Annotated in this window: 44 protein-coding genes (2 of these 44 cut by a window edge); 21 read left to right on the top strand and 23 right to left on the bottom strand. The window is 61.7% G+C overall.

What is annotated here, in order from left to right; translation table 11 throughout:
- From AB4Z19_RS07910 to AB4Z19_RS07870, 9 genes are all read left to right on the top strand, one after another.
- Positions 1-2534: the 3' portion of a TonB-dependent receptor gene (locus AB4Z19_RS07910; RefSeq protein WP_442026199.1), read on the top strand. The gene continues 100 nt to the left of window position 1, outside the view; 2534 of the gene's 2634 nt are visible here — the last part of the coding sequence; its start codon lies beyond the left edge, outside the window; the stop codon is at positions 2532-2534.
- Positions 2420-2971 carry a TonB-dependent receptor domain-containing protein gene (locus AB4Z19_RS07905; RefSeq protein WP_442026201.1) on the top strand — a complete coding sequence of 184 codons (552 nt, stop codon included), beginning with the start codon at positions 2420-2422 and terminating at the stop codon, positions 2969-2971. Before AB4Z19_RS07910 ends, AB4Z19_RS07905 begins: the two co-directional genes overlap by 115 nt.
- A 12-nt stretch (positions 2972-2983) precedes the next feature.
- Positions 2984-4633 (top strand): GH35 family beta-galactosidase, encoded by a 1650-nt coding sequence (locus tag AB4Z19_RS07900; protein WP_442034915.1) that lies wholly within the window; start codon positions 2984-2986, stop codon positions 4631-4633.
- 35 nt (positions 4634-4668) lie between these two features.
- Positions 4669-7518, top strand: a complete 2850-nt coding sequence (locus tag AB4Z19_RS07895) for a TIM-barrel domain-containing protein (protein ID WP_442034913.1) — start codon at positions 4669-4671, stop codon at positions 7516-7518.
- Positions 7519-7532: 14 nt separating this feature from the next.
- A complete protein-coding gene (locus tag AB4Z19_RS07890) occupies positions 7533-8606 on the top strand; it encodes a glycoside hydrolase family 5 protein (protein WP_442034911.1) in 1074 nt (357 codons plus the stop codon).
- Between the two features lie 15 nt (positions 8607-8621).
- Positions 8622-10862: a glycoside hydrolase family 3 C-terminal domain-containing protein gene (locus tag AB4Z19_RS07885; protein ID WP_442028774.1), complete on the top strand. Its 2241-nt coding sequence runs from the start codon at positions 8622-8624 to the stop codon at positions 10860-10862.
- A gap of 77 nt (positions 10863-10939) precedes the next feature.
- Complete coding sequence (locus AB4Z19_RS07880; protein ID WP_442028775.1) at positions 10940-12169, top strand: helix-turn-helix domain-containing protein; 1230 nt, start codon at positions 10940-10942, stop codon at positions 12167-12169.
- Between the two features lie 178 nt (positions 12170-12347).
- Positions 12348-13526: a XylR family transcriptional regulator gene (locus AB4Z19_RS07875; protein ID WP_442034910.1), complete on the top strand. Its 1179-nt coding sequence runs from the start codon at positions 12348-12350 to the stop codon at positions 13524-13526.
- Between the two features lie 94 nt (positions 13527-13620).
- Positions 13621-14454, top strand: a complete 834-nt coding sequence (locus AB4Z19_RS07870) for an aldose epimerase family protein (protein ID WP_442034908.1) — start codon at positions 13621-13623, stop codon at positions 14452-14454.
- On the opposite strand, the gene AB4Z19_RS07865 is transcribed toward AB4Z19_RS07870, so the two are convergent.
- Positions 14424-16085, bottom strand: a complete 1662-nt coding sequence (locus AB4Z19_RS07865; protein ID WP_442034907.1) for a family 43 glycosylhydrolase — start codon at positions 16083-16085, stop codon at positions 14424-14426. The two genes, AB4Z19_RS07870 and AB4Z19_RS07865, sit on opposite strands and share 31 nt — an antisense overlap.
- 193 nt (positions 16086-16278) lie before the next feature.
- Between AB4Z19_RS07865 and AB4Z19_RS07860 the strand changes: the two genes are divergently transcribed.
- Positions 16279-17844 carry a GH39 family glycosyl hydrolase gene (locus tag AB4Z19_RS07860; protein WP_442027053.1) on the top strand — a complete coding sequence of 522 codons (1566 nt, stop codon included), beginning with the start codon at positions 16279-16281 and terminating at the stop codon, positions 17842-17844.
- A 209-nt stretch (positions 17845-18053) separates the two neighbouring features.
- Here AB4Z19_RS07860 and AB4Z19_RS07855 read toward each other — a convergent pair whose 3' ends face one another.
- Positions 18054-18479, bottom strand: coding sequence for a DUF3597 domain-containing protein (locus AB4Z19_RS07855; RefSeq protein ID WP_442027055.1), 426 nt, complete (start codon positions 18477-18479; stop codon positions 18054-18056).
- A gap of 857 nt (positions 18480-19336) precedes the next feature.
- Here AB4Z19_RS07855 and AB4Z19_RS07850 point away from each other — a divergent pair.
- On the top strand, positions 19337-20536 hold the full coding sequence (locus AB4Z19_RS07850; RefSeq protein ID WP_442029824.1) for a ScyD/ScyE family protein: 1200 nt from the start codon (positions 19337-19339) through the stop codon (positions 20534-20536).
- Positions 20537-20576: 40 nt separating this feature from the next.
- On the opposite strand, the gene AB4Z19_RS07845 is transcribed toward AB4Z19_RS07850, so the two are convergent.
- The gene (locus tag AB4Z19_RS07845; protein ID WP_442034906.1) at positions 20577-22397 is read right to left on the bottom strand and encodes a DUF885 domain-containing protein; all 1821 of its coding nucleotides are present in this window, start codon (positions 22395-22397) and stop codon (positions 20577-20579) included.
- A 192-nt stretch (positions 22398-22589) separates the two neighbouring features.
- Between AB4Z19_RS07845 and AB4Z19_RS07840 the strand changes: the two genes are divergently transcribed.
- Positions 22590-23507, top strand: a complete 918-nt coding sequence (locus tag AB4Z19_RS07840; RefSeq protein ID WP_442026919.1) for an MBL fold metallo-hydrolase — start codon at positions 22590-22592, stop codon at positions 23505-23507.
- On the opposite strand, the gene AB4Z19_RS07835 is transcribed toward AB4Z19_RS07840, so the two are convergent.
- From AB4Z19_RS07835 to pdxR, 4 genes are all read right to left on the bottom strand, one after another.
- Positions 23491-24411: a TolB family protein gene (locus tag AB4Z19_RS07835; protein WP_442026918.1), complete on the bottom strand. Its 921-nt coding sequence runs from the start codon at positions 24409-24411 to the stop codon at positions 23491-23493. The genes AB4Z19_RS07840 and AB4Z19_RS07835 overlap by 17 nt on opposite strands.
- A gap of 78 nt (positions 24412-24489) precedes the next feature.
- A complete protein-coding gene (locus tag AB4Z19_RS07830; RefSeq protein ID WP_442026916.1) occupies positions 24490-25218 on the bottom strand; it encodes a LytR/AlgR family response regulator transcription factor in 729 nt (242 codons plus the stop codon).
- The gene (locus AB4Z19_RS07825; protein ID WP_442026915.1) at positions 25215-26291 is read right to left on the bottom strand and encodes a sensor histidine kinase; all 1077 of its coding nucleotides are present in this window, start codon (positions 26289-26291) and stop codon (positions 25215-25217) included. Before AB4Z19_RS07825 ends, AB4Z19_RS07830 begins: the two co-directional genes overlap by 4 nt.
- Before the next feature lie 40 nt (positions 26292-26331).
- Positions 26332-27648 carry a MocR-like pyridoxine biosynthesis transcription factor PdxR gene (pdxR, locus tag AB4Z19_RS07820; protein WP_442026923.1) on the bottom strand — a complete coding sequence of 439 codons (1317 nt, stop codon included), beginning with the start codon at positions 27646-27648 and terminating at the stop codon, positions 26332-26334.
- A gap of 239 nt (positions 27649-27887) precedes the next feature.
- On the opposite strand from pdxR, the gene AB4Z19_RS07815 reads away from it, so the two are divergent.
- Positions 27888-28361, top strand: coding sequence for a hypothetical protein (locus AB4Z19_RS07815; protein WP_442034905.1), 474 nt, complete (start codon positions 27888-27890; stop codon positions 28359-28361).
- Here the strand turns inward: AB4Z19_RS07815 and AB4Z19_RS07810 are convergent.
- From AB4Z19_RS07810 to AB4Z19_RS07800, 3 genes are read right to left on the bottom strand one after another with little or no spacing between them, the layout of a single operon-like run.
- Positions 28349-29620, bottom strand: coding sequence for a glycerate kinase type-2 family protein (locus tag AB4Z19_RS07810; RefSeq protein ID WP_442029005.1), 1272 nt, complete (start codon positions 29618-29620; stop codon positions 28349-28351). The genes AB4Z19_RS07815 and AB4Z19_RS07810 overlap by 13 nt on opposite strands.
- Positions 29621-29629: 9 nt before the next feature.
- Entirely contained in the window at positions 29630-30526 is an 897-nt protein-coding gene (gene glxR, locus AB4Z19_RS07805) for a 2-hydroxy-3-oxopropionate reductase (protein WP_442029006.1), read from the bottom strand.
- A 35-nt stretch (positions 30527-30561) separates the two neighbouring features.
- On the bottom strand, positions 30562-31332 hold the full coding sequence (locus AB4Z19_RS07800; protein WP_442034904.1) for an aldolase/citrate lyase family protein: 771 nt from the start codon (positions 31330-31332) through the stop codon (positions 30562-30564).
- 287 nt (positions 31333-31619) lie between these two features.
- On the opposite strand from AB4Z19_RS07800, the gene AB4Z19_RS07795 reads away from it, so the two are divergent.
- On the top strand, positions 31620-31910 hold the full coding sequence (locus AB4Z19_RS07795) for a hypothetical protein (RefSeq protein ID WP_442028671.1): 291 nt from the start codon (positions 31620-31622) through the stop codon (positions 31908-31910).
- A gap of 125 nt (positions 31911-32035) precedes the next feature.
- Positions 32036-32923: a LysR substrate-binding domain-containing protein gene (locus AB4Z19_RS07790; RefSeq protein ID WP_442028672.1), complete on the top strand. Its 888-nt coding sequence runs from the start codon at positions 32036-32038 to the stop codon at positions 32921-32923.
- A gap of 6 nt (positions 32924-32929) precedes the next feature.
- On the opposite strand, the gene gudD is transcribed toward AB4Z19_RS07790, so the two are convergent.
- The 7 genes from gudD to AB4Z19_RS07755 form a co-directional block, all read right to left on the bottom strand.
- Entirely contained in the window at positions 32930-34270 is a 1341-nt protein-coding gene (gene gudD / locus AB4Z19_RS07785; protein ID WP_442028673.1) for a glucarate dehydratase, read from the bottom strand.
- Positions 34271-34290: 20 nt separating this feature from the next.
- Positions 34291-35586 (bottom strand): MFS transporter, encoded by a 1296-nt coding sequence (locus tag AB4Z19_RS07780; protein ID WP_442034932.1) that lies wholly within the window; start codon positions 35584-35586, stop codon positions 34291-34293.
- 72 nt (positions 35587-35658) lie between these two features.
- Complete coding sequence (locus AB4Z19_RS07775; protein ID WP_442028456.1) at positions 35659-36738, bottom strand: porin; 1080 nt, start codon at positions 36736-36738, stop codon at positions 35659-35661.
- A gap of 97 nt (positions 36739-36835) precedes the next feature.
- Positions 36836-41218, bottom strand: coding sequence for a DEAD/DEAH box helicase (locus AB4Z19_RS07770; protein WP_442034902.1), 4383 nt, complete (start codon positions 41216-41218; stop codon positions 36836-36838).
- A 24-nt stretch (positions 41219-41242) separates the two neighbouring features.
- On the bottom strand, positions 41243-41605 hold the full coding sequence (locus AB4Z19_RS07765) for a cupin domain-containing protein (RefSeq protein WP_442028663.1): 363 nt from the start codon (positions 41603-41605) through the stop codon (positions 41243-41245).
- Between the two features lie 31 nt (positions 41606-41636).
- Positions 41637-42404, bottom strand: a complete 768-nt coding sequence (locus AB4Z19_RS07760; protein ID WP_442028661.1) for a hypothetical protein — start codon at positions 42402-42404, stop codon at positions 41637-41639.
- A 58-nt stretch (positions 42405-42462) separates the two neighbouring features.
- Positions 42463-43692 carry an ABC transporter substrate-binding protein gene (locus AB4Z19_RS07755; protein ID WP_442034900.1) on the bottom strand — a complete coding sequence of 410 codons (1230 nt, stop codon included), beginning with the start codon at positions 43690-43692 and terminating at the stop codon, positions 42463-42465.
- A 577-nt stretch (positions 43693-44269) separates the two neighbouring features.
- Here AB4Z19_RS07755 and AB4Z19_RS07750 point away from each other — a divergent pair.
- From AB4Z19_RS07750 to lnt, 3 genes are read left to right on the top strand one after another with little or no spacing between them, the layout of a single operon-like run.
- Positions 44270-45346, top strand: coding sequence for an SGNH/GDSL hydrolase family protein (locus tag AB4Z19_RS07750; RefSeq protein ID WP_442034899.1), 1077 nt, complete (start codon positions 44270-44272; stop codon positions 45344-45346).
- A gap of 3 nt (positions 45347-45349) precedes the next feature.
- Entirely contained in the window at positions 45350-45976 is a 627-nt protein-coding gene (locus tag AB4Z19_RS07745; RefSeq protein ID WP_442027454.1) for a hypothetical protein, read from the top strand.
- A gap of 4 nt (positions 45977-45980) precedes the next feature.
- Positions 45981-48419, top strand: coding sequence for an apolipoprotein N-acyltransferase (lnt, locus tag AB4Z19_RS07740; protein WP_442034897.1), 2439 nt, complete (start codon positions 45981-45983; stop codon positions 48417-48419).
- On the opposite strand, the gene AB4Z19_RS07735 is transcribed toward lnt, so the two are convergent.
- From AB4Z19_RS07735 to AB4Z19_RS07725, 3 genes are all read right to left on the bottom strand, one after another.
- Positions 48407-49363, bottom strand: coding sequence for a ribonuclease Z (locus AB4Z19_RS07735; RefSeq protein ID WP_442027457.1), 957 nt, complete (start codon positions 49361-49363; stop codon positions 48407-48409). The two genes, lnt and AB4Z19_RS07735, sit on opposite strands and share 13 nt — an antisense overlap.
- A 98-nt stretch (positions 49364-49461) precedes the next feature.
- On the bottom strand, positions 49462-50394 hold the full coding sequence (locus AB4Z19_RS07730) for a DMT family transporter (RefSeq protein ID WP_442027458.1): 933 nt from the start codon (positions 50392-50394) through the stop codon (positions 49462-49464).
- 63 nt (positions 50395-50457) lie between these two features.
- On the bottom strand, positions 50458-51249 hold the full coding sequence (locus tag AB4Z19_RS07725) for a helix-turn-helix domain-containing protein (RefSeq protein ID WP_442034895.1): 792 nt from the start codon (positions 51247-51249) through the stop codon (positions 50458-50460).
- Positions 51250-51300: 51 nt separating this feature from the next.
- Here AB4Z19_RS07725 and AB4Z19_RS07720 point away from each other — a divergent pair, with 51 nt between their 5' ends.
- From AB4Z19_RS07720 to AB4Z19_RS07710, 3 genes are all read left to right on the top strand, one after another.
- Positions 51301-52062 (top strand): peptidylprolyl isomerase, encoded by a 762-nt coding sequence (locus AB4Z19_RS07720; protein ID WP_442034894.1) that lies wholly within the window; start codon positions 51301-51303, stop codon positions 52060-52062.
- Positions 52063-52135: 73 nt separating this feature from the next.
- On the top strand, positions 52136-55198 hold the full coding sequence (locus AB4Z19_RS07715) for a peptidase domain-containing ABC transporter (RefSeq protein ID WP_442034893.1): 3063 nt from the start codon (positions 52136-52138) through the stop codon (positions 55196-55198).
- Positions 55195-56454, top strand: coding sequence for a sigma-54 interaction domain-containing protein (locus tag AB4Z19_RS07710; protein WP_442028896.1), 1260 nt, complete (start codon positions 55195-55197; stop codon positions 56452-56454). Before AB4Z19_RS07715 ends, AB4Z19_RS07710 begins: the two co-directional genes overlap by 4 nt.
- Here AB4Z19_RS07710 and AB4Z19_RS07705 read toward each other — a convergent pair whose 3' ends face one another.
- The 3 genes in view from AB4Z19_RS07705 to AB4Z19_RS07695 are tightly spaced (at most 48 nt apart) and all read right to left on the bottom strand, a layout consistent with a single transcriptional unit that may run on beyond the window.
- Positions 56455-57168 (bottom strand): PP2C family protein-serine/threonine phosphatase, encoded by a 714-nt coding sequence (locus AB4Z19_RS07705; protein WP_442028895.1) that lies wholly within the window; start codon positions 57166-57168, stop codon positions 56455-56457. It lies immediately after the preceding gene.
- Complete coding sequence (locus tag AB4Z19_RS07700) at positions 57168-57455, bottom strand: hypothetical protein (RefSeq protein ID WP_442034891.1); 288 nt, start codon at positions 57453-57455, stop codon at positions 57168-57170. The genes AB4Z19_RS07705 and AB4Z19_RS07700 overlap by 1 nt, the downstream gene beginning before the upstream one ends.
- 48 nt (positions 57456-57503) lie before the next feature.
- On the bottom strand, positions 57504-57671 hold the 3' portion of the coding sequence (locus AB4Z19_RS07695) for a hypothetical protein (protein WP_442030295.1). Its footprint extends 96 nt past the window's final position; only the last 168 of its 264 coding nucleotides appear in the window; its start codon lies off the right edge, out of view; it ends in the stop codon at positions 57504-57506.

Genomic DNA, 57671 nt, shown 5'->3' with positions numbered 1-57671 from the left:
CTCCGGCCGCCAACCCAATGCCCGTACCCGCACCGGCAGCAGTGGCCGCGCCATCCGCCACGCCGGCTGATGCCTCGGTGATTGTGGTCACCGGCCAGCGCGCCGCACTGCAGTCCGCGCAAAACATCAAACGCAATTCCGACGAAATCGTGGACTCTATCGTGGCGGACGATATCGGCAAGCTGCCGGACCGCTCCGTGACGGAAGTGCTGCAGCGTGTGGTCGGCGTGTCGATCGACCGCACCATGGCCAAAGGCGATCCGGAACACTACTCGGTCGAAGGCTCCGGCGTAACGGTGCGCGGCCTGACCTATGTGCGCTCCGAACTGAATGGCCGCGATTCCTTCTCCGCCAACGGTGGCCGTTCGCTGAATTTCGAAGACGTTCCGCCTGAGCTGATGGCCGGCGTGGACGTGTACAAAAATCCTTCCGCAGAACAGATCGAAGGCGCAGTGGGTGGCCTGGTCAACCTGCGTACCGCGCTGCCATTCGACTTCAAGGGTTCGAAAGTGGCGTTCAGCCTGGATTCCACTCACAATGCGCTGGGTGGCAAGAACTCGCCCGGCGGTTCGGTGATGGCATCCAACCGCTGGAAGACGCCAGTCGGCGAAATTGGCGCGATGATCGATCTCGCTTACTCGCGCAGCCAGGTGCGCACCGACGCCTTCCAGGTCGAGCCTTACTACCCGCGTGACGACGTTGTCGCAGGCAAGACCGTGTGGGTGCCGAAAGGCTCGCAATGGCGTACGCTGGACTTCGACCGCAAGCGCCAGGGCTACTACGGCGCCCTGCAATGGCAGAAGGACTCCACCCTCAAATCGCACCTGACCTTCTTCAAGTCGAAGTATGAAATGCAGTGGGATGAGCGCGCCATTTTCTCGCAGGCCAGCCCCTACAACATCAAGGTCAGTTCCGACGCGACCTATGGCCCGAACGGCAATCTGCTGACGGGCACCCTGACCGACCCGGCCGACGGCGGCATCAACTTCGGCGGCGATACCCGTACCGCCAACCGCAAATCAGACACCACCGATATCGGCTGGAATATCACCTGGCGTCCGGCCGACCGCTGGACGCTGAAGTCCGACCTTCAGTACATCAAGGCCAAGACCAACAGCTTCGACTCCACAGTAGCCACCGGCGTGCAGATGGCGAAGGAGAAGGTCGACCTGAGCGGCGACGTTCCGCGCCTGATTTTCGACCAGGCGGATACTGCCTTCCTGGCCGATCCGAAGAACTACTACTGGGCCTTCACCATGGAGCATATGGACCGCTCCAAGGCTACCGGCAAGGCATGGAAAGGCGATGCGATCTACGACTTCGAGGATCATCCCTTCCTGCGCGACATCCGTTTCGGCGTGCGTCTGACCGACAAGGATTCGGTAACGATGAATTCCAACCCAAGCTACAACTGGTCGCCGATTTCGCAGACCTGGCAGCTGGGCTGGGACATCAGCAAGCTGGCGTCGCTGGGTGATCCGCGCTTCGCCAACAACACCGAACTCCACACGTTCAACAACTTCTTCAACAACAACACGCAGGTGCCGACGCTGGTGTTCCCGAACGTGGCGCTTGCAACCGGCTACCCCAGCAGCTACGCGGCCCTGCACAAGTATCACGACATCCTCTGCGCTGAGGCCCACGGCGGCGATTCGTCCGGCTGCGCGCCATGGACTCCTGCTACGTTCGGCACCGATCCGGCCGGTACCAATGACCAGAGCGAGAAGACCAAGGCGTTCTACACGCAGGTGCGCTTCGGCTTCGACAATCTGCGCTTCCCGATCGACGGTAACCTCGGTGTGCGTTATGTGAAGACCGACATGACGGCGCACGGCTATACCGTCTTCACGCCGAGCATCAATGTCCCATCGGGTAATTCGGTGACCGGTCAGACGTTTGCGAATATCCCGGCGTTCAAGGCCCCGCAGGACTTCGAGAACAGCTACCACAATGTGCTGCCAAGCTTGAACCTGCGCATGAAAGTGCGCGATGACCTGCAGTTCCGGTTCGGCTTCTCCGGCGCCATGTCGCGTCCGGACTTCTCGCAGTTGCAGGCCTACACCACGCTGTCGCAGACTGCGGACATCACCAATACCGGCACCACGACCCATATCAACAGCGTGAACCAGTCTGGCGACGGGCAGGGTAATCCGAATCTGAAGCCAATCAAGTCCAACCAGACTGACGTAACGGCTGAATGGTATTTCGCGAAGGCTGGTTCGGTGACGGTGGCGCTGTTTAACAAGCAGCTGCGCGATGTGATCATCAACCAGATCTACAATTTCCAGATTCCGGACGTGAACGGCAACCCGCAGAACTTCTCGGTGGCAGGTCCTGTCAATGGCGCCAAGGGCCATGCACGCGGTATCGAGATCGCCTACCAGCAGTATTTCGACCGCCTCCCGGCTGGTTCTCCGGCATCGGCTTCCAGGCGAACTACACCTACGTCGACAGCAAGCAAAAGCTGTACAGCCCTGTGTTCTCGGCCTATTGCAACGGTTCCAGCCAGACGGCCAATGCCAACACCAATATGAACGGCTGCGACACCAATGGCCAGACCTTCGACGGTCTGCCGCTGCCGCTGCTGTCCAAGAATGCTTACAACCTGGCGCTGTTGTACGACAAAGGCCCATGGTCGGCACGCATGGCCTACAGCTGGCGCTCGAAAAATCTGCAGGCTGTGAACGTGAACGGCACCAACGGCGGCGACGCGACCGATACCAATCCGGCCAGCCCGACCTTCGGCCAGCACACAGTACGCTGGGCGCTGCCAACCTGGGCGGACTCCTACGGTACGCTGGATGCATCCGTGTTCTATCAGGTGAACGAGCGTCTGTCCCTGGGCTTCGAAGGCACCAATCTGACCGATTCCACATACCGTCAGCTGATGCAGCAGCACACCGGCTTGATGGGCCGTGCGTGGTTCGCTTCCGGTCCGCGCTACGCCGTGAAGATGCGTTATTCGTTCTAAGGAGTGGGGTGCATGAAGCGATCCTTCAAACGTACCCTGGTCTTTCTGTGCATGGCAAGCCTGGCCGCGAGCGGCCTGGCTGCCGAGATACCGCGCCTGGTATCGAAGGATGGCCGCCACGCCCTGATGGTCGATGGCGCGCCTTTCCTGATGCTGGGCGGGCAGGCACACAATTCCAGCAACTACCCGGCGGCGTTGAAGCCGCTGTGGGCCGCCATCAGGGATGCAGGAGCCAATACGGTCGAAGTGCCCGTCGCGTGGGAGCAGGTCGAGCCCACCGAAGGCCATTTCGATTTCAGCTTTGTCGATACCCTGGTCAAAGAGGCGCGCCAGAACAAGGTGCGCCTTGTGCTGTTGTGGTTCGGCACCTGGAAGAACACCAACGCCAGCTATTCGCCGGAATGGGTGAAGTTCAATAACCAGCGCTTCCCGCGCATGCTGGACAAGGACGGCAAGGTCTTCTACTGCCTGTCGCCGTTCGGCGAAGAGACGTTGAAAGCGGATCGCAAGGCCTTCGTCGAGTTGATGAAGCATATCAGGCAGATCGATGAAAGAGACCGTACCGTGATCATGGTGCAGGTCGAGAACGAGGTCGGGACTTACGGTCTGGTGCGCGATTACGGCGCCCGCGCGCAGGCGGCGTTTGCGCAGCCGGTGCCTGCATCCGTTCTGGCGCACAAGCAGCCGCCGGTGCCCGGCGCGGCTTCCGGCAGCTGGTCCGAAGTCTATGGTCCGTATGCGGAGGAATACTTCCACGCCTGGGCCATTGCCAGCTATATCGAGGAAATCGCCAAGGCGGGCCGCGCCGTGTACGACTTGCCGATGTACGTCAACAATGCGCTGCGCGATCCGCTGGAGCCAATGGCGCCGTGGAAGAACAATTTCGGCAGCGGCGGCCCGACTTTCGACGTGATCGACATCTACAAGGCCGCCGCGCCGCACATCGAATTCGCCGCACCGGATATCTACTCGCCGGAGTGGGCCAAGGTCACTGCAACGCTGGACAAGTTCCAGCGCGCCGACAATCCGCTAATGGTGCCGGAGATCGGCAATGCTGAAGGCTATGCGCGTTACGCCTGGCTGATCATCGGCCGTGGTGCGCTGGGCTATTCACCATTTGGTCTGGACTATGCGGACTACAGCAATTTCCCGCTCGGCTCGAAGCTGAAGGACAAGGCCATGGTGGCGCCATTCGCCGCGGTCTACAAGGTGTTTGCGCCGATGCAGCGGCAGTGGGCGAAGTGGGCGTTCGAGGGCCGTACCTACGGCGTGTCAGAAAGCGAAGAGCGTACGCCGCAAACTATCGAAATGAAGGGCTGGAAGGCCACGGTTTCCTTCCGCGAATGGCAGATGGGCGAGAAGCACTTCTGGCCGGACATGAAGGACCTGCCGCCCGGTACGGATGCGCCCAACGGCGGCGCTGCCATTGCGCAGATCGGGGACAGCGAATTCATTATCGCCGGCCAGCATGCGCGCGTAAAGATCAGTGGTTCCGGCCCCAACGAAGGGAAGAGCAGCATGTACGCCCGGGTGGAAGAGGGCAGTTTCGATGCGTCGGGCAAATGGGTCATGGAGCGCAACTGGAACGGCGACCAGACCGACTACGGCCTGAACCTGCCAGCCAGGCCTGTCGTGCTGAAAGTCCGGCTGGGCACTTATTAAGCAAACCCTGACCCCAGGGGAAAAAAGGAGAGACAATGCGTTTTCAAGCGATGCAGGCTGCGGGCGTGGTGATCGCCCTGGCCGCCAGCGGCAATGCCTTTGCAGGCACCTTCGAGCAAACGGCCAATGGCATCGTCGTCAAGCCTGACACCGGCGCGGCAAAGGAGGTTCGCCTGGAACTGATGGACGATAACATCATCCACGTGCTCAAACTGGACGCCAGCGGCAAGGCGTTGACACCATCGCTGATGACCATCGCCAAACCATGCACCTGTGCCTTTACGGTCAACCGCAGCGGCGACACTGTCACGCTCAAGGCCAACAAGATCGCCGCAGCGGTTTCCCTGGCGACGGGAAGCGTGCAGTTCTCGGACGCCGGCGGCACACCGTTCCTCAGCCAGGCGTCGGAATCGATGAGGCCAATCGACGTCCAGGGCAAACCCTTCGTGACGATCACGGAAGGCTTCAATCACGGCACGAAGGACGCCTTCTACGGCCTGGGCCAGCACCAGAACGCCCAGATGAACCTGAACGGCGAAGACGTGCTGCTGGCCCAGCACAATATGGATGTCGCCGTGCCCTTCGTGATCTCGGACAAGAATTACGGCGTCCTGTGGGACAACAACGCCATTTCCCGTTTCGGCAATCCCCGCGCATACGGACCGATGAAGCGCGACCTGAAGCTGGACATGACGGCGCGCTACTACGTTGGCGGCAAGCTGGCGCTGACCCGCAAGGAAGACGATATCGCTTACCAGTACCTGAAGGATGTGGCCGAGAACTGGCCCAGGGAACTGGGGCCGATCAAGAACCTGAAAGACGTGAAAGTAGTGTGGGACGCTACGCTGGCGAGCGACAAGCCCGGCGTGCACAAGATGCAGCTTTACGCCTCCGATTACGCCACGCTGAGCATCAATGGCAAGCAGGTCATGGATGTGTGGCGCCAGGGCTGGAATCCCTGGTATCACAACTTCGAAGTGAAGTTCGAGAAGAACAAGCCGGTCAAGCTGCACCTGGAATGGAAGCCGTCCGGCGGCATGGTCGCCATCACCCACAACGATCCGCTGCCTGATGCGGAACGCCGTTCGCTCACGCTGTCTTCCGACATCGCACAGGGCATCGATTATTACGTGGTTCGCGGTGACAGCATGGACAAGGTCATCGCCGGCTATCGCCACCTGACCGGCCAGGCGCCGATGATGCCGAAGTGGGCTTACGGCTTCTGGCAGTCGCGCCAGCGCTACGAGACGCAGCAGCAACTGCTGGACACCCTGCACGAATACCGCCAGCGCCAGTGGCCGCTGGATAATATCGTGCAGGACTGGTTCTACTGGCCGGAAAACGCCTGGGGCTCGCATGACTTCGACAAGGTTCGCTTCCCCGATCCGAAAGGCATGGTGGATGAAGTTCACCGCCAGCACGCTCACATCATGTTGTCCGTATGGGGCAAGTTCTACGACACCACGGCCAATTACAAAGAGCTGCTGGAAAAAGGCCATATGTGGACCAGGAACGTCGAGAACGGCGCGCTGGACTGGGTCGGGCCGGGATACAAGAACACCCACTACAGCCCATACGCTCCGGAAGCGCGTGACATCTACTATCGCCAGATGAAGCACAAGCTGGTGGACCTGGGTTTCGACGCCTGGTGGATGGACAATAGCGAGCCGGATGTGCTGTCCAACTCTCGTCCCGCCGACTTCAGGAAGCTGATCGGCCCGACTATTTACGGCGCCGGCGAAATCACCTACAACTCATACAGCCTGGTGCATACGCAAGCGCTGATCGACGGCCTGCGCCGCGACCAGCCGGATAAGCGCCAGTTCATCCTGTCGCGCTCAGGCTTTGCCGGCATCCAGCGTAACTCCGTGGCGGTGTGGAGCGGCGATGTGGCCAGCCGCTGGAGCAATCTGTATGAGCAGATTTCGACGGGCGTGAACTTCTCCATGTCCGGCATTCCGAACTGGACGCACGATATCGGTGGCTATGCCCAGGAGAACCGTTACCAGTACGGCGATCTCGGCTCGGCCCAGGAAAACCGCGGTACAACCGGCGCAAAGATCGATCCGGCCGACCTGAAGGAGTGGCAGGAACTGAATCTGCGCTGGTTCCAGTTCGGCGCCTTCTCGCCCTTGTTCCGTTCCCACGGTGAAGTGGTGAAGCGCGAAATCTACAATATCGCGCCGGAAGGCTCGGAGATGCGCGATTCCATGGTCTGGTACCTGAAGCTGCGCTATCGCCTGATGCCTTATATCTATGCAACCGCGTCCGATACCTATTACAACGCCGGCACCATCATGCGCGGCCTGGTGATGGACTTTCCGGGTGATGAGCGCGTAAAGGACATCAAGGACCAATATCTGTTCGGCCATGATTTGTTGATTGCTCCGGTCTACACCTACGGTGCACGCGAACGCAGCGTCTATCTGCCGCAGGGCGCCAGCTGGTATGACTTCAATACCGGTGCGCTGCACAAAGGCGGCAGCACCGTTACCGTGGCGGCTCCGGCAGCACGCATTCCTGTCTTTGTGAAGGCGGGCGCCATTGTGCCGACTGCGCCGGTCAGCCAGTACGTCGACGAACATCCCGACGCGCCGATTACCCTGCAGGTCTTTACCGGCGCCGACGGCCAGTTCAGCCTGTACGAAGACGACGGCGTCAGCCTGGGTTATACGCGGGGCGAATCGAGCCGCATTCCGCTGCGCTACGACGATAAGACCGGCACCGTGACCATAGGCGCGCGCAGCGGCCAGTATCCGGGAATGGTGGCAAAGCGCGTGTTCAAGATCCAGTTTATCGGTGCTGGCACTGCGGCCGCGCAGTCCTTCGATAAGGCAGACAAGCAAGTCACGTACGAAGGCAAAGCACTGACGGTGAAACGGTGAGATCGAAGACTCTGTTGGTCCTTGCAATCTGCGCGGCGTCTGCCGCGCATGCTGAGGATGCCATGCGCGATATCGGCAGCCTGCAATTTGCCCAGCAAATGGCGCCCGGCTGGAACCTCGGCAATGCGCTGGAAGCCACCGGAAGTGAGACGGCCTGGGGTAATCCACCCGCCAATCAGGCCTTGTTCGATGCCATCAAGGCCGCCGGCTTCAAAAGCGTGCGCATTCCGGCGGCGTGGAGCCAATATGCGGACGCCGACGACAAGATCAGTCCACGCTGGATGGAGCGCGTGACGCAGGTTGTGAACTATGCGCACAGGGCGGGCCTGTACGCCATTCTCAATATTCACTGGGATGGCGGCTGGCTGCAGCCCGATTACGCGCACCAGGCAGCAGCCAACGCGCGCCTGAGCAAGTATTGGACGCAGATCGCCGGCAACTTCAGGAATCACGGCGATACGCTGCTGTTCGCAGGTACCAATGAAGTCCTGGTCCCCGGCCACTATAGCCCGCCGACTGCCGAGAACTGCGAGGTGCAGAAAGGCTTCAACCAGACCTTCGTCACGGCAGTGCGCAGTACCGGCGGTAATAACCTGCACCGTCATCTGGTCGTGCAAGCGTATAACACCAATATCGACAATGCCTTGAGCTGCAACGCTTCCATGCCGGATGACCGCGTAAGCAACCGCTTGATGATGGAAGTGCACTTCTACGACCCATGGGACTTCACCATCGATGCCAACAGCAATTCCTGGCAGTGGGGTCAGGCCGTCAACCCTTCCGGCTGGGCCAATGAATCTCACGTGGACGCGCAGATGCAGAAAATGAAGACGGCCTTCATCGACAAAGGTATCCCGGTTATCCTGGGCGAGTATGGCGCCATGCTGCGCACCGAACATGATCCGGCGGGCAGCAATCGAACGCACTGGGATCAGTATGTGACACGTTCTGCGCTCGAACACGGTCTGGTGCCGATGTACTGGGACAACGGCTACAACGATAACCACCAATCCGGTCTGTTCAACCGCTCCACTGGCGCGCAAGCCTTTCCGGATGTGATCAGCGCCATCGTCAAAGCTGCACGGTAGTTTTTAGAGGAATCCATGAAATTGAAGAAAACGAAGTACCTCCTGGCGGCCGCGGTAGCGATGTATATCGGCACCGCACTGGCCGCGCCGGATAGCCAACCCTGGATGAACCCGCAGTTGAAGCCGGCGAAACGTGCCGGGCTGGCTGTTCAGGAGATGACCCTGGACGAAAAACTGAAGCTGGTCTTTGGCTACTTTGGCTCCGACATGGCGTCCAAGCATTTCCAGCGTCCGCAGCAGGCGCACAAGCAGTCGGCAGGATTTGTGTATGGCGTGCCGCGCCTGGGCATCCCGAACCTGTGGGAGGCTGACGCCGGCATTGGCGTCGCGAGCCAGGCTGGCCCCGACGCGCGTGCGGCAACCGCGCTGCCCTCAGGCCTGAATACCGCCGCAACCTGGGACATGCAAGTGGCTTACGCAGGTGGCGCGATGATCGGTGCGGAGGCGCGCGGCTTCGGCTTCAACGTCCTGCTGGCGGGTGGCGTCAATCTGATGCGCGATCCGCGCAATGGCCGCAACTTCGAGTATGGCGGCGAGGACCCTCTGCTGGCGGGCAAAATGGTTGGCGCGCAAATCAGGGGCATTCAGTCGAACGGCGTGATCTCCACGCTGAAGCACTTCGCGCTGAACGACCAGGAGACGGGCCGCAATACGCTGAACGTCAGGATTGATGACCAGTCGGCGCGCATGTCGGATTTACTCGCCCTGCAGATCGCCAAAGAGGAGGGCAATCCCGGCGCGGTCATGTGTTCCTATAATCGCGTCAACGGCGTGTACGCTTGCGAGAGCAGCTACCTGCTGAACGAAGTGCTGAAAAAGGACTGGGGCTTCAAGGGCTGGGTGATGTCGGATTGGGGCGCCACCCATAGCACCGTTCCGGCGGCGAACGCAGGTCTGGACCAGCAATCCGGCGTGCCGTTCGACGTTGCCGAGTATTTCGGACCGGCGCTCAAGGAAGCGGTCCTGAACGGCTGGGTGCCGCAGTCGCGTCTGGACGATATGGCGCGCCGCATCCTGCATGCGATGTTCGAGCACGGCGTGGTGGATCGCCCGGCCGCGGCGGAACCCGGCAAAATCGATTTCGGCGCGCACGCGGCTATCTCGCTTCAGGATTCCCAGGCGGGCATCGTCCTGTTGAAAAACAGCGATGCGGTCCTGCCGCTGACCACCGCCGTGAAACGCGTCGCTGTCATTGGCGGCTACGCCGATAAGGGCGTGCTGGCGGGTGGCGGCTCCTCGCTGGTGTACCCGGCGGGCGGAAATGCCGTGCCAGGAATGGAGCCCAAAAACTGGCCCGGTCCGGTGATGGTCTATCCTTCTTCGCCGCTGAAAGCCATGCAGAAGCGCCTGCCGGCAGCAAGGGTGGCCTTCAACGACGGCGCCGACCCGGCAGCGGCGGCGAAATTGGCGCGTGAAAGCGATGTGGCCGTAGTCTTTGCCACCCAATGGGCGGGCGAGGGCTTCGACCTTCCGAATCTTTCACTGGGTGGCCGGCAGGATGCGCTGATTGCTGCCGTGGCTGCGGCCAATCCGAGAACCGTCGTGGTGCTGGAAACCGGCGGACCGGTGACCATGCCCTGGCTGCCGAAAGCGGCGGCCGTGCTGGAAGCATGGTATCCGGGAACCAGCGGCGGCGAAGCCATCGCCAGTGTGCTGTTTGGCGAAGTGAATCCTTCCGGCCATTTGCCGGCCACCTTCCCGCAATCGGAAACCCAGTTGCCGCGCGCGGCCCTGGACGGCTACCCCGAAGTGGCTGACAAGCGTTTCGATGTCGAATACGGCGAAGGCGCGGCGGTCGGCTATAAATGGTTCGACCTGAAGGGCCTGAAACCGCTGTTCCCATTTGGCCATGGCCTGTCCTACACCGAGTTCGGTTTCGTCCAGCTGTCCGCCGGGATGAAGGACGGCGCCCTGCAAGCCTCCTTCACGGTGAAAAATCTGGGCAAGCGGGCCGGCAAGGAAGTGGCCCAGTTGTATGTCGCGCCGCTCGGCGCCCAGTGGGAAGCGCCCAAGCGGCTGGCCGGATTCCAGAAGGTGGATCTGCAGCCGGGGGCGGAAACAGCCGCTTCCATCACGATTGATCCGCGTTTGTTGGCCATGTACGACACTGCCAGCAAGACCTGGCAGGTGGCCAAAGGCGACTACCGGCTGATACTCGCAGCGGATGCCGCCGGCGCCAAGGCGATTAGCACGGTGCTGCACCTGGAAGCGGCCAGCTACGACGTCAACGGCAAACCACTGCATCCGGAGCGCTGACCGCCCGGCCGGGGGAGAGTGTGCCCCATTTAGTGATTGAACTGCTATGATGCAATCAGCAAGCCCGGCAAGAGGCATTGCGTCGAGACAGTTCAATCACCACAACACTAATGCAAGAGTTTTATAAGAAGGCACTGCTGGCACTCATTGTCGTGGTAGTCGCGGACGCGGTGCTGGCATTTTTCCTGTTCTATCAGAGCTATCTGTCGGTGCCGCTGTTCGCTTCGAACCGTGCGGACCCCGGCTGGCATTACATGACCAATTCGGATGTGGAGATGGGCGGCACCTCCACGGTCCAGGTGACCCGCAGCGAGCGCGGACAATTGCGCTTCGAGTTCAGGCTGACCGACGTCGGCAAGTATCCCTTCGCTTCGGCCGGCATGGCCTTATATGATGCGAAAGGGCGGCTGGCCCTGGTGGATTGGTCCAAGTACACCGACATTACCTTCCTGGCCAAGTGCGCGCCGGCCAGCTCGATGGTGTTCGGCATTTCGACCTTCGACCCCAAGATCTCCCGCGTGGGCGAATTCCTGACCTACCGCTCGCCCGGCACCTATTTTTCCTGTAACGAACGGGGCGTTCCTGTCTCGCTGGATCTTACCCGGCTGAGTATTCCGGAATGGTGGTTCTACCAGGTCAATCTCGATCTCTCGCACCAGGGGTATGAGCTGAACAAGGTGTCGAAATTCGTCTTCGGCACCAGCATCCAGAGTCCGCACAACGTCGACTCCTATATGGACATCAGCGAACTGACGATCCATGGCCGCGATTACCGGTATATCGCAGCCCTGGTGGCCATGCTATTGGCGAGTTGGGCCGCATTTGCTCTATGGTTTTTCCGCGCCCATTCGCAGGCGCTGACCATGAGCCTGAACTCCAGAATGAAAAAAGACCTGCCGCTGGTCGCTTATCGCGAATTAACGCTGGAGCCATACCGCGACAAGGAAAAGGCATCGGTCCTGCGCTTTATTGCGACGAATTATACAAATACCGAATTGGATCTGGATGGCGTGGTGACTGCCACCGGCACCAACCGCAATAAAGTCAACGAGGTCTTGAAGTCGGAACTTGGCATGACATTTACCAGCTATCTGAATAAATTGCGGCTGACCGAAGCTGCCAGATTGCTGGCCGAGAAAGGCGGCGCCACCATTGCGGAAATTGCTTATTCGGTAGGCTATTCGAATGTCTCTTACTTTAATAAGCTGTTCAAGGAAGAATACGGTTGTACCCCCAAATCCTTCCGCAGCCTTGCTGTCCAGCAGGAAACTTCGGTCGCCACTCCCTTGCACTCCCAGCAGAACTAATCGCAATTTTTGCACTTTGATAGAAATTTCCATGTGTGCGTTACTGCCCGCCAGGGCCTTCCTCCTATGCTTGGGCTGTGGGTACGCTCACGCTATCGGCGACCCGCGCCGCAAAAATAAATAATACCGAGGAGACAATGGAAATGAAGCCAAGCGCTGCGTCTGATTGAGGACGCCCATGAATACTACCAAAAGTCATCGTATCGCCTTATTATTCAACGCGAATAAGAGTTTTGATCGAGAGGTTATTGCCGGCATTGCCGCTTATTTGGGAAGTACGCGTGCGGCATGGGATTTATTTCTGGAAGAAGATTTTCGTCTGCGCCTGGCCGGCATTGAGAATTGGTCGGGCGACGGCATTATTGCCGATTTTGATGATCCCGCCGTCGCCGCCGCATTAAGCCGTTGCAGCGTGCCGGTAGTGGCCGTCGGCGGTTCCTATGCCGACGAGGCCGAATATCCGGCGCGAGTACCTTATGTGGCGACGGATAATTTCAAACTGATCAAACTGGCCCGCGATCATCTGATCGATGTCGGCTTGCAGCGCTTTGCGATGTTCAGTCTGCCGGAGGCCAGGGAAAACCGCTGGGCGCAGGAACGCGAAAATGCCTTCCGCAGCCTGATGTCCGCCGACCAGATGGAAGCCGAGATTTTCCGCGGCTGCGGCACCAGCGCCTCCTCCTGGGACGACACGGTGCAGGGCCAGGTCGCCTGGCTGCGCAGCCTGCCCAAGCCGGTTGGCATCATCGCCGTGACGGATGCGCGGGCACGCCAGCTGCTACAGGCCTGCATCATTGCCGGCATTGCAGTGCCGGAGCAGGTGGCGCTGATCGGCATCGATAACGATCCGCTGGTGCGCATGCTGACCCGGATTCCGCTCAGTTCCGTGATCCAGGGCGCGCAGGAAATGGGACGCACCGCAGCCCACTTGCTGGACCAGATGCTGCACGGCGTGCGTCTCGGGAATACGCGCATCCTGATGCCCCCGGCCGGCATCAATGTGTTTGCATCGAGCCAGCACCAGGCGGTGCGGCATCCCCATGTGGCGCGGGCGCGCCATTTCATACGGCAGTATGCCTGCCAGGGCATCAAGACCCACCAGGTGGCGGATTATGTCGGCGTTTCGCGCTCCTCGCTGGAAGCATATTTTCGCCAGGAGCTGGGCCGCAGCGTGCACGATGTGATCCTGGAGTTCAAGCTGGACGCGGCCAAGGCCGGTCTGGAAAACGGTGAACGCAGCATTGCCGATGTGGCGCTGGGCTGCGGTTTTACCTCGACCCAGTACATGCATCTGGTGTTCAAGCGCGAATTGGGATGCACCCCGCGCGCTTACCGCGATCGGGTCCTGGCGGACTGAAGGCCGAACGGGGCCGCCCGATTAGCCAGAATCGTTCCGGGCCTTGGTGATTTTCGCAATTGAATCGCCAGGGCGCGGATCGCAGAATGGCAGCATGACCAAACCAACTTTCGGCATCGCATACAAGGCGGACGAACACCGCTTATTCACACTCAGGAATGCCGGCGGCATGGCGGTAACAATCAGCGAGCGCGGCGCCGCCTTGTGGTCCTGGCGTGCGCCGGACCGCTACGGCCGCATGGCGGACGTGTTGCAGCCCCCCTCAGGCGGCGCAATCCACGCGCTTTGGCAAGGCCGCCATGTGGACGGCGCGGTCTCGCTGATGCGGATGGAGGAAGGGCGCGCCGCCGCCTTGGCGGAATACCGGCTGGACGACGATGGCTGCCTGACCGTGCAGCACGAGGTGGTGGCGATGGCGCCCACAGCGCTGGCGCTGGCTTCGCATCCTTGCTTCAATCTGAATGGCGGCATGGCCGACGTGTCCGACCACATGGTGCAGATCGATGCCGATTTCTACGTCGAAGTGGATATGGACGGCAAGCCAGGCGGCGTCGCTGCTGTAGGCGGCACCGCCTTCGATTTCCGGCACCCGGCGCCGATCGGAGCACGCTTACGCTGGCCCGACAGCCAGATCCTGCGCAGCGCCGGCTTTAACCACGCCTTTTTCGTTCGTAACCATTTCACGGGAGGCCAGGGACCTTTGCGTGCCGTGGCCCTGATTGTCGACCCGGGCTCCGGCCGCAGCCTGCAGCTGCACACCACCGAAGCAGCCGTGCAGTTCTGTGCGGGCCGGCAGGGCGGCTTTACGATCGAAGCCCGCGCCTGTCCGGACCTGAGGTGCGCTTCATGGCCCGGCATCGTTGTCACGCCGGGCCAGGTATATCGCCAGACTTCCGTCTACCGGCTCGCGCTCTCTAATCCACGGTAGACGAACTGCCGTGCTTTGACCACACCGCTACCGGCGCTATAGATGCCGACCTTCAGGCTGAGGAAGCCTCCGAACACATTGTGATGGAAGCCGGATACCTCCATCTGCCACGGATGCTTGATCCAGCGCTTGCCATCCCGCGAGTAGTGGAAGGTGACGATGTTGGCGCGGTTGGTGAGCTTGACGTGAATGGTCTTCGCCGGCACTTTCTCGCGCATCCAGCTTTGCTCCTCGCTGCAGTGGTAGGTGAACATCTGCGTCTGGCTGAAACCGATGCCGCAGTAGCCGCGCTGGCTGTAGTACAGCAGCAGTCCACCCTGTGCGCCTTCGCCGATCTCCAGCATGACCGATGCCTCGTAATCGCGGTCGCCAACGATGCAGGTCAGTGGCGAGCAATTGGCAGGCGAGCTGCCTTTGGCGCTCAGCGCCAGGCATTTGTCTTCGTAGCGTGCACGCTGCATTTCCTGAGGGCCGGGATCGAAAAAGCTCCATTGCACGCCGAACTTGTTGGTGGAGAAGTCGTCCGACAGTGCCTGGCCCGCAGGACCGGACTGGCCGCCTTTGGGCTTGCGCAAGGGACCTGACAGCGTGCCGCCGCGCGCGCGGAACCAGCCATCGCTGGTCCATTCGATCGGCTCCAGCAAAGTCTGGCGGCCCAGTGTGCGGAAGCCGTTTTCGTAAGCATGATAGACCATCCACCAGTCGCCGCCGGGGCCTTCGACCACACTGGCGTGGCCGCGCGACCACCACGGTTCATCGGCGCTGCGGGTGCGCACAATCGGGTTATCGGGACAATCCTGCCACGGTCCGTGGATCGATCGCGAACGTGCCACGATGACCATGTGGCTGGTCGGCGGGCCGGAAGTGCCGCCCACCGCCGTCACCAGATAGAACCATTCGCCACGCCGGAACAGTTTGGGTCCCTCGGGCGCGAACATCTCGACCACCCAGTCATCCGGGTAGCGCCAGGGTTCGTAGACCTGCTCCAGTTTGCCGGCGGTGGACAGGCCGTCGTCGGCGAGCGCAATGCGGCGCACGCCGTTGACGAACAGGTAGCGCTTGCCGTCCTCACCGACCGCGTGGCCTGGATCAATGCAGCCGGACAGCTTGAGATCGATTGGCTCGCTCCATGGTCCGCGGATATCGTCGGCATAAATCACGAAGATGGAACTCTTGCCATCCGGGCTGGCGGGAATGTACAGGTAATACCGACCCTGGTGTTTGACCAGGTCCATGGCCCAGACGGAACCGAGCGGCTTATGGAGTGCGGCGCCGATGGGCGCCCAGTTCACCAGATCGCGCGAGTGCCAGATCACGGCGCCGGGATAGGACAGGAAAGACGAGAACGTCATGTAGTAATCGTCGCCGTCTTTCAGGATCGTTGGGTCCGGGTGGTCGCCGGGCACGATCGGATTGACGAAGGTGCCGGTGCCAAGGTCCGCCTTGCGCTGGCCTTCTATGCCATATGCCGGCTGCAGCAGCGCGCTGGTGGCGGCGCAAGCTGTGGCGCTGACGGCGTTGGTTGGAGCGGCCGGCGCGAGTGGTGCCGCCGCAGCGCCGGCACTGGCAAGTGCAAGCTTGAGCAGACCACGGCGCTTGACCGCGTCGAGCATAGGTTCATCCTTTTTCATTTGCCGATCACTCTCATCAAAACTCTTCTGTGTTGATATTCGAGGCCATCTTTGCAGACCCGCAGGGCTGCGGCAATTATGAAAATCACCGATGCGGAGAATGATTTACCCCAAGCGGCGATATCGCCGTTCACGTGCCAGATATGCGGTGATAGCATCGCTGCCACGACTAAAAAATCAGGAGCCTTCGAGGATGAAACACCTGCAACGCATCTGCTTCGCACTATTGGGCGCGGCCTTCGCGGCGTCCGCTGCACAGGCACAGCCACGCCAGATAGTGCTTGATGTGGCAAGGGCGGAGCAGCCGCTGGACCGGTTCTTCGATCTGTCCGTTGGCTCGGATTATCCTGGCACTTTGCGGCGTGCCGACAGCATGGCGCAGCTGAAGACGCTCGTCGAGGAAACGGGCTTTCGCTACATCCGCTTCCATGCCATCTTCCACGATGTGCTGCAGACGGTGAAGACCGATGACGGCAAGATCGTGTACGACTGGACCGGCATCGATCAGCTGTATGACGATCTGCTGGCGCGCAAGATCAAACCCTTTGTCGAACTGGGCTTCACACCCAAAGCATTGGCCACTTCGAAGGCACAGATTTTCTATTGGGAAGGCAATACCTCGCATCCCGAACTGAATGGATGGAAGAACCTGATCGCAGCCTTCATCACGCATCTGCAACAACGCTATGGCAAGGAGGAAGTGCGGAGCTGGTTCTTCGAAGTCTGGAATGAGCCGAACCTGGACGGGTTCTGGGAGGGTGGTGACCAGAAAGCGTATTTCGAACTGTACGACGCGACGGCCAATACGATCAAGGCGCTCGACCCGGCGCTGCGTGTCGGCGGGCCATCGACGGCCGGTGCGGCCTGGGTGCCTGAATTCCTTGATCACGTTGCGGCCAGCGGCGCAGCGGTCGACTTCGTGACGACGCATACCTATGGTGTCGAAAGCGGCTTCCTGGACGAGAAGGGCGTCGACGATACCAAGCTGTCGCCATCGCCCGATGCGATTGTGGGTGACGTGCGCCGCGTGCGCGAACAGATCACCGCGTCGAAGTATCCGCAGCTGCCGCTGTATTTTACCGAATGGAGTACCAGCTACACGCCGCGTGATCTGGTGCACGACTCGTACATCAGCGCTGCCTACATCCTGAGCAAACTTCAGAGCAGTAAAGGCCTGGCGCAGGGCATGAGCTACTGGACTTTTTCCGATCTGTTCGAAGAACCTGGGCCGCAGCGTAAGCCGTTCGAAGGCGGCTTCGGCCTGATGAATCCGCAGCGCATCCGCAAGAGCGCCTACTTTGCCTACAAATATCTGCATTCGCTGGATGGCAAGGAGATTCCGGCCGAGGACCGGCAAGTCATGGCCGCCACGGATGGCAAGTCGGTGCGCGCCGTGCTGTGGGATTTCCAGCAGCCGCGGCAGCCGGTCAGCAACCGTTCGTTCTACAGCCGCGTGCAGCCCGCTGCCGATAGCGCGCCAATTTCACTCCAGGTTCTTCACGCGAAGGCAGGAAAATATCGTCTGCAACTGCACCGTACCGGCTTCCGCGCGAATGATCCCTACACGGCCTATGTCGAGATGGGCATGCCGGCACAGCTGACGAACGAGCAGCTGGGCCGGCTCAGCGCCCTGACCAAAGACACGCCGGAGTCAAGCCGCATCGTCAGCATCGGCAAGTCGGGTGCCTTCACGCTCAAGGTGCCGATGCGCAGCAATGACGTCGTGCTGGTGACACTGGAACCGCTGCGCGGACGCTGATGGCATAGCGTATCTTCTTTGCGTCTAAGCCGCCACCAATGCCAGAGTTAACCAACTGGCACCCGGCAGCGGCGCACAGTATCGCTGGTCGATGCTAGCGTGATCCGCTGCTTGCGACGCCGCTCGGCACGCTGCCGCCCGCAGTTGCCCTGTATGCCAACCAGCTTGGTGCGCTGATCAAGCGGGCCAGCAAAGAGCGGCGCGAGATCTTAATCGCGTAGTTCGGCGGGCACTTTGCCGCCATTCTCCGCCAGCTTGGACATCACCTGCTTATGCAGCCAGATATTCATTTTGGCGGAGTCATTGGTGTTGCCCGTATAGTGCAGCTCCTGGGCCAACTGCTTGCGCGAAGCGAGACTGCTGTCGAGGTCCAGCAATTTCAGCAGGTCGACAATCGACTCGCGCCAATGGAGCGTTTGCCCGGCGTTCTTGGCCTTCCCGGTCAGAATCGCTTCGACATCGACCGGCTCTGCTGCCTGCGCCACCGGAGCGGCGGATGCTGTCGGTGAAGCTGGCGCTGCGGGTGCTGTTGGTGCTGCGCCGGCAGGTGAGGGCGCCGCAGTGGTCGGGTTTTGTACGGCCGCCGGGTGCGACGGCGGGAAAATCTTGTGGAAGATATCGCTCAAGATGCCCATGAATAGCCTCACTCATAAATAGCGAAAGTCTAGCCAAGCACAGGCGCGGCATCTGTACGCGGCCTAACGTTTTCAGAATGCTGGCGCGCGTCGTCGAGTTCTCAGCCCCACTAAGATGTACAGCGCCAGGCTCGGCCGCGATTGCACTGAGCAGCCACTGGTCTTCTCTCCGGGTGCGGCGTTGCCGACAAGCTGGTCGACCGCAATGCCTCGGCTACCATCGGTTTCCGCACCTGGCTGCAGGATAACTGGACTGGCCATGTCGTCAGCCTCGCCATCGCCGTGCCGGAACCGGCGCTTGCCGCCATGTATGGCGCCGGCATGCTGGGCCTGATGGGCTGGACAATGCGTCGCCGCCACCAGACTTGATCGCCTGTGAGAACCGAAAAATCCCGCTGAAGTTTGATTTATATCAAACGACCTCCCATTGACTCCATCCCACAGTGTGAAAAAATAAACTCACAAATTTCACAAATTGCGGGTGGGCTATGGAGCCTGACGGACGCAGGATAAATAATGAGTTGGCGCAAGCCGTTCAATGCGGCATCGGCCTTCAATATATCGCGGGTACTTGCGAGGCGCGGCGCTACCTGGAGAGTTGCAACGTGCCTAAAATCATTGCCGAACGCGTCCTGTCCGGTAATCCAAATATCCGGAGGGCTGTCGACGCGCTCTAGCTCAATTCGAAGAACCAGGCACCGAATCGGTCGGTGGTGTGCATACAGTCAACGCTTATTTTAGTCCCGCTTTTTTTATTTCCACGGGTGTCAGCGAGTTGATATTAAATTAGAAACTCTTGGCTTGACTTGTGGTTACAGCGTTCTAAGCTTCTAGATTAATATCTGGGAGTTTAAAAAATGAGAACCAGTTTAAGCGTTGGCGCGCTTGCGCTAATTACTACTGTTATCCACGCACCGATGGCATGGGCCGAAGCGCCGGCCAGTGTGCCGACCGTCAGCATCAACGTGTTGGTGAATAGTGGTTTAAATAATCCTCGGGGCCTGCGATTCGGCCCGGACGGCAATTTATATGTCGCCGAGGGCGGCACTGGTGGCTCTACTTCGACCACCGAACAGCAATGCCAGCAGGCGGCCGGCGTGGGTCCTTACAAAGGCAGCCCAACCGGAGGGCGCATTTCGCGTGTCGATGCAGCGGGCAACCGCACAACAGTCACCGATACCTTCCCGTCCAGCCAGACCAATGATGAGACCGGAGGGCTGGTCAGTGGCGTTGCCGATGTCGTGTTTATCGGCCACCGCATGTACGCGCTGCTGGCGGGAGCCGGCTGCTCGCATGGCGTTCTGAACACGGCTAACGGCATCGCGCGCGTGAACAGCGACGGCACCTGGAAGCTGATTGCCGACCTGAGCGCCTTCCAGATGGCGAATCCGGTGGCGAATCCGCAACCGCTGGACTTCGAGCCGGATGGCACCTGGACCAGCTTTGTGGTCGTGGATGGCGATTTCTACGCGGTCGAGCCGAATCATGGCGAGATCGTAAGAGTAAAGACCAACGGGCATATCAGCCGCGTGGTCGATATCTCCGCTTCTCAAGGCCACATCGTGCCAACCGCGCTGGTTGCCTACCACGAGAAATTCTTCTTCTCGAACCTGGGTACTTTCTCGCCGGATCAACTCAACAAACAAGGCGTCTACAAAGTAAGCCAGAACGGCAAAGTGCGTCAGCTGGCGACCGGACTTAGCAAGGTAATGGGCATGGTCTTTGATAATCGCGGGCGGATGTATGTGCTGGAGACTTCCTACTCCGCCAGCGATCCGGGGCCGAATCCGCATACCGGACGCCTGGTTCGTATTCTGCCCAACGGCGACCAGCAGGTGCTTATCGACAGCAGCAGTAGCCTGCTGTTCTTCCCAACCGGTATGACTGCCGGGCCGGATGGCGCGCTGTATATTTCGAATATCGGCTTTGGCCCGCCACCAGGAATGGGACAGGTCCTGCGCGTTGAAATATCGGATTGCACGGCCCCGCACCGGCATAACAACGATGATGACGAAGACGATAATCCGGATACGCTAAAGTGCGGTCGGGGGAAATGAAGGAATGCGGCCCCCGATTTCAGGGGCCGCTGCCATCGATTTAGTCCGGATTGGCGATCCAGCGGTCGACCTGCTGCTCAAGGATAGGCAGCGGTAAGGTGCCGTTGCCCAGCACTACGGCGTGGAATTTGGGGTAGCTGAATTTCGGTCCCAGCGCCTGCTGCGCCTTCGCGCGCAGTTCCTGGATCTTCAGCGCGCCGATCTTGTAGCTCAGCGCTTGTCCCGGCCATGCCATGTAGCGTTCAATCTGATTGGCGGCGCGCTGCTCGCTGTAGCCCAGCGTGTCGACCAGATAGGCGATGGCCTTTTCGCGCGACCAGCCCTGGGCGTGCATGCCGGTATCGACCACCAGCCGCGCTGCGCGCAGCAGTTCGTCGTTCAGGTGGCCGTAGTAGAAGCGTGGTTCTTCATACAGGCCAAATTCCTTGCCCAGGGCTTCGCAGTACAGCGCCCAGCCCTCGGTGTAGGCGGCCGCATTGAAATGTTCGGTATCGAATTTGCGGTAGTCGGGCAGCGGCAGTTCCTTGAGCAGCGCCGCGTGCAGATGGTGGCCCGGAACGCCTTCGTGCAGGAACAGGCTCACCATGCCGACATCGCTATACTTCGCGGGATCGTTGACCACAGCCCAGAACACGCCAGGATGCGAACCGTCGGCCGCTGGCGGCGTGAAGTGGTCGGAAGCGGTAGCACGCGTCAGCTCGGGTTCCGGTTGCAACTCAAGGCTGGCTTTCGGCAGCAGGCTGAAATAGGCGGGCAGCTTCTGCTCGACGGTCGCGTAGATTTTGCGATAGGCCGCCAGCACTTCGGCCTCCGACTTGAACGGCTTGAACTTGTCTTGCGCTGCCACCCATTGCGGCAAGCCGCCGGCTGGACCGGTGTAGCCCAGCTTGGGTCCGAGTTCGTCCATCTGCTGACGAATGCGCGCCACTTCCTTCAAGCCCAGTTCGTGGATCGCGTCCGCCGCGAGCGGCAGATTGGTGTTGTGCTGGATGCGTGCCTTGTACCAGGCCTGGCCATTCGGCAGTGCGCCGTAGCCCGAAGTCTCGCGGCTGGCCGGCAGGTAGTCGTTCTCGATGAACTGGCACAGGCGATCCAGCGCGGGGGCAATGCGAGCGACTGCGGCGCGATAGTCAGCGGTCAGTTGCTGCTTGTCCTTTGCCGAGAATTGCGCCGGCATGATTTTGATCGGGGTGTAGAAGATGCTGGCTTCAGGCGTGCCGCTTCGCAGTTGCTGGAACTGCGGCAGCATCTTCACCGTCAACGCCTTCGGCAGCACCACGCCCTGATGCATGCCTTCCTTCATATTGGCGATGGCCTGGTCGATCCAGGCCGGCAGCTGCTGCAGCCGGGCCAGATAGGCGCGGTACTGCTTGGGATTGGTCAGTGGCTGCGAACCGGTGCCGCTGGCGTAGTTCGCCAGCGTGCTCGGCACGTTATCGAATTGATTCAGCGGCAGCAGGTGCTCCGGGAAGGCTTCCAGATCGAGCATGGCGCTGATTTCGGATGCCAGCAGGTCGTAATTGAGCCGGGCACTGTCCGAAAGCCCGGCGCGGTCGATGGCGTGCAGTTGCTGCTGCATCTTGTGATACAGCGCGAACTGGCGGCTGCGCACGCTCGGGGAGATCGCCATGCCGAGGCGGTCGTCGTAGCGGCTGTCGCCGTTGGCGGTGGCGTACAGCAGGGGATCGAATTTGGCGCGGGCGTCATAGAAAGCGTCGGCCAGGCGGTCAAGGCGGACAGCAGCCTGGCTGGCCGCGGCGGCTGGACGGGGTGCGGCGTGGGCCAGCGTGCCGGATGCAAGGCCGGCCAACAGCGCGGCGGCGAGGGCGCCAGCGCGTAGCGATGGGTTGAAGCGAAGCATGGGTCTCCTCAGGTGATTTTTATAGAGCGTGTCGCTGGCGCGGAGTATAGCTGAGATGCGTTTGGTGCGTATCAGTCAACACTGTGCGTCCGTCAATAGGCCTACCGCCCGCATCCCTTCCTATCTACGATGAGGACATCCAGCCTTTGCTGTGATCTTTGTCCGACAACCCGTGAATTTGGAGATATCGCTATGTTCGCCGTGGATAACAACTCGCGCACTGCCAGCCAGGCGCCTCAGGAGCTGGTTCCCTCCCGCTACGCACTGCAAGTGGGCGAAATTGATGCTCTGGTCGTCAGCGATGGCGTGCTGCCCTTGCCAACGTCGACGATGGCCACCAACGTCGATCCGTCCGACCTGTCGAACTGGCTGGACTATATGTTCATGCCGCAGGAAGCGTTCGACTGGCCGCTGAATGTGATGGTGGCGCGCAGCGGCGAGCAGACCATTCTCATCGACGCGGGCCTGGGCGGACAGTTCGCGGGTTTTCCGCGCGCCGGGCAGTTCCCTCAGCGCCTGGAATCAGCCGGCATTGCGCTGGAATCCGTGACCGATGTGATCATCACTCATATGCACATGGACCACGTAGGCGGTCTGCTGGTCGACGACGTCAGGCAGCGCCTGCGCAAGGATGTGCGGATTCACGTTTCGGCCGCCGAAGTGGAATTCTGGACGCAGCCTGACTTCTCCAGCACCGTCATGCCGTCCGCAGTGCCGGCTGTGCTGCGCGAGACCGCAACCAGTTTCTATAACGAATACCGCGACCGCCTTTGCATCTTCAAAGACAAGCATGAAGTAGCGCCAGGCGTCACGGTTCGCCTCACCGGCGGCCACACGCCGGGACACGCCGTGGTCGACCTGGTCTCGGGCGGCGAGCGCCTGATGTTTGCCGGCGACGCCATGTTCCCGGTCGGTTTCGATCACCCGGAATGGCACAACGGTTTCGAACACGACCCGGAAGAGTCGGTGCGCGTTCGCGTCGGTCTGTTCCGCGAGCTGGCGGAAAACGGTGGCCTGCTGGTGGCTGCGCACCTGCCGTTCCCCTCCGTTGGGCGCGTGGCGGTGGACGGCGATGCCTTCCGCTACGTGCCGGTTATCTGGGACTACTGATCTTCGGCAGCCAGGGATCGAGCGGGATGCTCCAGATGTTCTGGCGTCCGTTGTCCCAGTCGTGAATACGCTGCAGGTCGCGCGCCGTGCTGTCGCGAGTGCGCGGCGTGGTGCGCGGCAACTGGCGATCAGTGCTGAAGTAAAGTGTGTGGCCATCGGTGCTGAGGCGCGGCTCGTTGACGTCGGTGTCGCCTTTGCCGTTGACGTCCGCGCCCAGGTCGACCGGCGCACTCCAGCCGCCGCCCAGGCGGTAGGCGATATACAGCCGCTCGTGCGCATCGCCTTTTGCGGGACGGGACGCGTAGATGATGAATGATTCGTCCGGCGCGATCACCGGATCGACATCCTGGGTTGTGCTATCGCCCAATGAAACCGGCTCCGGCGCCAGATAGTCTGCGCCGCGCGGCTGCGCGCGCCAGATGCGGAATGGTTGTCCAGCCACGGCGCGCATGATGAAGTAAAGATTGCCGTTGGCTGCGATCGCGGGCGCCCAGATGCTGGCGGTGCGGTTCACCGCTTCGGACAGCATGTGTGGCTGGCCCCAGCCGTCTCCCTTGCGGTCGACGCGCCAGAGATTGCCACCGGCAAGTGCAGGAGCACCCGCAGTCGCGGGCCGGTTGGAGACGAACACCAGATACGAACCATCCGGCGCCATGGCAGGCTGCTGGTCGTCCCATTCCCCAGAAAACGGCGCAATCTCGGGCTGGCTCCAGCCGTTGCCGCGCTTATGCGATATCAGCAGCGCACCATTGCGCGTGAATATCAGGGTGTTTCCATCCGGTGTAAAGGCCGGATCGCTGTCGTCGGCGGGACCGGAGATGTTTCCGGGCTCGAAGATGGTGGGTGCAGCCAGCGCCTGCGTGGCGCACATCAGGGCTGCGACGAGAATTGCGGTGGGCTTCATTGTGTCTCCATAGGTTCAATGAAGGCCCCACAATAGGAGGGAGGGCGGAACAGTGCCAGATTTTTGCGACGAAGAACGTCAGGAAGCGACGAGCGTTACCAGCCGCGCACGTACGGCGTCCAGATAGCTGCGTCCCACGCGGTAGGTGGCGCCGCGTTCGTCGACTGCCAGCCAGGTGCCCGCGCCGAGGTGGCGCAATTCGCTGATCTGGTCGGCGCGCAGGATGGTGGAGCGGTGAATGCGAACAAAGGCTGAGGGATCGAGGCGGCTCTCCAGTGCCGCCAGCGTTGATCGCATCAGATACCTGCGTTCCGCCAGATGGACGTGTACATAATCGCGGTCCGCCTCCAGTCGTTCGATGTCGGCCAGCGCCACGCGCACGACGGTGCCGCGGTGCGGCAACCACCAGTCGTCAGGCCGCTCCGGCACCGGTGTGCGTGCCGCCAGCAGTTGCTGCGCGCGCTGGCAGGCCCTCAGCAGGCGCGCCGGTTCGACAGGCTTCAGCACATAGTCGACCACTGCGCAGTCGAAGGCTTCGGTGCCGAAGTGGTCGTACGCCGTCACCAGGATCACCAGCGGGGCATTCGACAGGCTGCGCAGATGCCGGGCCAGCTCGATGCCGCTCATGCCGGGCATGCTGACGTCGAGGAACAGAACATCGGCCGGTTGCGCCGCAAGCAGGGCGAGCCCGCTGGCCGCATCGCCTGCGCTGCCGACGATGTCCACCATGCCGGTACGTTCGGCCTGTTGGCGCAGCACGCTGACCGCCAGCGGTTCATCGTCCAGGATCAGGGCGCGGAAGGTCATGCTGCGCTCCGTAACGGGAAACGGAGCTCGGTGATGAAGCCGGGCGTGGCGGCAGCAGGTTTGCATTCCGCCTTGTCGCCATAGTGCAGGACCAGCCGCTCGCGTACGTTTTGCAGCCCGATGCCCAGGCCCGCGCCTGCGGGAGGAGCAACACCCTGGGCGTCATCCGACACCGTGAGCAGCAGCGAATCGCCCACGGCCTGCGCACGAATGCTGACCGTGACCAGTGAGCTGCTGTGCGCTACGCCATGCTTGACCGAGTTCTCCACCAGCGGTTGCAGGATCAGCGCCGGCACACGCACATCGGCCACTGCCGGATCAAGTGCGATATCGAGCGCCAGCCGTCCGGGAAACCGCCGCAGCTCGATCGCGATATAGCGGGCCTGAAGATCGACTTCATCGGCCAACGTCGATTCGGCCAGCGGATCGGTGGCGAGCGCGGCTCGGAACAGGCGGGCCAGTTCACCGATCAGGGCCTGGGCTTCGTCGCCCCGGTGCTGGCCGATCAGGCCTTGCAGGGAATTCAGTACATTGAAGAAGAAATGCGGATTGACCTGGTAGCGCAGCGCACGGATTTCGGCCAGCCGTGCCGCTTCCCGGTAACGCGCTCCGGCCAGCAAGGCTTCTTTCTGCTCCGCCGCGGTAGCCAGCGACAGGCATAACAGCCCCCACGCCGCAAACACGAAGGACCAGTTGATCATCAGGTCGCTGACCGCCGTTACAAAATCCTGCATGCTGCAAACCAGTCCTGTATCGCAGGTTTCGTTGGGCAGTGGCGCCACCACGGAAAACAGCAGCGTGCTGCAGCTGGCGAAGATGGCCGCGGCGGGAATGGACATCGCAACCGTCAGTCCGATGCGGGTGCCAAGCGAGCTGCCGGACCGGCGCGCAAGCACCAGATTCATCAGCATCGACAAGCCGATACCGACCAGGGCCACCAGCGCGCGCCGTTCGAAGGCTTGCCATGGATGGTCGTAGGCGAGCAGGGCGCCGCGCAGGGTATAGGCGCCCAGAAAGGCCAGCCAGAACAGGGCCAGCGCGAGGGCCATGCGCGATGTGCGGATCGATGACATGGCGCGAGCGTAGCACGGCCCGTCGCCGATTGCAGCATTATCAGGGGATCAGGCCTTGGGCGCGGGCGTCTTCCATGCAGCGTCCAAGCATGGTGGTTCCCGCTTGCAGATTGGCCAGTGATAGTCCTGCGAAGCCGAAAAGCAGACCGGCACCGGCCTCACCGCCAGGATAATGCGGCGCCAGCGAGTAGAGGCCGACGCCATACGACTGGGCGTGGGCGATCAGATTTGCGGCCTGGGCGTGCGTGTGGCCGGGCAGCCAGGCCGCCAGATAGGTGCCACGGTCGCCGCCAGCCAGCACAAACGGGGAGCGCGGAATCGCGGCCAGCCCTTCGGCCAGCGCCGCGCGCCGCACGGCCAGGCTGCGCACGAGACGGGCGATGTGGCGTTCGAAGCGTCCTTCGGCCATGAAGTGCGCCATGGCGTATTGCTCCAGTGCCGGATGGCCCATGTCGGCCAGGTACTTGGCGCTGGCGAAGTCGCGCTGCAGGGAGCGCGGCACGACCAGATAGCTGAGACGCAGCGCCGGGAACATGATCTTGGAGAAGGTGCCCGAATAAATCACGCGTTCGCCGTCGCCGCTGGCCTTGAGCGCGGGAAGCGGATTGGCGCCGAAGCGCAATTCGCTGTCGTAGTCGTCCTCCAGAATGTAGCTGCCATGCTGTTCCGCGAACTGCAGCAGCTGCTGGCGGCGTCGACCCGACAACACGGCGCCGCTGGGGAATTGATTGGCAGGCGCGATGCTGATCAGGGCTGGTGCTGGAGCTGGCAGGCGATCCACCTGCATGCCGTCCTGGTCGGACGGAATCAGATGCAGTTGCGCGCCGGAGGCGTAGAAAATCTGGCGTACGGAGAAGTAGCAGGGCTCTTCCAGCGCGACGGGCGTCCCTGGTTCGACCAGCACGCGCGCCGTCAGGTCCAGTGCCTGCTGAGTGCCATTCACGATCAGCACATCGTCGCCGGTACAGCTGATGCCGCGCCGCCGCCGCAGATAGTCGGCCACCGCATGCCGCAGCTCGGGCACGCCCTGCAACGGCGGGTAGGAAGACGGTGAAGTGGCCAGGGCATGCAGCACACTGCGCCGCCACTGGTCGTGCAAGGCCGGATCATGCACCGGATTCCCGTACTGGAAATCGAAGCGCATGCCATGCGGCTTGAGCGCCTGGGCGCCTTTGAGTGCTTCCCGCGCCCGCGCTGCAAACAGGCTGGGAGGCTGGCCGCTGTTGGGCAGTGCGGTGCTTGGGCTGGCGACAGGGGCTGTCACCAGCCAGGTTCCGGCGCCGGGCCGCGCCACCGCGGCGCCTTCGGACACCAGCTGTTCATAGGCCGCTTTGACGAGTTGCGGCCAATGCGTAATTCCGCCGCGAGATCGCGCGTTGAAGGCAGGGGCAGTTCATCCCGTTCCGGATGGGCGCGCGGCACACGTTTCAGCGCGCGCGCGAGTTGCAGGTAAAGCGGTCCGGTTCCATCGAGTTCCAGAAGCATGGCGGCTGTCGCAAAAGTGGGTCTGTGGATTTTAGCAAAATTGGGTCTGTTGCAGGCCCGATGGATTGACTACAGTAGAAATCTATTCAACTCTTTTTTGTGCATACCCTCATGACCGCAGTTCGCTCCTTGATTATTCGTACCACGCTGGTTGCCGGCACGCTGGATATTCTGGCCGCTTTCCTGATGCAGCTTGCTTCCCACGTCTCGCCAGTACGTGTGCTGCAGGCCATTGCCAGCGGCTGGCTTGGCCCGGCCGCGTTTAGCGGCGGCGTACCGGCAGCCGCCCTCGGGCTGGTGTCCCACTTTCTGTTGATGGCGGCACTGGTGGCCGTGTACGTGGTCTTCGTTGCCGGACGTGCGCTGGCGCGGCAGCAGCCGCTGTTGTGCGGCGTGCTCACGGGCATTGGAATGTATGTGTTCATGAACGCGGTGGTGCTGCCACTGTCCCGCATCGCCTTCCATCCGAACTACAGCATGATGCCGGTGCTGATCGGGCTGGTGGTTCACATTCTTTGCGTCGGCATGCCGATCGCGTTCATGGCGCGCGGCGGGCAAGGAGCCCGTGTCGCTCAAACTGTCTGAGGCAGCACCAGGATCGCCCGGAAGTCGTTCACATTGGTGAGGGTAGGACCGGTGATCACCGAGTCGCCCAGCGTCTGGAAGAAGCCGTGGCCATCGTTATTGGCGAGGGCTGAGCGGGGCGTGATGCCAAGCTCGCGCGCCCGCCACAGCGAGTCTGGCGCCAGCAAGGCACCGGCGATTTCCTCCTGGCCGTCGACGCCGTCGGTGTCGCAGGCGATGGCGTAAATGCCGGGGTAGCCGTTCAGGGTTACGCCCAACGATAGCAGAAACTCCACATTACGTCCGCCCCGTCCGTCGCCTCGCACAGTGACGGTTGTTTCTCCACCCGACAGCAATACGCATGGCGCGGTGAAGGGTTGGCCATGCCGCGCCACGTGGATGGAGATGCCTGCCATAGCGATGCCCACATCGCGTGCCTCGCCCTCAATGCTGTCGCCGAGAATATGCGCGGGAACGCCGGCCTTGCTGGCGACCGCCGCCGCGGCCTCCAGCGCCATCAAAGGCGTGGCGATCATGTGCAGCTCGCTGCGGGCGAGACGCGGGTCGCCGGGCTTGACCGACTCGCCGCGCCCACTCTCAAGCAGCCTGCGGACTTCGAGTGGCACGTCGATGCCATAGCGATGGAGTACGGCCAGAGCGTCCGCGCAGGTGGTGCGATCGGCGCAGGTTGGGCCACTCGCGATATCGATCGGGTCATCACCCGGCACATCGGAAATCAGCAAGGTGACCACTTTCGCCGGATAACAGGCCGCTGCCAGCCGCCCGCCCTTGATGGCCGACAGATGGCGTCGTACGCAGTTCATTTCGCTGATGGTGGCGCCGCTCTTCAAAAGCGCCGTATTAATGGCCTGCTTGTCGGCCAGCGTGATGGCTTCATCCGGCAAGGCCAGCAGCGCCGAGCCGCCGCCCGAGATCAGACAGATGACCAGGTCGTCTTCCGTGAGCCCCGATACCAGGCCGAGGATACGGCGCGCTGCGGTCATCCCGGCCGCGTCGGGCACGGGATGCGCAGCTTCCACAATCTCGATCCGCTCACATGGCACGTTGTAGCCATAGCGGGTCACCACCAGCCCACTCAGTTCACCGCGCCAGTGCTGCTCAACGACCCGCGCCATTTCCGCGGACGCCTTGCCGGCGCCGATCACCAGGGTGCGTCCGCGGGGCGGCGAGGGCAGATACTTCGGCAGGCTGACGGCTGGCTGCGCCGCCGCTACCGCCGCATCGAACATCTCCCGCAATAACTGGCGTGGGTTGATCATCGCTGCTCCTTATCCCGGCAGTTCCGAACCGATTTCGAAATTGGCCATTTTTTCCAGCGCTCGCACCAGGGCCGAATGATCCCAGGCCTTGCCGCCGTGCGCCGCGCAGCTATTGAACAGCTCCTGCGCGGTGGCGGTATTGGGCAGGCTCAGTCCGAGCTGGCGCGCTGTACTAAGTGCCAGGTTCAGGTCCTTCTGGTGCAGTTCGATGCGGAAGCCCGGATTGAACGTGCGGTTGATCATGCGTTCGCCATGGACTTCGAGAATACGCGACGACGCGAAACCGCCCATCAGGGCCTGGCGCACTTTCGCCGCATCGGCTCCCATGCGCGATGCAAAAAGCAGCGCTTCGCCAACCGCCTCGATATTCAGCGCCACGATGATCTGGTTGGCGACCTTGGTGGTCTGGCCATCGCCATTGCCGCCGACCAGCGTGATGTTCTTGCCCATTAGCTCGAACAGCGGCTTGACGCGGTCGAAGGCTTCTTGCGAGCCACCCACCATGATGGTCAGGGTGGCTGCCTTGGCGCCGACTTCGCCACCGGACACCGGCGCATCGAGATAGTCGCAGTTCAGCGCGTTGATGCGGGCGGCGAACTGTTTGGTTTCAAGCGGCGAAATGGAACTCATGTCCACCACCACCTTGCCCGCCGAAAGGCCTTCCGCGACGCCATTTTCACTGAACAGCACGGCCGCAACGTGGGGCGTATCCGGCACCATGACGATAATGATGTCCGATTTCTGCGCTACTTCCTTGCCCGATCCGCAGCTTACCGCGCCAGCCTGCAGCAGTTCTTCCGGAATGGGTTTGATGTCATGCACGTGCAGCGTATGGCCGCCAGCGACCAGGTGGGATGCCATGGGCGTACCCATGATGCCAAGACCGATAAAGCCGACTTTACTCATTTTCCGATTGCTCCGTAATGTGTGGGAAGGTTGGATCACTGTGGGTGCTTGAAGCGGCCCGCCAGTGCTTCGGCATTGCGGGCCAGGATGCCGATATCGCTGCCGACAGCCGTGAACATGGAGCCGACTTCGATGTAATGGCGTGCCATGGCCTCGTCCGGCGATAGAATGCCGGCCGGTTTGCCGCTGGCGCGGATGCGGCGGATGGCTTGCTCGATCGCCGCGATCACTTCCGGGTGTTTGGGATTGCCGATGTGCCCCATGGCTGCGGCCAGATCACCAGGGCCGATGAAGATGCCGTCAACGCCTTCAACGGCGGCAATTTCTTCGATATTGGCGATAGCTTGCGGCGTCTCCACCTGCACCAGCACGCAGATCTCTTCCTCGCATTGCTTGGCGTAGTCTTTCACGCGGCCATAGTCGGAGGCGCGCGCCGCCGCTGAATATCCGCGCACGCCAAGCGGGGGATAGCGCGTCGCGGCCACGGCGCGGCGGGCTTCGTCCGCATCCTGCACGAAGGGAATCAACAGAGTTTGCGCACCGACGTCGAGCAGCCGCTTGATGATCACGGTGTCGTTCCATGCCGGACGCACGATAGGGTGGGCGCTGCCTTGCGAGATGGCTTGAAGCTGGGAGTGCACCATCGGCAGTTCGTTGGGCGAATGCTCGGTGTCGAGCAGCAGCCAGTCGAAACCGGCGTTGGCCAGGACTTCGACCGTGATATGGCTCGACAGACCGGACCAGCAACCCAGCTGCGTTTTGCCGGTTAAGATCGCGTGCTTGAACGTGTTGATCGGTAGATTCATGTGCGGACTCCGTGGACTAGGTTGAACTGCAGGAATTCAATTCGTTTGCCGTGGCATGACAATCAGTAAAGTCATCGTACAACTACACGATTTTTACTTCAAGCTGGAAATGCTGCAGACGCACATAAACTGAGAAAATAGGCTTATATCGCCTTCAGTGGCGGAATGTTTGCCATAAAATTGCGGCAGCAATTCCTGTGCGGAAAATTGCTTAGTTGTATGATCTCTTGAATACTGTCGGGTTCGAACTATGTTTAGTGAGTAGCCAACCCTCAGAGGAGACGATCATGCATGCGATGGTGAGAACCTATTCCGGTGCAGGCGCGAAGCAGCTGTTCGATGTGCTGGAAGAACGCAAATCCGATGTCGAGGCGAATCTCAGGAATGTGCCCGGGCTGGTCAGCTACACGCTGGTGCGCGGCGACGACGGCGGGATGTCGGTGACGGTCTGTAGGGACAAAGCGGGCATCGACGAAAGCCTGAAAGTGTCGCGCGACTGGATTCAGAAAAATGCGCCTGGCGTTCTTGCCAATCCGCCAGCTATCTCGGACGGCGTCGTCGTGGTCCACATCAATTAGGGACGTGCTTGACGCCGCACGGCTGACACTACCGTGGCGCAGGCGCTAGCCATCAGCGCTGCCATGCGGCTCGCTGGTGCGGCTGGACGTGTTCAGGCGGCGATGGCGGGTGTTAGAATCGGCGCATGTTTGAGATCAGCCAGTTGCGATGCTTTATCGCCGTCGCCGAGGAACTTCACTTTAGCCGGGCCGCCGAGCGTCTGAATATGACGCAGCCGCCTTTGAGCCGTCAAATCCAGCTGCTGGAACATAACGTCGGCGTGCAACTGCTCGATCGCAGCAGCCGCGTCGTGCGTCTGACTGCGGCAGGAAAGGCCTTCCTGCCCGAAGCGGTGCGCATCATACGATTGGCCGATGAGGCGGGCCTGATGGCACGCCGCGTCGCGAAAGGCGAGCAGGGAAGTCTGGCGATCGGGTTTACGTCGGCATCCGGCTACACGCTGCTGCCGGAAGTGGTGCGCCGTCTGCGTGAGCGGACGCCGGGTATTGCGCTGTCGCTGAAGGAGTTGGTCAGTACGGCGCAAGTGGAGGCGCTCGATGCCGGCCAGCTGGATATGGCCCTGATGCGGCCGCTGGCGCTGCACGGCGAGCTGGTAAGCCTGCCGATTGCAAAGGAAGGCATGCTGCTGGCGATTCCGGAACGCGAGGCTGACACCTGGCCGGAGGAACCCACGCTGGCCAGCCTGCATCGCCGTCCCTTCATCATGTATTCACCGCACGAAGCGCGTCCGTTTTACCAGATGCTGACCGGCCGCTTCGAACGCGAGGGCGTGGTGCCCGATGTGGTCGAGCATATCGGCCAGGTGCACACCATGCTGGCGCTGGTCAGCGCGGGTATCGGCGCCGCGCTGGTTTCGGAAGCCTGTGCGCGTCTGCAATTCGACGGCGTGGTGCTGCGCCGCATTGCCACCGAGCCGGTAAGTACCGTCTGTACCTACCGGCGCGATAACGAGAATCCCATTCTGCAGCTGTTCATCAACGAGATTCTGCCGACTTTCCCCGGCGCGTGCTGAGGCGCTTCAGCGCACCAGGCAAGGGCGCTTGTTATCGAACTTCCAGTTCGGCACCAGGAACTGCATGGCGACCGCATCGTCGCGCGCGCCGAGACCCATGTTCTTGTAGGCCTGGTGCGCTTTCTCCAGTTCCGCTTCATCGAGTTCGATGCCCAGACCCGGTTTGGATGGAATGTGCACCAGCCCGCCCTCGATTTTCAATGGCTGTTTGGTGAGACGCTGGCCATCCTGCCAGATCCAGTGGGTGTCGATGGCGGTGACTTTGCCCGGCGCCGCTGCGCCTACGTGAGTGAACATCGCCAGCGAAATATCGAAGTGGTTGTTCGAGTGCGAGCCCCAGGTCAGGCCGAACATCTGGCATAGCTGCGCTACCCGCACGGAACCCTGCATGGTCCAGAAGTGCGGGTCGGCCAGTGGAATGTCGACCGATTGCAGCTGGATCGAGTGCGCCATCTGGCGCCAGTCGGTGGCGATCATATTGGTGGCAGTCGGCAGGCCGGTAGCTCGGCGGAATTCCGCCATCACTTCGCGGCCCGAGAAACCGTTTTCCGCGCCGCATGGATCTTCGGCATAGGCCAGGATGCCGTGCTTGTCGCGGCACACGCGAATGGCTTCATTCAGCGACCAGGCGCCGTTCGGGTCCAGGGTGATGCGCGCGTCCGGGAATCGCTCGTGCATGGCGATGATGGCTTCCATCTCCTCATCGGCAGACAGCACGCCGCCTTTCAGCTTGAAGTCGTTGAAGCCGTAACGCTCGCGTGCGGCCTCGCACAGGCCCACGACAGCTTCCGGCGTCAGTGCTTCTTCGTTGCGCAGGCGGGACCATGCGTCGCCTGCATCAGGTTCGCTGCGGTAATTCAGATTGGTTTTCTTGCGGTCGCCCACGTAGAACAGATAGCCCAGCATCTCCACTGCATTACGCTGCACGCCTTCGCCCAGCAGCGCGGCGACAGGCACGTTCATGAACTGGCCGAGCAGGTCGAGCAGTGCGGATTCGACCGCGGTCACCGCGTGAATGGTGGTGCGCAGGTCGAAGGTCTGGTTGCCGCGGCCGCCGGAATCGCGGTCGGCAAACGCGGAGCGCATGGCGTTCAGAATGTTGTTGTACTCGCCCAGCGTCTTGCCGATGACGAGGGATCGCGCATCTTCAATCGTCTGGCGGATCTTCTCGCCGCCTGGCACTTCGCCCAGACCGGTATTGCCCGCGCTGTCTTTCAGGATGACGATGTTGCGAGTGAACCAGGGGCCGTGCGCGCCGCTCAGGTTCAGCAGCATGCTGTCCTGGCCGGCGACTGGCACGACGCGCAAGTCGGTAACGATAGGAGCGCTGGTAACGGTAGTGTTCATATTAATTCCGTAGGGTTGGATTATTGATTGAGCGATTTCACGAGCTTGACGCGTTTGATGTCGCCGACGACGAAAAGATAGCAGGCAATGGCCAGCGCCGCATTGGCGCCGACGAAGACCAGGGCGCCGGCGAAGGAGCCGGTGGCTTCGACGATGTAGCCGATCACGATTGGCGTGGTGATGCCGGCGGTGTTGCCAAAGGTATTGAACAGGGCGCCACTCAGGCCACCGGCTTCCTTGGGCGAGGTGTCCGACACCACCGCCCAGCCCAGCGCACCAACGCCTTTGCCGAAGAAGGCCAGCGACATCACGGCGACGACCAGCATATCGGCCTGGATGTAGTTACAGGCGATCATACTCATCGACATCATCATGCCGATCACGATCGGCACTTTGCGCGACACCGACAGCGAGTATCCGCGCTTGGCAAGGCGGTCCGACAGCCAGCCGCCGGCCACGCCGCCCAGGAAGCCGGCGATGGCGGGCAGGGAAGCGACGAAGCCCGCTTTGAGGATCGTCATATGGCGTTCCTGTACCAGGTAGACCGGGAACCAGGTGAGGAAAAAGTAGGTCAGCGTGGTGATGCAATACTGGCCGATATAGACGCCCAGCAGCATGCGGTTGGACAGCAGTTCCTTGATGCAGGCCAGGGTGTTCACCTGGCTGGCCTGCCTGGTGGCGCCGCCGCTTTCCAGATCAACCAGCGCGCCGCCTTCTCGGATGTATTGCAGTTCACTGCTGCTGATGGATGGATGGTCTTTCGGGCCGTAGATGGTCTTCATCCACACGAAGGCCATCAGGATGCCCAGGCTACCCATCACGTAGAACACGCTATGCCAGCCGTAGTTGTGCACCAGCCAGCCCATGATCGGCGCAAACAGCACGGTCGCGAAATACTGGGCCGAATTGAAGACGGCGGCAGCCAGGCCTCGTTCATGCGATGGGAACCAGGCGGAGGCGATGCGGCTGTTGCCGGGGAAGGAGGGCGCTTCCGCCGCGCCGACCAGCATACGCAGTGTGAACAGCAAAGTGACCGCGGCGCCCCCTGCGACGAAACCCGCCGCGCCGGTGAACAAAGTAAAGGTCGACCACAGGAAGATGCTGAAGAAGTAGGTGATCTTGGAACCGAAGCGGTCCAGCAGCCAGCCGCCTGGCAGCTGGGCGACCACATAGGACCAGGCGAAGGCCGAGAAGATAAAGCCCATCTGGACTGCGGATAATCCCAGTTCTTTCTTGATCTCGGGGCCGGCGATCGAGATGGTCGCGCGGTCGGCGTAGTTGATCGTCGTGATGGCAAACAGCATCGCGAGAATCATCCAGCGCGTGCGCGTCTGGACGTTGGCGGCGCTGACCGCTTTGACGGTTGGTGCTTGTTCCACGGTGTCTCCTTAGAACGTATGGCGGATGCCAAGGTTGTAGCCGGAATTGCCCGTGCCGGCCTCGGTGTTGTTGGCTACCGTGTATCCGGCGCCATTCTTGTTGTTGATATGTCCGTAGGCCGCGTACAGATTGCTGCGCTTGGACAGAGCATACAGGTAGCCGATACCCCAGGAGCTGGCGTCCTGATTGAAACTGCTGCGGTCGTCCTTGTGCATGGCCGAGAACAGCACGGTGCCTGCGCCGACCGGCGCGCTAAATCCCAGCAGCACTTCGCGGCCGTCGGTCGAAGGCGTCGGCTTTACGCCGCCGTAAGGGTTGTTGGCATTGCCCAGCGGCGTGCTGTTGAAGCCTTTGTCGATTTCATAGCCGGCGTGGACCTTGATCCAGCCAAAGTTGTAATTTGCGCCGAGCAGAATATTACGGCCTAGGTCATGATTGACGGCGGCCGTCGTGCCCGTTGCGGCAAGGTCGGAGTTCTTGTTGTTGTAGGCCAGCCGGATCGCCAGCGGACCTTCCGTGTAGCCGATGGCGCCACCGAACTGGCGCCCGGCGGAAGCCGTGTTCTGCTCACCGAAGCTGTACGCCAGCTCGGCATCGACCCCGTGCACGCGCGGCGACATATAGGTAATCGCATTGCTGCTGCGGATATTGGCGCCCCAGTCTGGGAACAGGTTCTTCGCCGTACCTGCGGTGCCCGTGTTGAACGGGTCCACGATGTTCACCAGTGTGGTGTGATAAGGCGTGTACTGGCGGCCAAGCGCCACTGCGCCGAAGTCCTTGCGTTTCAGTCCGACGAAGGCCTGGCGGTTGAAGATGGTGCCTGCGGCATCCACTTCGCCCGTATCGATCTTGACGCCGGTCTCCAGGGTGAAATAGGCGGACAGGCCATTGCCCAAATCTTCCGTGCCGCGAAATCCGATCCGCGAGGCCGACGCCGCACCGCTGGTCACCTTGCTGACATGTCCATTGCTGCCGCCGTTTTCGCCCACCAGGGCAGCATCGACGATGCCATAAATTCCCGCTGACGACTGTGCGTGGGCAGCGGCACTGCCCACTGCCAGAACAATGGCTGCGGTTTTCTTCATCATGTCTCCCGAGTTGTGTAGTTGTGAGGAGATCATATGACTTGATCAATACCGCATCAAACCAAAGACTGTATCTATCAATTCACAAATTGGATTGATCCTAGCGATGCACGACGAGCAATGCGTGCATCGCTTCGCGCTCGGCGGGATTGGGCGAGTCCAGGTAGTTGAATTTGCCGGAAACCTGGGTGGCGACGGCCACGCCGTCACGGAAGAGGATGCGGTTGCCAGCCAGGGCGGGGACTTTGTCGCCTTGCAGCACGGTGCCACTGAGGTTGAGGGGATCGATGGCGGAGATGGCGACCAGGGTGCCGTCGTGAGGTTTGCGGCGCATTTCGCGTAGCAGGGGAATCGCTTCCGGTAAGGCGAATTGTTCGCCAGAGAGGCCGGCCACGAAGCGTCCGCCTCGCACGTCACCGCGGGCTTCGAGGTGGTGGTAAACGGGCAGCAGTTCGCGCCAGGACGGCAGCCAGGACGCTTCACGATCGAGCAGTTTCCAGAACATGACGCCGTAGCGGCGCAGGAGCGTCATGGCGATGTGTTCCAGCGTTTCGGGCGCGATGCGCGGGCGGCGGCCGGGCGGCGCAGGTGCGGCGGGCGCGCTGTCGGATGCGTCGGCGCTGCCGGTTTTTTCTTTGATCGTGACGGCTTCGGACTGGCGGACCAGCGCCCAGCGCCCGGCTTCTTCCATCGTCGGCCCGGCCCCGCGGCGGCGCCGGCGGTCCATGGTGTTGCGCTTGTTGGCGGGGATGAGCATGGCGCGCAGGCCGGCGTAGCTGTCCGCATTCACCAGGCCCGTGGCGACCAGCTCACCCAGCGCAGTTTCCAGTTCCGCGGGCAGTAGTCGCGCCTCGTGTGCCAGTTCGTCATAGAACATGGCGCCGTTGCGGCGCAGCGACTCCAGCACACGTACCGCGCGCGGCGTGAGTTCGACTTCGGTGGCGACGGCAGGCAGGGCGTGCCACCGGGAGAGCTGGCGGCGCGGCAGCAATACCAGCGGCGTGCTGCGCACCGTGCCGCCGCTGGCACTGGATGGTGCGCCTACGCGAGTCCACACGATGCGGCCGGAGCGGCACAGATCGTCGAGCCAAAGCAGGGAATAATCCTTGATACGGGCAGACAGTAGCTCGCTTTCCCAGGCGCCGGCGGGCGCTTCGAATCCTTCCAGCTGCGACAGCACCTGCGTCAGCGTGTCCGGTCCTTGCAAGCGCGTTTCTTCGGACAAGTGCTGCCAGTCGAACAGGAAGCGCATGAAATCCTGGCGCTCGACGGGCTCGATCTCGCGCCGCAGATTCTTGATCGTGTAGCGATGGATGCGCGCCAGCAGATGGCGTTCGCACCATTCCTCCCCCACGGCGCGCGGCGTAAATCGGCCACGCATGACGTAACCTTCGCTTTCCAGTTGCGTGAGGGCGATCAGCACCGTGCTCTCCGGCAGCGCAAGCGCGGAGCCGATGGCGGCGGCAAGTTGTGGGCCGAAGCCGGACAAGCGTGCGCGCAGAAGTTCAACCAGCGCGTCATCGCGCGTCCATGGCTCATCGCCGTTGAGGGTTAGCCGCTCCGGTATGGCGAGTGGCGGCGTGGCGGCAGCATCGGGATAAGCAGCATGCAGGCAAGCCAGGCGTTCCAGCGCCACCCAGAACTCGGGCCCGCCGGCGAGACGCAGACGCGTGGCGCGGCCGCTGTCGGCAAGCGCGCCAAGCCAGTCATTCCAGCCTTCGTTGGCAAGCGCTTCGTCGCGCGTAATACAGGCCAGTTGCACCAGCGCTTCCTGCATTTCATCGGCGTTGCGCACGCGCGGCCAGGCTTCGTTGGCGACAGCTTCGATGGCGCCGGCGTCCAGCGCGCCCATATCGTCGGTGGACGCTGGGTCGGTCCAGCGGCGGTTCAACACGGCTTGCGTCCGGCGCTCTTCGAGCGGTGCGTCGTCGAGAAAGGCATACGGACGGGCATTCAGCACCTCCATGGCCAGCGGCGACGGCGCCGGCAAGTCGCGCGAAATCAGATGCACTTCGCCCGCCTCCATGCGGCGCAACAGGGCGATCCAGCCTTCGCTATCCATCGCGTCGTGCAGACAATCGTCCAAAGTCTGATCGACCAGCGGATGGCTGGGCAGCTCACGTTCTCCGACGATGTTTTCGAGGCATGCCGCCTGATCGGGGAACACGGCCGCGAGCAGATCGTCGCTCTTCATGCGCTGAAGCTGCGGCGCGACTTTGCGGCCCCCCGTGAAGCGCGGCAGGGCCAGCGCAGTCGTCGCATTCCAACGCCAGCGAACATTGAACAGCGGCGCATCGAGCAGCGCCTGAACCAGGATGTGCTCCGCGCTGCTTGAGCGCAGGTAGCGCCACACCTCGTCCAGCGGGAAGCTGTGGCTTTCGGACAGCGACAGCACGATGGCATCTTCCGTCGCCGCCGCCTGCAGTTCGAAATTGAAGGTGCGGCAGAAGCGCTTGCGCAGCGCCAGCCCCCAGGCGCGGTTAACGCGGCTGCCATAGGGCGTGTGCAGCACCAGCTGCATGCCGCCCGACTCGTCGAAGAAGCGTTCCATGATGAGCGTATCGAAAGTCGGCAGCGCGGACAAGGAAGCACGGGCGCGCGCCAGGTATTCGACAATCTGGCGCGCGGCATCGTCATTCAGCCCAAGATGCTCGTACAGCCAATCCACCGCATGTTCGATGGCCGCATCGCCATTATCCTTCTCGCCCAGCAGGCGATCGATTTCGCTGCGCAACCGGGCCACACCGAGCGAAAGCTCGTCGCTGCGGCCCGGTGCTTCGCCAATCCAGAACGGAATATTCGGCGCGGCGCCATGGGCATCTTCCACGCGTACCTTGCCCGCTTCGATACGCTGGATGCGGTAGGACGTATTCCCTAGCTGGAAAACATCGCCCGCCATGCTCTCGACGGCAAAGTCCTCGTGCACCGTACCCACACTCTGGCCGCTCGGCTCAAGAATCACGGTGAAGTCAGCGTTATCCGGAATCGTGCCGCCGGAAGTCACGGCCGTCATCTTGCCGCCGCGGCGGCCACGCAAGGTGCCGCTGACGGTGTCCCGGTGCAGATAGGTGCCGCGCACGCCCTGGCGGCTGGTGTAGCCCTCGCTCAGCATGCGCAGCACCGCCTCGTAGCGGTTACGCTCCAGATTCGCGTAAGGCATGGCGCGGCGGATCAGCGCAAACAGTTCGTCTTCGCTCCATTCGCGATTGCCGACTTCCGCGACGATCTGCTGGGCCAGCACGTCCAGCGGCGCGGGAGGTATGTGCAGTACATCCAGCTCGTCGCGGCGCACGCAATCCAGCAGCGCCGCGCATTCGATCAGGTCATCGCGCGAGGTCGGGAACAGACGGCCTTTGGGCATGCCCCCGACGTGGTGCCCCGAACGCCCGACGCGCTGCAGGAAGGATGCAATGCTGCGCGGGGAGCCGATCTGGCACACGAGATCCACGTCACCGATATCGATGCCCAGTTCCAGCGAAGCGGTGGCGATCAGCACGCGCAGGTCGCCGCGTTTCAGCCGCTGCTCCGCGTCGAGCCGGTATTCCTTGGCCAGACTGCCGTGGTGCGCGGCCACGTGCTCGGCGCCGATGCGATCCGCGAGATGGCGCGCCATGCGTTCGGCCATGCGGCGCGTGTTCACGAAGACCAGCGTGGTGCGATGAAGGGCAGTCAGTTCCGCCAGTTTGTCGTAGACGCGGTCCCACACTTCGTTTGCCATCACGGCTTCCAGCGGCACGGGTGGCAGCTCCAGACCGAGATCGCGCGCGCGTACGTGGCCGACATCGACGATGGCGCAGTCGCGTCCCGTCCCGCTGAGAAAATCGGCCACCAGCGACAGCGGCTTTTGCGTGGCCGATAATCCGATGCGTACCGGCGGCTTCGCGCACAGCGCATCCAGCCGCTCCAGACTGAGCGCCAGATGGCTGCCGCGCTTGGAGCCAGCGACCGCGTGGATCTCGTCGACGATCACGGTGCGGACCGTCGACAACATCGCGCGGCCGCTGTCCGAGCCAAGCAGCACGTATAGCGATTCCGGCGTCGAGACGAGGATGTGCGGCGCCTTGCGGCGCATGGCATTGCGTTCGGCCTGGGACGTATCGCCGGTACGCACGGCGGTACGGATGCCATGGGGCGGCAAGTCCATCGCCTCAAGTTCGGCGACGATGCCTTCCAGCGGCGCCAGCAAGTTAACGCGGATATCGTTCGACAGCGCCTTCGGCGGCGACACATACAGCACGCGCGTTTCGTCGGGAAGCGGGGCAACGACAGCCTCGCGTACCAGGGCATCGATGGCGGCGAGGAATGCGGTCAGCGTTTTGCCGGAGCCGGTCGGCGCGGCGATCAGTGTAGGGCGGTGTGCCTGGATCAGCGGCCAGGCCTTGCGCTGCGCTTCGGTGGCGCCGGCAAAGGTGGACGCGAACCATCGCGCCACCGCTGGGTGGAAATCAGCGACAGGTAGGCCGGGAGCGGTCCGTTTATGCATGCCGCATTATAGGCCGACGCGAAATCAGGCGTTGCGCTCGACGATGATGTAATGTTTCCTGATCGGTTCGACAACTTCGAACACGCCTTTGAAACCAGCCGGGATCACCAGCGCGTCGCCGGGGCCAGCTTCGGCGGCGTTACCCTGTTCGTCGATTACGCGGCAGCGGCCTTCGAGCACGTAGAAATACTCGTCCTTGTTGTCCGCGAAGGCGATGCGCCAGCTGCCAGCTTCGCAAGCCCAGACGCCTGCATTGACCTCGCCGCTGGCGTTGGTGAAATGGTTCCAGGTTGTGCGCTTTGGATTGCCCACCAGCCGCCGCTCTTCGCGCGGGTGATCAAATTCGGGTTGAATGTCCGGGCTGCGAAAGTCGGTAATGGCGGGCATGTTGAATGATTCGGGCTGCGGGAGCGCTATTTTATACCGCGTCCCTTGTACGCTGGCGCAGAAAGCCCAGCAGGCATCCGCCGAAGGCCAGCATCAGCCACTGGCTGGGTTCCGCAACGGGCGCGAAGACCACGGCGGAGGTCCTCCAGTCGAAGTCCCGCACGTTGGCGGTATCGTTGACATAGGTAAGGCTGAAATCCTCGTCCAGAGTTTGTGGACCATTGCGTACATTGATGTACCGGCCGTAATTCTGATTGCCAAGCGAGATGCCAAGACTGGCGCCGGCGAAGGAAATACCTTCTTCGATCAGGTTCCCGGTGACTTGAGCGGACACCCGGCCGGAGAACGTCACTTCGGTAAAGGGCGTGAGCTGGGGGAAGATGGCACTTGAAAGTATGGCCTTGGCAAAGTAGTTCTGGCCTGGCTGGAATTCGCCCGATGCGGAGATCGTCCCGTCCAGCAGTGTGTCCATGATCGTACCGCTGGCACGCGCATGGTCGCTGGTGAGGCCGAGCGAAGGACTGTTATCGACCGAACCAAACGCGTATTGCGAACTTGCCGGCAGATTGGTGACCCAAAGCGTCAAGCGCTGGTACGAGTCGGAAGGATTAATGATGATACTGGCCGGGCCAGTATTGCCGGGTAGTGCATGCACTTGCAGCTGCATGTTCGACAGCGTCAGTGTTGCGGTGGAATGATCGCCGATGGATTCAGCGGCGCTCGTTCCGCAGACCGTAGCCGCCAGCAAGGCACTTGTGCAGATAAGCAGGGACCGCGGCCTGAACTGAGTGGGTTTCATGATGTTCTCCGCAAATGAGCGCTGCAGCGCAGCGCGAGCGGACATTATGCCCATTCGCTCAATGACGCGATTTCTCGATGAACTGAACGGCCTGTTCTGTGTCGTATGGCGGCTTCAGAAAGCGGCGCAGGCCATCATAGACTGGAGCGATCAGCTCGGGCTTCGCATCCCTGTCGAAGAAATAGGTCAGTCCGGCGGCCTGGGTGAGGATGCTGCTTGTGCTCTCGCTGAGCAAGGTCGGCGCCGCCAGCGGATCTGCCTGGGTGGAGAATGTCTGGTCAGCCTCGGCGATCTGGCGCAGCGCTCCGCTTTCGGCGAGATAGGCGAGGAAGCGGTTACGGGCACTGCGATTGGTGCCGGTGGCCGGCAACACCAGCACATCGAGCGGCGCTTCTTCGTACTGCGGCATGTCGGCCGAGTAGCTTGGGAAGGCGAAGAAGCCCATATCGGCCGCTAGCGGCGCCGGGAACTTGGCGGCAGAAAAACTACCCATCAAGGTCATGCCCACATGGTTCCGATAGATGTATGGCAGCACACGGTCCCATTCCTGATCCAGCGTCGCCGGTAAAAAATAGTCTTTGCGCAGCAGATCGCCCCACACGTCAAATACCTGCCTTACCTTGGGATCGGTGAAGCGCGCATCGCCACGCAGCAGCTTGCGATGGAAGTCGATGCCGTTGATACGCAGGTTGAGATAATCGAACCAGCCCGCTGCCGGCCAGCCGCTCTTCGCACCCAAACCCAGCGGCGTTACGCCGGCTGCTTTCAGCCGCTCACACAGCTGCAGGAACTCGCTCCACGTTGCAGGCGGCCGTAGTTCCAGACGCTGGAACAAGGACTTGCGGTAGACGAATCCCCAAACGTAGTAATAGAGCGGAAAGCCGTACACTTCTTCATTGAAGCGCGTGCCATCAATCGTAGCGGGACGGAATTTGTTCTTCCGCAGCAGGGTGACCAGCTCAGCATCGAGCGGCGCAATCAATTTTCTTTCTGCCGCGTCACGCAAACGCTCACCGGCATACCAGAAAGCCAGATCGGCATGACCGCTCTGCAAGCGCGCCGTGAATTCCTTTTTGTATTGCTCCTGCGGGAATCCATTGTGCTTAACTTGGACGTCGGGATTTGCCGCTGAGAACTGGTCAATAATTCTCAGCAAGGCCAGGCGCTGCGGGCTGTTGGAGACGATATAGTCAATGACCAGCTGTTCCGCAGCAAAGGCTACGGAAGGAAGGCCGAACGCCGCGCATAACAAACCCCGCGCAAGCCAGTATTTGGTACGCCATATCATAAGGAAAGTCTCGTCGGGAATGCTTAGGCTGTCAACTAGCTCCGCGTCATATCTTGTTGTGGTGGAAGTTGGCTAGGCCAGTCAGCGATTGAGTCAACTGTGCTAGCTGGTCAAATTACAATTCCGAAAGTTGAGCGAATCGGTCACCGAAGAGAGCGAGCGTGTTCTGGTGCTGATGCGGGTCATCGTCTCCCAATCGTTCTTGAGCCACAGAGAAATTAAGCGTGCGTTGAATTTTGTCAGGCTTGTATTGTTGATGAGAGCCGGTCGTAGCGCATTCGGGCAGCAAGTGCCCTCATTGCCTTGTATGGCCGATGGATTGTTCTCTTGAAAGATATTGACCGGCTCTCTCGTGGTGCTTCGATGGGTTTTATTGACGCTCATTTTGGGTGACGAGAGAAGCTGTCTTTATCTCGGCGTGTTGGTCTGGCGTGACAGCCAACCGTGCCTGTTGAGCCAATCTTTTGTCCTGAGAAGCCAGTGCTTGTGTGACTAGATGAAGAACATTGTCGCGTGGTTAATATGGGTCGTTGGCGGTTTTGCGTGGGTTCTTCTAACAACGATCGGAGACAACTCTATGACCACTCGCTTTCCCCAGTTCCTCGCCGCACTGGCATTGCTCACCTTGGGCGCACAGGCTTCGGCCAATACCCTGACCCAGAACGTTTCGTGGACCATCGACCGGCCCAATACCAGTACGAAGTATCGCGTGGTGGCTTATGGCGACTCGATCTACGCGGGCTACAACGGGTCGATTACCAGTGCGGCCAAGTATTCGGCGCCAACCGTGGATGCGGAATATCTATCGGCCCTGTGGAATGCGGACATCGAAAGCGTGCGTCGTACCAAATCGGGTGCGATCGCTTCGGACGTGTACAACAACAAGATCGTCGCCGAGCGCTCGTATATGCAGGACAGCAGCACGCGCGTGGTCACTTTCGAGATGTGCGGCAACGACGGTCTGCAAGCGCGCACGGCGTTCAAGGGCCAGTCGGGCACCTGCGATGACAGCGTACTGACTGCCGCTGAGAACAACTGTAAGACCTACGTCGCCGCCGCGATGGACTATATCAATGCCAATGCCTACGCGGGCGTGAAGCTGAAGGTGATCTCCAATCTGCATTACCCCGGCTACGCGGCCGACAATGTGCAGAGTTCCTGCAAAGACCCTAACACTGGCAAGACTGTGAACATGCAGGAGAAATTCCTGCCTTCGCTCGCGCGCATCAACTTCATGATGTGCGATACCGCGCGCCAGAAGGGCTTCAAGTGCACCGACAACTTCGCGCAGTACATGGGCGCAGACTACGACAGCAACGGTGATGGGCAGATTGATTCCGACGCTTTGCGCTACGTCGCCGGCGAGACGCAGGCCAGCTATGTCACGCGCATCACCACGACACTGCGCTCCACTCTGCGGGACGCGAATACGCACTTCGTTTCGAGCAGCAGCAGTTACGACTACATTCAGTCCGACGATACGCATCCGACCTACACAGGTGCCACGGTGACTGCGGGCCTGTTTGGCGGCACGACCGGAACTGGCGCGCCACGCTATACCTCGTTCTCAGGCGGGAAGAGTCCGGTCTGGAACCAGTATGGCCATGAGCGCATGGGCTGGGCAGTGTCGACCTACAACGTCGCCACGCCTTAACGCATGACGCAGCGCTGGCGTCCAAGCCCAGGCTATCTTGCGATAGCGCTGGTGCTTGCCGTCGGGGCCATCAGCCTGTTGTTCTTTCTGTGGCTGTGGTCTGAACCAGTCGATGCAGCGAGCGCCTCGGCGCAGCTGGCGTCGGCGCGCGCCGGTGAAGGCGTGAAGTCCGCATCGGCGCCGCAAGCTCCGCCACAGCCACCGCCTGCGCCGAAAGCGGCCAAGCATGCGCCTGAGGGGGACGCAGACCCAACGCGGGATTTGAGCAGTTATCTGGCGCGCGGCGAGAACCCCAGCGTGGCCCAGGTCATTGAGCGTCTGCATGAGCGCGGGATCTACAGCGGCCTGGGCGCATTCCAGCCGCCGGGCACGCGTCCGCCGCTGGTGGGACTCGCGGTACCCGAAAACTTTGCTCTGCCGCCTGGCTATGTGCGCCACCATCAAGTGACCGATGACGGCCAGCGCATCGAAGCGATCCTGATGTTTGCGCCGGGTTTCCAGCTTTACGACGCTTCCAACCAGGCGATCGCGATGCCGAAGGATGGCGTCGTACCGCCGGAGCTGGCGCCGCCGGGGCTGGCAATCCGGCGCATCACCATCCCCGCACCGCTTGAACCAACGACACACTAAAACCATGAAGCGAACAATTGCGTGCATTCTCGCCAGCGCTGCGATGTCGGCTCTTTATGCGCGCGGCGGCGCAGTCTGGATGCTGGGCTTTGTGCTGCTGGTCCCTTGGCTTCGTGCATTGGACGGCAGCCGTACGCTGCGCGCCGCGCTTGCGCAGGCCTACGGCATGACCCTGGCGTACACACTCGCGGTCTTCTGGTGGTTTGGTGTTGCGCTTGGCCGCTACACGCATGCAGGCGATACAGCGGGGATCGCAGTGTTGCTGCTTGTTGCACCGCTATTTCAGCCGCAATTTCTGGCTTATGCGCTGGTGCGTCATCTGAGCGCACGCGTGTACAGCCCCGCGTTGCGCGCGCTGGCAGCCGCCTCGGCGTGGGTGGCGACCGAATGGCTGGTGCCGCGCCTGCTGGGCGACACACTTGGCTATGGGCTGTATCCATCGATATTGATGCGTCAGGCGGCCGACGTCGGCGGCGGCGCCGGCCTCACGCTGCTGCTCTTGCTGTGCAACGAGGCCGTAACCACGGCGCTGTTACGTCGCACGGCTGGCTGGCGCGCCGCCGTCAAGCCGCTGTTGCTGGCGGCGACGGCGCCGCTGCTGCTGGCCGGCTATGGACTGTGGGTAGTGAGTGGTACGCCGGCGCAAGGCGGCAAGCCATTGCGCATGGCGCTGATCCAATCGAATATCATCGACTACGAAGGCCAGCGTGCGCAGAAGGGCGCTTATGCGGTCGTGCGCGAGGTACTCGACCGTCACTTTGCGATGAGCTACGACGCCGTCGCGCGCCAGCATGCGGACGCGGTGCTGTGGTCCGAGACGGCTTACCCGACGACTTTTGGACATCCAAAAAGCCAGGCGGGTGCGGAGTTCGACGCTGAGATTCTGGCGAACGTGAACGCAGCTGGTGTGCCATTCGTGTTCGGCACTTATGACAGCGATAGCGCGGGAGAGTACAACGCCGCAGCATTCGTGCAGCCGGGCGCGGGATTGCTCGGCCTCTATCGCAAGACGCGCCTGTTTCCGTTCACCGAATACGTGCCGGCATGGCTGGACGGCTCGGCGCTGCGCCGCCTGCTGCCGTGGACGGGCAATTGGAAAGCCGGTAATGGCGCGCGCGTCTTCCCATTGCGTCTCGCCGACGGCCGCGAAGTGCCGGTGCTGCCGCTGATTTGTCTCGACGATGTCGATAGCGGCCTGGCCATCAATGGCGCGCGGTTGGGTGCGCAGGCGATACTGACGATGTCGAACGATTCCTGGTTCAACGCGGATGGGCAGGGCGCACACTTGCATCAGACAGCGGCGGCGTTCCGCAGCATCGAAACGCGCTTGCCGCAATTCCGCGTGACGACCAATGGCCTCAGCGCGGCAATTGATGCGAGAGGCAGCATCCTTGCAGGCGCGGGGATTGGCGAGCCGGCGCTGGTTGTGGCGGACATGCCATTGCACCGGCCCGCGCTGACGCTCATGGTCTTGTGGGGTGACTGGGTCGGTCTGGTTGCCTGTGGATTTTTGCTGATCCTGGCGGCACGCGCCGCTGCGGGATCGTCGGTGCGGCGTGGCGAGGGTGTTTTGGCGCCAGAGCCGCCCGTGATGAGCTTTCCAGCGCCCGTTGCGGTCCTGCCGCCTGCTGCGCGGCTGGCCGCAGCCCTGCTGCGCATCGTTGCGCGGGCCGGGTTGCTTGGCATGTGCGCGGCGCTGCTGGTGAACGAGCCGCTGCGGACGAATACCATGGCGATCATCCGACAGTTTACGGCGCTGTTCCTGGCGCCGGAAGCGGCTGCGTGGTTCCTGCTGCGCGCCTTTGCCGCTCAATTGACGATCGATGGCGGCAAGCTTCTGCTGACGCGTGGAACGCAGTGCACCGAGCTGGCGTTGAGCGAGCTCGCGGCGGTCGAGCCGTGGCGGCTGCCGCTGCCCGCGTCCGGAGCCTGCCTGCGCCTGAAGTCGGGACGGCGCTGGCATGATGGACTGGCGCTGGCGAATCCGGCCGGATTCCTCCACGCGATTGCCGTGGCGGGCGGCCCGCCGGCAGGGCCAGTCAGGCACGCGATGATGGACGTGTATGACCAGGCGCGTCTGGCGTTGCAGGAGTGGCGGCTCGGTCATCCGGTGGCCAAGTTTGTGCTGCTGCCGCTAGCGCTGGCGATTCCAGCCTTCCATCTGCATCAGCACATCACTTACGGCGGCGCTTTCGGCGAATACTATACCTTCGGTCTGAAGGCCTATCTGACCGCCTTTGCCCTCTGGTGGGCGGCGTGGTCGATCGGCGTGGTGCTCAGTGCGGCGGTGCTGCGGACCGCGATTGAAACAGGCACCTTGCTGGTGGCGCTGATGCGGCCGCGCCGGACCATCGATGCCCGCCTGGGACTGGAGCGTATCGGCCTCGCCGTGCTTTATCTTGGGCTGCCGGCCTGGCTGATTTTGAACATCTATGGCAAGTAGCTGACAATGCCGTGCGCGTCGAGTTCGTAGCGGGCGAAGTCGTTTGCAAGGAATAGCCGGCCGTCGTAGGCCTGGCGCGCGTCGGCTTCGACTTCGGCGAGTCCTTCGGGATTGTCGTAGCGCGGGCTGAAGTGCGTCAGAATCAGGTTGGGCAGCCGACGCTCGCTTGCAAAGCGCGCCACAGCCTGGGCGGAACTGTGGCCGCGTCCTGGACCAACTTTTTCCAGGCCGGCTTCCGTGTAGGTGGCTTCGTGCACCAGCAGATCTGCGCCTTCGCAGGCTTCGGCCAGGAGCGATGGCGTATCGTTATCTCCGCCAATGACGGCCACTGCCAGCTCGCGTTGCACGATGCGGAAGTCGTCCGCACGCAGCGTGCTGCCATCGGCCAGCTTCAAGTCTTCGCCTGCCTGGAGTTTGCCCCAATCCGGCCCTGGTTCCACGCCCCGTGCGCGCAAGGCGGCGCCGTCCAGTTTCCATTTGGTGGTTTCGACCGCAAAGCGGAAACCGACACTCGGCACGCGATGCGACAGCGCATAGCGTTCAATGCTCAGCCCCGGCTCCTGATGCACCAGCCGCGCCGCGTCGACGTCGACGTGGACGAGTGGGAAGGTCAGGAACAGTTCCGTATGCAGCAGCGTCGCTTCAACCCAATTGCGTACGGCTCTGGGGGCAATGAGAATCAGCGGCCGGGCGCGGCCCGTCATTGAAGCGCTGGCGAGCAATCCCGGCAAGCCGTAGCTATGGTCGCCGTGGATGTGCGTGATGCAGATACCCGCCAGATCGTGCACCGACAGCGGCGTGTGCTGCAGCCGATGCTGGGTGGCTTCGCCGCAGTCCACCAGCCACCAGTCGCGGTTCAGCGAGGTCTGGATGGCCAGTGCGGTAACGTTACGGTTCTTGGTCGGTACGCCAGAGGAGGTTCCGAGAAAGGTCAGTTTCAGCATGCCGCATTATACGGCCGTTTCGCGCAGCGGCTGGCACGTGTAGGCCGCACAGCAGCAACTGCCATTTCTGCGGTGCTACTTCAACTTCCCGAACTCGGTCACGCTGGCAGACCGGTTCCGCTACGACGGTGCGCCGAGGCGCAAGACAGCACGCCCAGAATCAACAGCACCATCGCCGCGCATTCGAGTGTCGTCGGCAAGCGCGCTTCCCAGATAAAGCCGTACAGCAGGGCAAACAGGGTTTCGAACACAATCATCTGGCCGACCAGCGTCAACGGCAGCAACCGGGTCGCACGGTTCCATAGGCCGTTACCGACGATCGAGCAGAAGATGGCGACTGCGGTGACGACGCCCGTGAACAGCAGCCAGTCGGACGAGCTGTGGCTGTTCGGGAGGAAATGGAAGGCTGGAATCGCCAGTACCAGCGCCTGCGCCCCGGTGACGACGCCCGTCAGCAGACTCCATTCATGCGCCGAGACATGGTTGAGCCTGGCCAGCCAGCGGCTGTTGCCAACCGCGTAGATCGTCCACGAAACCAGCGAACCGATTGCGCACAACAGGCCGAATACCGAGCCATGATCGCGAGAAGCGGACAGCGATTGCCAGCTGATGCACGCCAGCCCGGCCATGCTCAGCGCCAGCGATGGCAGCAAGCTCCGGATCGGTACGGCGTGCCGGTCGCGGCTGCCGGCCAGCGTGACTGTGACAGGCAGCAGGCCGATGACCAGGGACGTCATGGCGACGCCGCCCGATTGCACGGCGTTGGCGAGGAAAACGTAATAAATGATATTGCCCGTAAAGCTGAGCCAGGCGAGGGCACGCCATTCCTTCCACGTCAGCGACTGCGTCAGTCGCCGCCAGGACGGCGCAACCAGCAGCGCGGCCACCAGTCCATAGGCCAGGTAGCGGCCCGCTGAAAGTTGCATGGGTTGGAAGCCCCGCGCCAGTTCCGGCGCGAGAAACACCAGTCCCCAGAAAGCGCCTGCCAGAATGCTCGCGCCAAGGCCGAGCCAGATCCTGCTTGAAAACATAACATCCTCCGATCACCGTCATTATTCCGGCGCGGCAGGAGGACTTCTTGACGTTTTCTACGCTTATTTGGACAAATTCTCCCGGCTTTGCCTGCGGTAGGCCGCCGGAGTCATATCCATGGCCTTGCGCATGGCACGGGTGAGGGCGCTTTGCTCGGAAAAACCGGCGCGGAGGGCCAGTTCGGCAATCGGCCGGTCGGTTTGTGCCAGCCATTCGCAGGCGCGCGCCAGGCGGCGCTCCAGCAGCCAGTCGTGCGGGCTGGTGCCGTGCTCGGAACGGAACAGCGCATGCAATCGGCTGACGCTGACGCCGGCGCTCTTTGCCATGGTTTCAGTGGCCCATGGCAGGCCGGGTTCGGCCTCGATGCGGGCCATCAGGGCGGCGAGGCGCGACGCAGGCCGCGGTGCGTCCAGCATGAGCGTGTCCAGCAGGAGCGGAGCCCAGCCCTGCACGACAGACGGCGCAGCGGCGCGCTGTTCAGCCATGATGGCCATGAATTCGATCAGTTTGCGCGATGCAGAGTTGATCGCGGTAAACGGGCGGTCATGCAGGCGCTCGCTGATGGCAGGCGGCAGGCTGCACTCGTCAACGTCGAGGATAAGGGATTGATTGGTTCTGTCGCCGCCTTGCGCATGCCAGGCGCGCGGCGCCACGAAGCCGGCGGTCAACACATCCAGGCGGCCGAATTTGCCGTCAATGTCGAGCTGAACCGCGCCGCGCAAGGGCAGCACGAGCTGTGCGTAATCGTGGCGGTCCGGGTTGCCGAATTCGCCATAACTGCGCACATGAAGGTCAACAGAAGATTGCATAAGCGCGAGTGTAGCATCGGCGGCGCAACGGGACATCCGCGTCATTGAAATCTCCTATTCGACCTGCTACAACGAAAGTGACTTCAGGGGGCGGGCATGGCTGCGATTGTGCGCATCGACGATGATGTAATCGATACGGATTATTTCATCAGAACACTAAAGCTTACTGGGCAGTTTGAAGGGCTAATCGAGCAGCTGGTGCGCGAGAAGCTGACCGTGCGTGCCGCGAAAAAGCTCGGCATTGCCATGCCGCCGGAGGAAGTGCAGGAGCGCGCTGACCAGTTCCGCCGCATCCAGGGCTTGCACCGTGCTGCGGACATGAACCAGTACCTCGATACCCTCGGCGTCACATTGGATGAGTTCGAAGACTTCATCGTGGACAGCCTGTACCACGAGAAGATGATGGCGCAGGTCTGCAACGAAAAAGCGGTCGAACAATATTTCAAGCTCAATTCGCCACGTTTCGACGCGGTGGAAGTGAGCCATATCGTGCTGGATACTGAAGGCAAGGCCAAGGAGATGATGTCGGCGCTGACCGACGATCCGGACAGTTTTGCCGAAATGGCACGCGAACATTCCATTGGAGATGAGGCGGAGCGCGGGGGCGTGATCGGGCGGGTGCTACGGGGCTCTCTGAAACCCGATATCGAGTCGCGCATCTTCAACGCTGCGGCGGGCGATTTGCTGGGGCCTTTCCCTTCGCCGGACAAGACCTTCTTTGAGATTTTCGCGGTGAATGCAAAGCATCCCGCCAAGCTGGATGAGGAAACGGCCATCGAAATACGCCGCCTGCTGCGGGAGGAATGGCTGATGGCCAGGGCGCAAGAGCACATTATCGAGGCTTGCCCCGCGCGGTGAGCCAGGCACGGCCAGCGATTGGCCGCCTGCCGATTGCAACGCAGGTTGATGGGCGAGCTTGGCAGGCACCGACATGGACTCTCTAGCGCCAAAACAACAAACACCTGCCGAGTTCCTGTCGGCCGTCGAGATCCTGTCGGTTTTCACTCCGGAAGAGCTGGAGCAGCTGGCTGGCGCCATCGAATCCCGTTCCTTTGCTTTTGGCGACACTGTCTGCACGGCAGGTGAGCCTGCCGAAGGTCTGTACGTCATCCATTCTGGTTCCGTACGCGTGTTCAGCGACGAGCACGGCAAGGAAATCAGCATGGGCGTGCGCAAGGCAGGCGAAGTGTTCGCCGAAATCGCCATTTTGCGCAGCCACCGGCACGAAGTCTCGGCACGTGCAGCATTGAAAACGGAATTGTGGTTCATCCCGCGCACGGCGTTTCAGCCGCTGATCGGCCGCAATCCGGACGCGCTCAATTTCATCAACAACTACGTGGCGATCAGCTCGGCTGGCGGTCTGGTGGCGCGGCTATTCGAGTTGCGCAACAAGGTCAGCAAGAGCGAGCTGGAAGAATTCGTGCGCAGCGTGGGCGTGAAGCGTGTCGGCGCCGGCAAAGAGATCCTGAAGCAGGGCGCGCGCGACGATCACCGCCTGTACGTGGTGCGGCAGGGCCAGGTGCAGGTTGGCTACAGCGACGGCACGGATGAGTTCAAACTGGCCACCCTCGGTCCAGGTGAGCTGATAGGCGAGAAAGCCTGCCTGATGCGGCAGGAGCAGCCTGCCACCGTGGTGGCGGCCACCGACGTGATCCTGCTGGTCATTCCCGAGAAAAGCGCCCACTTCATCCTGGAGCGCAATGCCAAGTTCCGCGAGGTGATCGAAGACCGTGTGCGTTTCTTCGAGCGTGAGCTGCATCGGCAGAAGAAGCTGGCGGAACGCCGCAAGCGCCCGGTGGTGCTGGACATGGGCACTGAACCCGCGTCCGGCGAAAAGGTCATCAAACGTTTTGCCTGGGTCGAACAGGCCGAGGAGATGGACTGCGGCGCCGCCTGCCTGGCCATGCTGTGCCGCCATTACGGCATCAATATGACGCTTGGCAAGCTGCGCGAACTGGCCAACGTCACCGCGCAAGGCGCCACGCTGGACAGCCTTGCGCGCGCGGGCGAGGCGCTGGGCTTCAGTGCACGCGGCGTGCAGTGCACTTTCGACGCGCTGCAAGGCTTCGAGCTGCCCTTCATCGTGCACTGGGAGGGCTACCATTACGTGATCGTGTATGGCGTGTCGCCGACCACGGTATGGGTGGCCGATCCGGCGGTAGGATTCAAGAAGCTGAGCGTGGAGGAATTCGAGCGCGGCTGGAGCGGCACCTGCCTGGTCTTCACGCCGGGCCAGCAAATGGTGCAGCTGACGGCCACGAGCTCACCCTGGCTGCGCTTTGTCGGCTATTTGCAGCCGTATAAGAAGATCCTAATGCACTTGTTCCTGGCGACTTTCGTGATTCAGATGCTGGGGATCGTGCCGCCGATGATCATCCAGAACATCCTGGATGGCGTACTGGTACACCAGAACCTGAGCCTGCTGCATTTGCTGATACTGGGCCTGGTGATTTCGACCGTATTCACGCAAATCATGTCGACCGTGCGCGCCTATCTGGCGAACTACATGGTGCGCAATCTCGATTTCTCGATGATGGCGCAGTTCTTCAAGCACACCATGTCGCTGCCGTATTCCTTCTTCGCCAAACGCAAGACGGGCGACATCCTGGCGCGCTTCAGGGAAAACCAGACCATTCGCAGCTTTCTGACCGAGTCCACGGTGACGACGCTGCTTAACCTGCTGATGGTGTTCATTTACTTCACCATTCTCTTTCTCTACAACGTCAAGCTGACGCTGCTGCTGATCGCCTTCACCATTCCCATCATCGCGCTGACCGTGCTAGTGACGCCGAAGATCAAGGACTACGCCCGCGAGGTCTTCACCAGCGCCACCGATGCCCAATCCTTCCTGATGGAGGCGCTCGGCGGCATCGAAACCATCAAGGGCATGGGCAGCGAGCGGCCGGTGCGGCTGAAATGGGAGAAGAAGTACGTCAAATCGCTGGAATTGCAGTACAAGTCGCAGGCTTTCAACATTCTGGTCGGCCTTGGCAGCCAGTTGCTGAACTCGGCCACCACCATTGTTATTCTCTGGGTTGGCGCCACGCTGGTGCTGAGCCGTGAGCTGACCATCGGCCAGCTGATGGCCTTCAATTCCCTGATGGGCAGCGTGCTGGGGCCGCTGATGGGACTGGTGGGCTTGTGGAGCCGCCTGGCTGACGCCACCGTTGCCATGGAACGGCTGGGCGACGTCCTGGATATCGAACCGGAGCAAAAGCCCGCCGATATCGCTTCGCGCGTGGTGCTGCCCGATCTGCAAGGTGAGATCAAGCTGGATCGCATGTACTTCCGTTACGGCGACAGCGGCACGCCCTACGTGCTGGAGGACATCAGTATCGATATCAAGCCCGGTGAGCTGGTCGCCATCGTGGGCCGCAGCGGATCGGGGAAAACCACGCTGGCCAAGCTGCTGGTCGGCTTCTACCCGCCCAGTGAGGGCAAGATCGTGGTGGACGGCTACGACATCAGCGTGATCGACAAGGATTATTACCGCGCCCAGGTTGGCTACGTCATGCAGAGCAATCTGCTGTTCTCCGGCACCATCGCCGAGAACATCGCCAGCGGCGACGATAGCCCCGACCGGCGCCGCATCGAAGAAGTGGCGAAGATGGCCGATGCGCACGCCTTTATCAGCAAGATGCCCATGGGCTATGAGCAGGTGGTGGGCGAACGGGGCATGGGTTTGTCCGGCGGCCAGGTGCAGCGCCTGTGCATTGCACGCGCGTTGTATCACGATCCGCGCCTGCTGGTGTTCGATGAAGCCACCTCGGCGCTGGACACTCAGTCGGAAAGCAACATCATCGGCAATATGCAGGCGATTCTGGAGGGGCGTACGGCGGTCATCATCGCGCACCGCCTCAGTACGATCATGCGGGCCGACAAAATTGTCGTGCTGTACGAAGGCAAGATCGTCGAGCAGGGCCGCCACGAGGAGCTGCTGGAGCGGCGCGGCATGTATTACGAACTGGTGCAGAAACAATTGAACTCGGCATGAAACTCTACAATCCTGGAGGCGAGCGTGGATCGGCAATGTCCTATGCCGCGCTGCTGGAAAAGATCGAAATCCTGCGTTCGACCCTGCGCTGGTCGAGCCGGCTCGATCGTCCGGACATCGACAAGATGCTGCGCCAGACCAATGCCTTGCGCGATGAGGTGATGCAGCTGTCGCACAAAGAGCGCTTCGTGCAGGCAGTCGCCGCCACGCCAACGGAAGAAGCATCGACTGGCGAGCGCCGGCAAGCCCTGCTGGCGCGCAGCTTCGTTTTCGAAGGCACCTTCGGCGACAATCCCAAGCTGCTGGATGCGCTGGAGATCGCGGAGAAGGCAGCCCCCACCGATCTGCCCGTGCTGGTGGATGGCGAAAGCGGGACAGGCAAGGAGCTGATGGCCAAGGTCATCCACGCCAACGGATCGCGCGCCGATAAGCCCTATATCTCGGTCAACTGCGGCGCGATTCCGGACAGTTTGCTGGAATCGGAACTGTTCGGCCACAAGAAGGGCGCGTTCACAGGCGCCGCCAATGACCGCAAAGGCAAGTTCGAAAGCGCGCACAAAGGCACCATTTTCCTGGACGAGATCGGCGAGCTGCCTTTGCCCGGTCAGGTCAAGCTGCTGCGCGTGCTGCAATCGCACGAGATCCAGCGCGTGGGCTCGGATGAAATCATCAACGTCGATGCGCGCATCGTGGCGGCGACCAACAAGAACCTGCGCAAGCTGATCGAGGAAGGCACCTTCCGCGAAGACCTGTTCTACCGCCTCAGCGTGATCCACGTAACCCTGCCGCCGCTGCGTGAACGCAAGGATGAGATACCTCTGCTGTTGGCCTACTACACCGACGAGGCGGCGGAAGCGCTCAAACGCGGCCCCGTTGCAATGACGCCGCGTCTGCGCGACTTCCTGCTGCGTTACGGCTACCCCGGCAATATCCGCGAGCTGCGCAACCTGATGTACCGCCTGTCCTGCCTGGCGGGCGAAACAGCGGATCTATCGCATCTGCCGGAGGACATCCGGCCGGCGGTGAAGCGGCCCGCGGCCGGGAATGGCAGTGCCGCCACCGACAGCGCTTCACTGGCCGAGGCCAAACGCGCCGCCAGCGATGAAGCCGAATGCCGCTGCCTGGAGCGGGGACTGGAAGAGGTGAAAGGATCGGTATCGGAACTGGCGCGGCGCTGGGACATGAACCGCTCGCATCTCCAGATCCTGCTGAAGAAGCACGGCCTGCACTCCAAGGATTACCGCAAACAGGGCTGACTACAAGGCAGGATTGAGCATGGTCTTGTCGCAGTCCGCATCGTCGGCGCGCACCACCACGGCGGTGATATTGTCTCGCCCGCCGTTATTGCGGGCTTGCTCGACCAGCTCCTGCGCCGCATGAGCGCAATCGCCGGATGCCAGCAGATCCTGAATTGCCGGATCGTCGACCGGATTGCTGAGGCCATCGCTGCACAGCAGGAAAACGTCGCCATCGCGCGCGATCACGGTTTTCAGATCCAGTTCCAGCACATCGGCCGCGCCGACCGCGCGGGTGATCATATTCGAATCCGGCTGGCTGTGATCCTGCGTCAACTGCCGCAACTGGCCATCGCGGCACAGATAGATGCGGCTGTCGCCCGCCCACAGGCAGGCCATCTCGGCGCCGTGCGCCAGTAGTACCACGACGGTACTGCCGATCATCGGCACCCGGCGCGCCTGTGCATTGGCGCGCAGCTCAAGATTCACCTTGCTCAGCTTGGCGCGCGCCGCTTCGACCAGGGCCGGCAGGCTGGACGCGGTGCCCAGCGTGGCCAGCGCATCCACCACGGCGCGGCTCGCCACATCGCCGAAGGCATGCCCCCCCATGCCGTCCGCAACTGCCCACAAACCGCGTTCGGGGTGGGCGAGGAAGGCATCTTCATTGCGGCTGCGCACCAGGCCAACGTCCGTGCGCGCGGCGGAAGTCCAGCAAAGTTGGCTTTCGAGCTTCATTATCCACGCAGCGCTTTGTTCAGGCTGCTTTCATCGACCCCAACGTTCAGCGCTGCGTTGTTGCCGGTATTGGTCACGGTCACCGACTGATATTGATTGATCATCTGGTCGGCGTAGTTATTGATCTGGTAGAAGTTAATCACCGGGAATTGGCCGGAACCACCTTCGACAAATGGCCGAATCCATCCAAATACCCAAGGAGCGCCGCCTGCGCCCCGGATCGTGGACATCGCCTTGCGGTCCAGCGCCTTGTTGGCGGGCAGATCGTTGATGGTAATGGTAGCCATGATGAGTCTCCGTGAGGAAAAGGGAGGCCGGACCCCGGCCTCCTCAGTTTAGGCGAACTTCGGGAAGATCGCCTTGTTCTCGGCATTGAGATGGGCGTCAAGATTGATCTTGGGGCCCACGAAGCCTGCACCGATGGCGCCGTTGTTATTCAGGGTGTTGACGTCGATATCCTGCACCTGGAAGATGGTCTGGGTCACGTTCATGTTGACGTTGAC

This window comes from Pseudoduganella sp. RAF19, from assembly GCF_052114165.1.
In the GTDB taxonomy this organism is placed as follows: Bacteria; Pseudomonadota; Gammaproteobacteria; order Burkholderiales; family Burkholderiaceae_D; genus Rugamonas.
This window is presented reverse-complemented; position numbering and strand designations above follow the sequence as displayed.

Coding starts and splice junctions, on each gene's coding strand:
- AB4Z19_RS07900 (WP_442034915.1), top strand. CDS start 2,984: ATGAAGCGATCCTTCAAACGTACCCTGGTCTTTCTGTGCATGGCAAGC.
- AB4Z19_RS07895 (WP_442034913.1), top strand. CDS start 4,669: ATGCGTTTTCAAGCGATGCAGGCTGCGGGCGTGGTGATCGCCCTGGCC.
- AB4Z19_RS07885 (WP_442028774.1), top strand. CDS start 8,622: ATGAAATTGAAGAAAACGAAGTACCTCCTGGCGGCCGCGGTAGCGATG.
- AB4Z19_RS07875 (WP_442034910.1), top strand. CDS start 12,348: ATGAATACTACCAAAAGTCATCGTATCGCCTTATTATTCAACGCGAAT.
- AB4Z19_RS07870 (WP_442034908.1), top strand. CDS start 13,621: ATGACCAAACCAACTTTCGGCATCGCATACAAGGCGGACGAACACCGC.
- AB4Z19_RS07865 (WP_442034907.1), bottom strand. CDS start 16,085: ATGAAAAAGGATGAACCTATGCTCGACGCGGTCAAGCGCCGTGGTCTG.
- AB4Z19_RS07860 (WP_442027053.1), top strand. CDS start 16,279: ATGAAACACCTGCAACGCATCTGCTTCGCACTATTGGGCGCGGCCTTC.
- AB4Z19_RS07855 (WP_442027055.1), bottom strand. CDS start 18,479: ATGGGCATCTTGAGCGATATCTTCCACAAGATTTTCCCGCCGTCGCAC.
- AB4Z19_RS07850 (WP_442029824.1), top strand. CDS start 19,337: ATGAGAACCAGTTTAAGCGTTGGCGCGCTTGCGCTAATTACTACTGTT.
- AB4Z19_RS07845 (WP_442034906.1), bottom strand. CDS start 22,397: ATGCTTCGCTTCAACCCATCGCTACGCGCTGGCGCCCTCGCCGCCGCG.
- AB4Z19_RS07840 (WP_442026919.1), top strand. CDS start 22,590: ATGTTCGCCGTGGATAACAACTCGCGCACTGCCAGCCAGGCGCCTCAG.
- AB4Z19_RS07835 (WP_442026918.1), bottom strand. CDS start 24,411: ATGAAGCCCACCGCAATTCTCGTCGCAGCCCTGATGTGCGCCACGCAG.
- AB4Z19_RS07830 (WP_442026916.1), bottom strand. CDS start 25,218: ATGACCTTCCGCGCCCTGATCCTGGACGATGAACCGCTGGCGGTCAGC.
- AB4Z19_RS07825 (WP_442026915.1), bottom strand. CDS start 26,291: ATGTCATCGATCCGCACATCGCGCATGGCCCTCGCGCTGGCCCTGTTC.
- AB4Z19_RS07815 (WP_442034905.1), top strand. CDS start 27,888: ATGACCGCAGTTCGCTCCTTGATTATTCGTACCACGCTGGTTGCCGGC.
- AB4Z19_RS07810 (WP_442029005.1), bottom strand. CDS start 29,620: ATGATCAACCCACGCCAGTTATTGCGGGAGATGTTCGATGCGGCGGTA.
- glxR (WP_442029006.1), bottom strand. CDS start 30,526: ATGAGTAAAGTCGGCTTTATCGGTCTTGGCATCATGGGTACGCCCATG.
- AB4Z19_RS07800 (WP_442034904.1), bottom strand. CDS start 31,332: ATGAATCTACCGATCAACACGTTCAAGCACGCGATCTTAACCGGCAAA.
- AB4Z19_RS07795 (WP_442028671.1), top strand. CDS start 31,620: ATGCATGCGATGGTGAGAACCTATTCCGGTGCAGGCGCGAAGCAGCTG.
- AB4Z19_RS07790 (WP_442028672.1), top strand. CDS start 32,036: ATGTTTGAGATCAGCCAGTTGCGATGCTTTATCGCCGTCGCCGAGGAA.
- gudD (WP_442028673.1), bottom strand. CDS start 34,270: ATGAACACTACCGTTACCAGCGCTCCTATCGTTACCGACTTGCGCGTC.
- AB4Z19_RS07780 (WP_442034932.1), bottom strand. CDS start 35,586: ATGATTCTCGCGATGCTGTTTGCCATCACGACGATCAACTACGCCGAC.
- AB4Z19_RS07775 (WP_442028456.1), bottom strand. CDS start 36,738: ATGATGAAGAAAACCGCAGCCATTGTTCTGGCAGTGGGCAGTGCCGCT.
- AB4Z19_RS07770 (WP_442034902.1), bottom strand. CDS start 41,218: ATGCATAAACGGACCGCTCCCGGCCTACCTGTCGCTGATTTCCACCCA.
- AB4Z19_RS07765 (WP_442028663.1), bottom strand. CDS start 41,605: ATGCCCGCCATTACCGACTTTCGCAGCCCGGACATTCAACCCGAATTT.
- AB4Z19_RS07760 (WP_442028661.1), bottom strand. CDS start 42,404: ATGAAACCCACTCAGTTCAGGCCGCGGTCCCTGCTTATCTGCACAAGT.
- AB4Z19_RS07755 (WP_442034900.1), bottom strand. CDS start 43,692: ATGATATGGCGTACCAAATACTGGCTTGCGCGGGGTTTGTTATGCGCG.
- AB4Z19_RS07750 (WP_442034899.1), top strand. CDS start 44,270: ATGACCACTCGCTTTCCCCAGTTCCTCGCCGCACTGGCATTGCTCACC.
- AB4Z19_RS07745 (WP_442027454.1), top strand. CDS start 45,350: ATGACGCAGCGCTGGCGTCCAAGCCCAGGCTATCTTGCGATAGCGCTG.
- lnt (WP_442034897.1), top strand. CDS start 45,981: ATGAAGCGAACAATTGCGTGCATTCTCGCCAGCGCTGCGATGTCGGCT.
- AB4Z19_RS07735 (WP_442027457.1), bottom strand. CDS start 49,363: ATGCTGAAACTGACCTTTCTCGGAACCTCCTCTGGCGTACCGACCAAG.
- AB4Z19_RS07730 (WP_442027458.1), bottom strand. CDS start 50,394: ATGTTTTCAAGCAGGATCTGGCTCGGCCTTGGCGCGAGCATTCTGGCA.
- AB4Z19_RS07725 (WP_442034895.1), bottom strand. CDS start 51,249: ATGACGCGGATGTCCCGTTGCGCCGCCGATGCTACACTCGCGCTTATG.
- AB4Z19_RS07720 (WP_442034894.1), top strand. CDS start 51,301: ATGGCTGCGATTGTGCGCATCGACGATGATGTAATCGATACGGATTAT.
- AB4Z19_RS07715 (WP_442034893.1), top strand. CDS start 52,136: ATGGACTCTCTAGCGCCAAAACAACAAACACCTGCCGAGTTCCTGTCG.
- AB4Z19_RS07710 (WP_442028896.1), top strand. CDS start 55,195: ATGAAACTCTACAATCCTGGAGGCGAGCGTGGATCGGCAATGTCCTAT.
- AB4Z19_RS07705 (WP_442028895.1), bottom strand. CDS start 57,168: ATGAAGCTCGAAAGCCAACTTTGCTGGACTTCCGCCGCGCGCACGGAC.
- AB4Z19_RS07700 (WP_442034891.1), bottom strand. CDS start 57,455: ATGGCTACCATTACCATCAACGATCTGCCCGCCAACAAGGCGCTGGAC.